At 53.7% G+C, this 57671-nt stretch carries 43 protein-coding genes (2 of these 43 only partly in view); 21 read left to right on the top strand and 22 right to left on the bottom strand.

Annotated features, from left to right (window positions below; genetic code table 11):
* Together IE092_RS14445 and IE092_RS14440 are read right to left on the bottom strand one after the other, a co-directional pair.
* A protein-coding gene (locus tag IE092_RS14445; protein ID WP_189357900.1) for a response regulator crosses the window boundary here: on the bottom strand, positions 1-3772 show its 5' portion. It extends 1064 nt beyond the left edge of the window; 3772 of the gene's 4836 nt are visible here — the first part of the coding sequence; it begins with the start codon at positions 3770-3772; its stop codon lies beyond the left edge, outside the window.
* Positions 3773-3820: 48 nt separating this feature from the next.
* The gene (locus IE092_RS14440) at positions 3821-4954 is read right to left on the bottom strand and encodes a methyl-accepting chemotaxis protein (RefSeq protein ID WP_189357899.1); all 1134 of its coding nucleotides are present in this window, start codon (positions 4952-4954) and stop codon (positions 3821-3823) included.
* A 439-nt stretch (positions 4955-5393) separates the two neighbouring features.
* Here IE092_RS14440 and IE092_RS14435 point away from each other — a divergent pair, with 439 nt between their 5' ends.
* From IE092_RS14435 to IE092_RS14425, 3 genes are read left to right on the top strand one after another with little or no spacing between them, the layout of a single operon-like run.
* Entirely contained in the window at positions 5394-6008 is a 615-nt protein-coding gene (locus tag IE092_RS14435; protein ID WP_189357898.1) for a hypothetical protein, read from the top strand.
* Positions 5980-6636: a GNAT family N-acetyltransferase gene (locus IE092_RS14430; protein ID WP_229793193.1), complete on the top strand. Its 657-nt coding sequence runs from the start codon at positions 5980-5982 to the stop codon at positions 6634-6636. The genes IE092_RS14435 and IE092_RS14430 overlap by 29 nt, the downstream gene beginning before the upstream one ends.
* Positions 6599-6910: a helix-hairpin-helix domain-containing protein gene (locus IE092_RS14425; protein ID WP_189357897.1), complete on the top strand. Its 312-nt coding sequence runs from the start codon at positions 6599-6601 to the stop codon at positions 6908-6910. The genes IE092_RS14430 and IE092_RS14425 overlap by 38 nt, the downstream gene beginning before the upstream one ends.
* Positions 6911-7012: 102 nt before the next feature.
* Here IE092_RS14425 and IE092_RS14420 read toward each other — a convergent pair whose 3' ends face one another.
* Positions 7013-8875 carry a glycoside hydrolase family 13 protein gene (locus tag IE092_RS14420; protein WP_189357896.1) on the bottom strand — a complete coding sequence of 621 codons (1863 nt, stop codon included), beginning with the start codon at positions 8873-8875 and terminating at the stop codon, positions 7013-7015.
* 454 nt (positions 8876-9329) lie between these two features.
* Between IE092_RS14420 and IE092_RS14415 the strand changes: the two genes are divergently transcribed.
* Entirely contained in the window at positions 9330-10424 is a 1095-nt protein-coding gene (locus IE092_RS14415; protein WP_189357895.1) for a catalase family protein, read from the top strand.
* A gap of 274 nt (positions 10425-10698) precedes the next feature.
* Here the strand turns inward: IE092_RS14415 and IE092_RS14410 are convergent, their stop codons facing one another.
* From IE092_RS14410 to IE092_RS14390, 5 genes are all read right to left on the bottom strand, one after another.
* Positions 10699-12330 (bottom strand): Dyp-type peroxidase, encoded by a 1632-nt coding sequence (locus IE092_RS14410; protein WP_189357894.1) that lies wholly within the window; start codon positions 12328-12330, stop codon positions 10699-10701.
* Between the two features lie 20 nt (positions 12331-12350).
* On the bottom strand, positions 12351-13052 hold the full coding sequence (locus tag IE092_RS14405) for a hypothetical protein (protein ID WP_189357893.1): 702 nt from the start codon (positions 13050-13052) through the stop codon (positions 12351-12353).
* Positions 13033-13713 carry a hypothetical protein gene (locus tag IE092_RS14400; RefSeq protein WP_189357892.1) on the bottom strand — a complete coding sequence of 227 codons (681 nt, stop codon included), beginning with the start codon at positions 13711-13713 and terminating at the stop codon, positions 13033-13035. Before IE092_RS14400 ends, IE092_RS14405 begins: the two co-directional genes overlap by 20 nt.
* A 154-nt stretch (positions 13714-13867) precedes the next feature.
* Complete coding sequence (locus IE092_RS14395) at positions 13868-15781, bottom strand: CocE/NonD family hydrolase (protein ID WP_189357891.1); 1914 nt, start codon at positions 15779-15781, stop codon at positions 13868-13870.
* Positions 15782-15902: 121 nt separating this feature from the next.
* Positions 15903-16565, bottom strand: coding sequence for a GGDEF domain-containing protein (locus IE092_RS14390; RefSeq protein ID WP_189357890.1), 663 nt, complete (start codon positions 16563-16565; stop codon positions 15903-15905).
* 52 nt (positions 16566-16617) lie between these two features.
* On the opposite strand from IE092_RS14390, the gene IE092_RS14385 reads away from it, so the two are divergent.
* The 5 genes from IE092_RS14385 (at position 16618) to IE092_RS14365 (ending at position 25109) form a co-directional block, all read left to right on the top strand.
* A complete protein-coding gene (locus tag IE092_RS14385; protein WP_189357889.1) occupies positions 16618-17565 on the top strand; it encodes a 1-aminocyclopropane-1-carboxylate deaminase/D-cysteine desulfhydrase in 948 nt (315 codons plus the stop codon).
* 696 nt (positions 17566-18261) lie between these two features.
* Positions 18262-20415: a hypothetical protein gene (locus IE092_RS14380; protein ID WP_189357888.1), complete on the top strand. Its 2154-nt coding sequence runs from the start codon at positions 18262-18264 to the stop codon at positions 20413-20415.
* A gap of 144 nt (positions 20416-20559) precedes the next feature.
* On the top strand, positions 20560-21516 hold the full coding sequence (locus IE092_RS14375; protein ID WP_189357887.1) for a hypothetical protein: 957 nt from the start codon (positions 20560-20562) through the stop codon (positions 21514-21516).
* Between the two features lie 389 nt (positions 21517-21905).
* Complete coding sequence (locus IE092_RS14370) at positions 21906-22622, top strand: hypothetical protein (protein ID WP_189357886.1); 717 nt, start codon at positions 21906-21908, stop codon at positions 22620-22622.
* Between the two features lie 279 nt (positions 22623-22901).
* Positions 22902-25109 (top strand): DEAD/DEAH box helicase, encoded by a 2208-nt coding sequence (locus IE092_RS14365; protein ID WP_189357885.1) that lies wholly within the window; start codon positions 22902-22904, stop codon positions 25107-25109.
* Between the two features lie 377 nt (positions 25110-25486).
* Here the strand turns inward: IE092_RS14365 and IE092_RS14360 are convergent, their stop codons facing one another.
* Entirely contained in the window at positions 25487-27490 is a 2004-nt protein-coding gene (locus IE092_RS14360; RefSeq protein WP_189357884.1) for a C1 family peptidase, read from the bottom strand.
* 110 nt (positions 27491-27600) lie between these two features.
* Positions 27601-28533, bottom strand: coding sequence for a peptidylprolyl isomerase (locus IE092_RS14355; RefSeq protein WP_189357883.1), 933 nt, complete (start codon positions 28531-28533; stop codon positions 27601-27603).
* 300 nt (positions 28534-28833) lie between these two features.
* On the opposite strand from IE092_RS14355, the gene IE092_RS14350 reads away from it, so the two are divergent.
* Both IE092_RS14350 and IE092_RS14345 read left to right on the top strand, forming a co-directional pair.
* Positions 28834-30486: a M20/M25/M40 family metallo-hydrolase gene (locus IE092_RS14350; protein WP_229793192.1), complete on the top strand. Its 1653-nt coding sequence runs from the start codon at positions 28834-28836 to the stop codon at positions 30484-30486.
* Positions 30487-30616: 130 nt separating this feature from the next.
* Positions 30617-31135, top strand: coding sequence for a hypothetical protein (locus tag IE092_RS14345; protein ID WP_189357882.1), 519 nt, complete (start codon positions 30617-30619; stop codon positions 31133-31135).
* Between the two features lie 208 nt (positions 31136-31343).
* Here IE092_RS14345 and IE092_RS14340 read toward each other — a convergent pair whose 3' ends face one another.
* Positions 31344-31727, bottom strand: coding sequence for a hypothetical protein (locus tag IE092_RS14340; RefSeq protein WP_189357881.1), 384 nt, complete (start codon positions 31725-31727; stop codon positions 31344-31346).
* Between the two features lie 39 nt (positions 31728-31766).
* A complete protein-coding gene (locus IE092_RS14335; protein WP_189357880.1) occupies positions 31767-32243 on the bottom strand; it encodes a hypothetical protein in 477 nt (158 codons plus the stop codon).
* A gap of 567 nt (positions 32244-32810) precedes the next feature.
* Here IE092_RS14335 and IE092_RS14330 point away from each other — a divergent pair.
* The gene (locus tag IE092_RS14330) at positions 32811-37568 is read left to right on the top strand and encodes an NAD-glutamate dehydrogenase (protein ID WP_189357879.1); all 4758 of its coding nucleotides are present in this window, start codon (positions 32811-32813) and stop codon (positions 37566-37568) included.
* Positions 37569-37799: 231 nt separating this feature from the next.
* On the opposite strand, the gene IE092_RS14325 is transcribed toward IE092_RS14330, so the two are convergent.
* The 7 genes from IE092_RS14325 to IE092_RS14295 are packed head-to-tail and all read right to left on the bottom strand — an operon-like array spanning position 37800 to position 44556.
* Positions 37800-39317 carry a phytoene desaturase family protein gene (locus IE092_RS14325; RefSeq protein ID WP_189357878.1) on the bottom strand — a complete coding sequence of 506 codons (1518 nt, stop codon included), beginning with the start codon at positions 39315-39317 and terminating at the stop codon, positions 37800-37802.
* Positions 39318-39340: 23 nt separating this feature from the next.
* Complete coding sequence (locus IE092_RS14320; RefSeq protein ID WP_189357877.1) at positions 39341-40477, bottom strand: SDR family oxidoreductase; 1137 nt, start codon at positions 40475-40477, stop codon at positions 39341-39343.
* Positions 40478-40525: 48 nt separating this feature from the next.
* A complete protein-coding gene (locus tag IE092_RS14315) occupies positions 40526-41266 on the bottom strand; it encodes an SDR family NAD(P)-dependent oxidoreductase (protein WP_189357876.1) in 741 nt (246 codons plus the stop codon).
* A 46-nt stretch (positions 41267-41312) separates the two neighbouring features.
* Positions 41313-42227, bottom strand: coding sequence for a hypothetical protein (locus IE092_RS14310; RefSeq protein WP_189357875.1), 915 nt, complete (start codon positions 42225-42227; stop codon positions 41313-41315).
* Between the two features lie 17 nt (positions 42228-42244).
* The gene (locus IE092_RS14305) at positions 42245-42490 is read right to left on the bottom strand and encodes an acyl carrier protein (protein WP_189357874.1); all 246 of its coding nucleotides are present in this window, start codon (positions 42488-42490) and stop codon (positions 42245-42247) included.
* Between the two features lie 24 nt (positions 42491-42514).
* The gene (locus tag IE092_RS14300; protein WP_189357873.1) at positions 42515-43303 is read right to left on the bottom strand and encodes a MaoC/PaaZ C-terminal domain-containing protein; all 789 of its coding nucleotides are present in this window, start codon (positions 43301-43303) and stop codon (positions 42515-42517) included.
* A gap of 2 nt (positions 43304-43305) precedes the next feature.
* Positions 43306-44556 (bottom strand): beta-ketoacyl-[acyl-carrier-protein] synthase family protein, encoded by a 1251-nt coding sequence (locus IE092_RS14295; protein ID WP_189357872.1) that lies wholly within the window; start codon positions 44554-44556, stop codon positions 43306-43308.
* 480 nt (positions 44557-45036) lie between these two features.
* On the opposite strand from IE092_RS14295, the gene IE092_RS14290 reads away from it, so the two are divergent.
* Positions 45037-46380 carry a hypothetical protein gene (locus tag IE092_RS14290; protein WP_189357871.1) on the top strand — a complete coding sequence of 448 codons (1344 nt, stop codon included), beginning with the start codon at positions 45037-45039 and terminating at the stop codon, positions 46378-46380.
* Positions 46381-46697: 317 nt separating this feature from the next.
* On the opposite strand, the gene IE092_RS14285 is transcribed toward IE092_RS14290, so the two are convergent.
* Together IE092_RS14285 and IE092_RS14280 are read right to left on the bottom strand one after the other, a co-directional pair.
* Positions 46698-47351 (bottom strand): hypothetical protein, encoded by a 654-nt coding sequence (locus IE092_RS14285; RefSeq protein ID WP_189357870.1) that lies wholly within the window; start codon positions 47349-47351, stop codon positions 46698-46700.
* Between the two features lie 337 nt (positions 47352-47688).
* The gene (locus IE092_RS14280) at positions 47689-48225 is read right to left on the bottom strand and encodes a dihydrofolate reductase family protein (RefSeq protein ID WP_189357869.1); all 537 of its coding nucleotides are present in this window, start codon (positions 48223-48225) and stop codon (positions 47689-47691) included.
* Positions 48226-48312: 87 nt separating this feature from the next.
* Between IE092_RS14280 and IE092_RS14275 the strand changes: the two genes are divergently transcribed.
* A complete protein-coding gene (locus IE092_RS14275; RefSeq protein WP_189357868.1) occupies positions 48313-49161 on the top strand; it encodes an alpha/beta hydrolase in 849 nt (282 codons plus the stop codon).
* A 73-nt stretch (positions 49162-49234) separates the two neighbouring features.
* Entirely contained in the window at positions 49235-50167 is a 933-nt protein-coding gene (locus IE092_RS14270) for an RDD family protein (protein WP_189357867.1), read from the top strand.
* Between the two features lie 29 nt (positions 50168-50196).
* On the opposite strand, the gene IE092_RS14265 is transcribed toward IE092_RS14270, so the two are convergent.
* Positions 50197-51276, bottom strand: coding sequence for an MBL fold metallo-hydrolase (locus IE092_RS14265; protein ID WP_189357866.1), 1080 nt, complete (start codon positions 51274-51276; stop codon positions 50197-50199).
* Between the two features lie 163 nt (positions 51277-51439).
* Between IE092_RS14265 and IE092_RS14260 the strand changes: the two genes are divergently transcribed.
* The 6 genes from IE092_RS14260 to IE092_RS14235 all read left to right on the top strand — a co-directional run.
* Positions 51440-51838 (top strand): MerR family transcriptional regulator, encoded by a 399-nt coding sequence (locus IE092_RS14260; RefSeq protein WP_189357865.1) that lies wholly within the window; start codon positions 51440-51442, stop codon positions 51836-51838.
* Positions 51839-52063: 225 nt separating this feature from the next.
* Positions 52064-53248, top strand: a complete 1185-nt coding sequence (locus IE092_RS14255; protein WP_189357864.1) for an isovaleryl-CoA dehydrogenase — start codon at positions 52064-52066, stop codon at positions 53246-53248.
* Positions 53249-53504: 256 nt separating this feature from the next.
* A complete protein-coding gene (gene aceK, locus IE092_RS14250) occupies positions 53505-55271 on the top strand; it encodes a bifunctional isocitrate dehydrogenase kinase/phosphatase (RefSeq protein ID WP_189357863.1) in 1767 nt (588 codons plus the stop codon).
* Positions 55272-55323: 52 nt separating this feature from the next.
* On the top strand, positions 55324-56505 hold the full coding sequence (locus tag IE092_RS14245; protein WP_189357862.1) for an acetyl-CoA C-acetyltransferase: 1182 nt from the start codon (positions 55324-55326) through the stop codon (positions 56503-56505).
* Between the two features lie 70 nt (positions 56506-56575).
* Positions 56576-57247 (top strand): SDR family oxidoreductase, encoded by a 672-nt coding sequence (locus IE092_RS14240; protein ID WP_189357861.1) that lies wholly within the window; start codon positions 56576-56578, stop codon positions 57245-57247.
* Between the two features lie 26 nt (positions 57248-57273).
* Positions 57274-57671 carry the 5' portion of an acyl-CoA dehydrogenase gene (locus IE092_RS14235; RefSeq protein ID WP_189357860.1) on the top strand. Its footprint extends 733 nt past the window's final position, so 398 of the gene's 1131 nt are visible here — the first part of the coding sequence; its start codon is at positions 57274-57276; its stop codon lies off the right edge, out of view.

The following is a 57671-nucleotide window of genomic DNA, read 5'->3' as shown; positions in this document are numbered from 1 at the left end:
AATCACAAATAAGAATATCGGGTTGATAAGTGCGCAGCATCATCAAAGCCTGGTGCCCGTCCATACAGGACATAATGCGGCTCACGCCGAGCTGCCGCAGGCAGGCACAGGCTATCTCCAGGTGAGTGTTGTCATCTTCCAGTACCAGAACCTGCAATCCTGTAAAGTCTGCCCTGCTACTGGTGGTTGGTGACGCTGTTCCACCATGCGAAAGACCCGGTATTCCGTTTTTTTCCATCCGGTCTATACATGCTTCAATATCCGGCAACATAGCCAGCAGGGTTTTCAGCAAGCGCGCCGCGTGCGGTAAGTCGGTATTACGTCGTAACTGTTCCAGTTCCTCACAATATGCAGCAAACTGATGTGCGCCCACTGTACGGGCGCTGGATTTCAGTTTGTGGCCCAACGCCGCCAGTGTGGGTAAATCTTCGTTATGATCTGCCAGCCGCATATCCTCTAGTCCCTGCTGGGCAGACTGCACAAATTTGCGGGCGTAGCGTATCAGTTTGTCCGGCTGATCTCCGAGTTGCCTTGCCAGCTCATGCAGCTGCAGCAATGAAGGTTCTGTCTGTGCCTGCGCTTCGGGTAGGGGGGCTGCCACCGGATGATATTCTGTGCGCGTATTCTCAGGATGGGTACCAAGCCAGCGCAACAGGGTTCCGAAAAGAACGTCCGGTATAAACGGTTTCGGAATGAAATCATTCATACCGGCTCCCAGACACTGCAGCCTGTCTTCGTTCATTGCGTTTGCTGTCATAGCAATGACCGGTAGTTCTTGAAATTCCTGCATAGTACGGATCTGGCGAGTTGCGGCGAGTCCGTCCATGACCGGCATTTGTACATCCATGAGTATGCAGTCTGGTTTTTCTTTTTCCAGTAAATCCAGAACTTCTGCGCCGTGATTGGCAATGCTTACCCGAATACCAGCCTCTTCGAGTAATTCCCTGGCAATTTGCTGATTAAAGGTATTGTCGTCTGCTACCACGATATGAATTTTTCCATGATCATGTACCAGCAGTCGCAATCTGGTCAGGCATGCTGCCTCCGGCAATGCTGGTCCACGCTCGGTATTATCATGTGCCGCAGATAAGTGTACGGAGAACCAGAAAGTACTGCCTTTGCCGGGCTCACTGCTCACACCAACATCGCCCCCCATCAGTCTGGCCAGCTGTTTGCTGATGGCAAGCCCCAGACCAGTACCGCCATAACGACGGGTCGTAGAGCTGTCAGCCTGTTCAAAAGAACGGAATAAACGGCTTTGCTGTTCTTCGGTCATGCCTATGCCCGAATCCTGCACCTCAAACCGGACCATCCATCCATCGCCGGTATCATGCAGCTTTTTTGCCCTGACAACGATCTCACCTTGTTCCGTGAATTTAATAGCATTATTTGTGTAGTTAATCAGAATCTGACTCAGGCGGTGCGGGTCACCATGCATGTGATTGCTAAGCGTGGGATCAACCTGAAATTGCAGTTGAATTGGTCGCCCGGTCAATTTGTTTTCCATCATTCCGGCCAGCTTGGAAAACATTTCATCCAGCCAGAAATCAATGGCCTCCAGCGTCATTTTCCCGGCTTCTATTTTTGAGAAATCCAGGATGTCATTGACTATATGTAAAAGATGTTCTCCTGATAATTGAATTTTTTTAAGATAATCTCTTTGTTTAGGGTCGCTGGTAGCAGAAATTGCCAGGTAAGTCATGCCGAGCACCCCATTCATCGGGGTGCGGATTTCATGACTCATATTAGCGAGGAAATTACTTTTAGCCTGATTAGCAGCCTCTGCCTGACGTTGTGCTTCTGCTAACTGTTGTGTACGCTGATCAACCAGCTCTTCGAGATGATGGCGGTACTGCACCAGTTCCGCCTCCAGTTTTTTCTTATTAGTAATATCTTCCTGTACAGAGACATAGTGTGAAATCGTGCCGTCTGGCTGGCGCAGGGGTGTGATGATCGCATGTTGTACTATCTCACTGCCATCTTTACGGCGATTATAAAATTCACCGCGCCAGATATCGCCGCGCTCCAGGGTTTCTTTCAGACTGGCTGGCGGTGATGCATCCGGTTTTGCTCGTATACAGCTAGGGTTTTTTCCGAGAATTTCCCGTCGTTCAAAGCCGAAAGTTTGCAGAAAACTTTCATTCACATATTCAATGTGTAAATTGACATCGGTAATAATGACCGATTCCGGACTCTGTTCCACAGCCAGGGATAATTTGTGTAATTGTTCCGCTGCCCGTTTTCTTTCGGTGATGTCAACGATTTGTAATACGAAGTGTGTTGCCTTACCTGTAGCTGTGCGGACTACGCCCAGATGCTGCTGCGTCCAGACATCATGAGAAAGCCTGTGTAAATAGCGTTTCTCGGTCTGTACTGACACGCGTTCACCGGAAAGTAGATCTGAAATCAACTGGTGGTCAGTTGATAAATCATCAACTGGTGCAATCAGATCGAATCCGTCTCGCAGTAAATCATGTTCTGACCAGCCCAGCATATGGCAGAACGCATGGTTCACTTTCATAAAGCGCATATTCATACTGATCAGCGCCATACCTACCGGTGAAGCACTGAACGTATGTTCCAGTCTGGCTTCGCTTTCGAGACGGGATGCTTCAGCCAGCTTGCGATCTGTAATATCCTGCACGATGCCAGTTAGGCGTACAACGCGGCCGCTGGCATTAAAAATACGGCTGCCCGGGACTGCCCAGATATAGCGTATGCTGCCATCCGGTAATACGATCCGGTATTCAAACGGCAATGTCAGTGCGTGTTGTTTAAACGTATCTTTCTGGCGTGAAATAATTTCTGCCTGATCGTCGGGATGTATCGTTTCTCTGATCATGCGTGCGATATCAGGCCCGTATCTGGATAAGTCACGCTGCCAGATACGCTGCATTTCGGCGGACCAGCTGACCTTGCCGAGATCTGGTTCCCAGACCCAGTGACCCACCTGTGCAATCTGCTCCGCTTCGCGCAGATCTTGCTCACTTTGCTTCAATGCTTCTTCAGTGCGGCGACGCTCTGTAATGTCGCGGGTAATGTAAAGCGCCATGGGCATATCACCGCCACCTGCGCGGATAGGAACTGCATGCGTTTCCATCCAGCGCATGGTGCCAGATAAACCGGTAATTTCAAATTCCAGCTGTCCGCTGCCACCGGCGATGACCTGATCATGCAGTATCTGGAATGCTTTTCGGTAACGCGGATGGAGGAATTGATACAAACCATAGCTGCGTACAGTTTCGATGCTGTCCGCTTCCAGCATCATCAGGCCTGCAGCATTCATTTCCAGCAGATAACCGTCCGCTTTGATGACTTGCACACTCTCAGGTTCAGCTTCAAAAATTGCACGCAGTAACTGCTCGCTGGATTTCAGCTTGGCTTCTGTTCTGTGTTTATATAGTGCCAGTTCCAGAGAGGTTTTCAGCTCCCTGTCGGTATAAGGTTTAATTATGTACCCAAATGCATCTGAAGCACGGATACGGGAAAACGAGGTGTCATCTTCTGAGCCGGTTAAAAAAACGACAGGTATGTCGGCTTTGCTTCGTATTTGCAGGGCAGCATCGATGCCATCCATCTCACCTTCAAGCATGATGTCCATCAGGATAATGTCAGGCATCAGCTCGCAAGCGAGGCGTATCGCGTTCGAGCCGCTTGCGGCGGCACCTACTGCGGAAAAGCCAAGCAGCTCCAGCTTCAGTTGTATTTGCAGAGATACAAGCTCATCGTCTTCGACAACGAGCACCCTTGATCTCGGATCCTGATTTTCCATGCCTGACCCCACTTCATCCCGCGCAGATTTGCCGGTGGCGGTGATTGTTCAGAAGAAAGTAATTTCGGTAGAGGTTTTTTCCGCTGGCTGTCCGTTATGGGCGTTTAATTCTTCCTGCATGGTATATGTGGATTTCAGTACCTCAAGCCAGTCACGGGTATAGTCGGACATGTCTTGTGGTACTTCGCCGATTTCATGATTCAGTCTGGCAATATCGCCGTGCACCACCTGCAGTATCTGGCTGATACGGTCCTGGAACTGCAGGCTGACCATCAGTTCCTCAAAGTTTTCACGGATAATCTGACCTTGTATCCGCATGCTTTCCGAGGTGTCTGCCATTTCTGTCACATGTGACAGTACGTCTTTGATGACCTCACCCGATACTTCCAGAACTTTGCTGTCATTTAGTGCCGCGCGGTCGGCAGTTTTCAGTGAACTTTGCATAACATCAGCGATGCGTTTTACGCGCTCACTCATGCGGCGTCCGGTTTCTGCAGACTGATGCGATAACTTGCGCACTTCGCCCGCCACAACAGCAAAACCGCGACCATGTTCGCCTACCCGCGCAGCTTCGATGGCGGCATTAATCGCCAGCAGATTGGTTGTTGCAGCAATCTGCCCGACTTCACTGGTCATACTGTTCAGTTCGCGCGTGGCTTCGGCCAGCTGACGCATACAGCCAAGCAGTTCATCTTTGCTGTTAATAACCTGTTGCAGTGAAAAGATCAGCGGATTCAATTCTTTTTTGCATAGTTGCAGCAGGGTGATGGAGGTGCTTTGCTGAGTGCTGGTATCTGCACCGGCAGTTGCAAAACCGGCATTGTCGAAAGCAGTCACCATGGCACTGCAGCTTTGTATCAGTTGGCCGATGGCCTGGTCACTTTGCTGACGCACCTGGTCCAGATGTTCTGTCCAAACCGGCAGGACGTGCCCTAGCAGATCCGGTAGATGATCCTGTGCAGCCTGCGGTGCCGGCATTACATGTGCGGCTTGAGTGTCGCTGACTGTGGCGGGTGTTACTTGTATCGAGCAACGTAACAACCACACCGTTGCGACCAGATTGATCAGCCAGAACATTGCACTGAGCCAGCCTGCAGATTGCCAGAGCAGTAGCAGGCCGCTGATCACGATAAGGACAGCGCCGCTCAACGGGGCTTTATGACGCAGAGAAACATCCCACATATTTCATTTCCTCAATGAGATACGGCAAGAACTTCAACGGATGCAGAGCAGAAAAGCCTGCGAAGTAATGCACAGAAAATACTGAATATATAAAAATTCAGATATGAAACCGGCAACTATCGCAATCTACATTGTGGCGGTTTTTTTTCGAATTGCAATGAATTTATACATAATGTTAAAACGCATCTGATTCACAACGGCAAGTTGAGTCCGGTGTCCGGCAGGCGGGTCGCGAGCTGAATTCTGCCTGTGCAGTGAGCGGATGCACGGGCGACGCTATATGCCGACTGAGGCTGTACTTTCACAACCTGATACGGATAGCGGAACAGAACCCCACCTGTTTCGTTGTAATTGCAATGTTATTATGTAAGACAAACACGTTTTTACTGTTGCGGCGCAACATCAGCGCTGACGAATTTATTGAACGGAGAAAATAAGAATGTACGAAAGCAAGGTCACCGCAGAACCGGGAACCACAGCAGAGTTACCGGATAACCAGGCCTTATATCAATATGATTTTTATGTGGTCAGTCCGCGTAAATTATGGGTAATGACCTTGGGAACGATGGGGGTTTATTCTGTCTACTGGCTATACGCGCAGTGGGTCGCACATCAGAAACGTACCGGCGAAGATATATGGCCGATTCCCCGTGCCATTTTTAATGTGTTTTTTGTACATGGCCTGTTCAGGCGCGTTAACGACTGGGCCGAAGAACGCGGAGGTGCTCTGGCAAACCACGCTAATCTGGCGTGGGCGTGGATTTTGCTAACAATAACGATGCGGATTGTTGACCGTGTTTATGGCGAGCAGATGGCACCGCTGGTGGATCTGACTCTGAATATCCTGGTCGCAGGTTTGATAGCTGCAATTTTATTTGTGGTTCAGCAGACAATTAACCGTGTTTCAGGGGATACGGACGGTGCATCGAACGCACAGTTCAGCTTTGCAAACTGGTTCTGGCTGTTTGTGGGTGCACTGATCTGGTTTGGTGCCGTATCACTGGTCTTTGACGCAGGAGAGACCGGTGGCAGTTCCGGCCCCGCAATTATTTGAACGGATGGATCCGATAACTGAAAACATACAACATCCGTGGCTGAATTTGCGACTGGAAACCGAACGCTTAATTCTGCGACCGGTACAAACAGGGGATACGGCAGCTGTATTTGCAATGGGAAGTGATCCGGCAGTCACCCGTTATGGCAGTGAATTACCCTGGACCGATACGGCGCAGGCCGATGCAAGGATAGTCCGCAGCATTCATGCGGTGACTTGCGGAGAATACCTGCCGCTGGTGATGGAACGGCGCGAAGACGGTGCTGTAATCGGTGAATGCGGTTTGTATCAGTGGTCATTGCAGAACCGCCGTGCAGAACTCGGATACAGGATGAACCGCGCTTTCTGGGGGAAAGCCTATATGCGGGAAGCACTGACGGCGTTGCTGGACTGGGCTTTCACGCATGAAGGCCTGCACCGGATCGAAGCAGATACCGATCCGGGAAATGCCCGCTCAATTCAGTTACTGAACATGTTAGGATTCACGCAGGAAGGTTTGCTCAGAGAGCGCTGGATAGTCGGCGATCAGATTTTTGATACGGCGATGTTCGGATTACTGGCGCGGGACTGGACGGAAACACGGAGAAATCATGCATCCGCAAAAAGTTTGCCGGGAGAAGCTGGATAAACTGACTGATCTGCCGAACATTGGTCCGGCGGCGGCTGGTGATCTGATGTTGCTGGGGATACGGCATCCGTCAGCCCTGATCGGGCGGGATGCGTATCAGCTGTATAACGAGCTGTGTAGCCTGACCCTTCAGCGACATGACCCCTGTGTGATCGACGTGTTTTTGTCAGTAATCCGCTTTATGGAAGGCGAACCGCCGCAAGCCTGGTGGGCTTATACCGAAGAACGCCAGCAAACTCTGCAATCCCGTGCTGCAGAACAAGAAGCGTCTTAACATGTATTGACATGTCAATTAAAGTTCAGTGACATGTAAAAACCTTTCACTGATCTGATTGCCGGTGTCAGATGCCTGTTGAGCCTCAGGTGCAGACAGTCATCACTCCAGTTCCAGTATCGTGGCAGAACGCGCCGGTACAGAAAGTTTTTCTTCCAGCCTGAACTGACGGCCAGCGATTACATCCGTGGCCTGTGTGCTCTGGCCGGTACCCTCAGCAAAGCGTGCCAGTGCCAGTTCACGGCTTTCTGTATTTTTGTTCAGCACCACCATCACGGTTTGTTTGCCCAGGATGCGGAAGTAGCAATAGATGCCGTCTTCCGGTGAGAAATGCAGCATGCGCCCTTTGTGAACTGCCGTTGCAGTTTTACGCCAGTTCAGCAGACGGGCCACATAGCGCTGCATATCCTGCTGCGCATCGCTGAGTCCTGCGCCGGTGAACGCATTCACTTTATCTTCTGCCCAGCCGCCGGGGAAATCGCGGCGGGCCGCGCCATCATCGCGTTCTTTACGGCTTTCCATCAGGATTTCAGTGCCGTAATACAGTTGCGGTGTACGCGGAATCGTCGCGATATACGCCAGCGCCATTTTCACCAGCGCTGCATCTTTGTCGAACACGCTGTAAATGCGGCTGATATCGTGATTGCCATCGAACAGCACCATGCGTTCCGGCTGCGGATATAACTGATCCGCCACCAGTGCTTCATACAGGCTGTTAAAGCCGCTGTTCCACGATTCATTGCCGCTGAATGCCTGACGCAGCACATCCTGCATGGGAAAATCCATCATGGAAGGCATCGAGGAACGGTAGCCATCCGGATTGCGGTATCCGCGCAGCCAGCGTGCCACGACCAGCGGCTGGGGGCTCCACTCTTCACCGACCATAGAAAAATGCGGATATTCGCGCAGTATGCTGGCCGACCAGCGCGCCAGAAATGCAGGATCGGAGTAACTGTAGGTGTCCACCCGCAAGCCGGATAAGCCGGCATATTCTATCCACCAGATCGTATTCTGAATCTGGTAGGTTGCCAGTACAGGATTGCGCTGATTCAGGTCGGGCATGGTATCGGTGAACCAGCCGTAACTGAAATTTTCACGGTCAGCCGCCGCGGCGTAGCGATCGCTGAGCGTGGTACGGGCGTGGCGGGTGGGGACAAATTTACCCTGAAAGCCGAGCCAGTCCGGTGCCGGCATATCCTGCATCCACCAGTGGTGGCTGCCGATATGGTTCAGCACCACATCCTGAATCATGCCGATGCCGCGCTGACGTGCGGCCTGTACCAGTTGCCGGTAATCTTCATTGCTGCCGAAACGCGGATCGATGCGGTACAGGTCGGTGGCCGCATAGCCGTGATAGGAATAGCGCGGCATATTGTTTTCCAGCATCGGCGTTGGCCAGATCATGGTGTAACCCATGCGCTGTATGTAATCCAGATGCGCGCGGATACCGGCGATATCGCCGCCGTGACGCGCACCGCCGTCATCGCTGCGGTCCACATGATCGGGATAACCTGCGATACGGTCATTGTCCGGATTGCCGTTAGCAAAACGGTCCGGTACCAGATTCAGAATCACATCCTGCGCGCCGAAGCCCTGACGCTGTGCAGACTGCGGTTCGCGCTGCAGCAAGCGGTATTGGTACTGATAGCGTTCCTGACGGGTTTCCGGATGCAGGAAGCGGATAGCAAAACTGCCCGGGCGCACGGTTGGCGAGAGTTGCAGCGTCAGCACCAGATAATTTGGATTCGGCAGCGTCTGCACTTTTTGCAGCCGGACACCTGGATACTGCAAGACGACTTTGCTGCCGGCAATCTTGGGTGCATGCACCATTAACTGCAGCTGCGTTTCGCGCATCCCCGCCCACCAGAACGGTGGTTCCAGATGCTGTGGTGCAGGGACGTACCCGCCCGCAAAGGCAGGTTGCAGGGCGGAGATCAGTAAGGCGGCGGGCAGGAAATGTCTCACAGTATATTTTTGTAGTTAAATTACATAACTCCGATTGTGGTGCAAACATCCGTAATAATCAATGCATGAAGTCTCAGTCTTGCGATGTATTTTTGTTTCAGTTTGGAAAGGTGTGATCTGCAGCAGGGATATTCGTACAGGCAGATCGTCCGCGTACAAGGCAATTTTTCCGCAGGGCAAATAAAGGTTGTACAGAAGTCGCGTGATACCACGGCTGAGCGGGTTTTTATTTGATGATAAAAATCAAACTGTGTAACATGAGGCCGTATTCCCCGTCTTATACAGTCTGTTGCCAGCATCCGGCAGTTGAGAACTTGCTGTTGTGCGCAAGCTGGTTTGCAGAGTCCGATTGCAGCATATCTGAGTGCAGTGCGCCCCGGTTTCCGGCATGTCGCCGGAAATGTGTTTGCCAGCCCGCGTCTGGCGCTTTGTGACGGAAACCTGAAGGATACGTATGTCACCACAACACGCAAGCGAAAAAATACCGCAGGATGAAAAGCAGCATATTGAAGACCTGCGTCAGCGCCTGAGCGCCAAAATTCAGCGCGAATATCAGAAGGGTGTGATGCGCCGCGATGCGCATCCGAAAACCCACGGTGTGGTACGCGCGTATTTCATTGTGGAGCCGGATTTGCCGCCGGAATTGCGCGTCGGTCTGTTTGCACGTGCGCGCCGCTATAAAACCTGGATACGGTTTTCGAATCAGAGTGCCACCATACAGCCGGACAGCAAACGCGATATCCGCGGTATGGCGATCAAGCTGATGGGCGTGCCCGGTAAAAAAGTGCTGGATGCAGAAGCGGATGCGACCACGCAGGACTTTATTCTGATCAGTACCGACCGCTTCGTCACGGCGAATGTCCGTGAATTTGCCGGACTGATCCGTGCCATGACCAGCGGTACGCTGTCAGTGATCTGGTATTTTCTGACGCATCTGCGGGTCGGGTTGAATCTCTGGCATTCGATGCTGCGCCACGCCAATCCGCTGCAGGTGCGTTATCACAGCACCACGCCATATCTGTTTGGCGACCGCCCTGTGAAATACGCGGTCATTCCGCAGATTCGTCATCTCGACCGTATTCCGGACAATCCGCCGGATGACTATCTGCGCCGCGCCATGGTGCGCCAGCTGTCGCAGGAAGATGCTGTGTTTGATTTCATGGTGCAGTTCCAGACCGATCCGGAAAAAATGCCGGTCGAAGATCCGGGCAAGGTCTGGCCGGAAGAATTATCGCGTTTCCGCAAAGTCGCCACGATACGGATTCCGCGCCAGTATTTTGATCATCCTTTGCAGGATGAATTCGGCGATGAACTATCGTTCAGCCCCTGGCATGCGCTGCCGGAACACCGGCCGCTGGGCGGCATCAACCGCGCCCGCAAAGTGGTGTATGAAGCGATTTCCAGAATGCGCCACGGTCATAACCATACCGAACGCAAAGAGCCGGAAGGCTGGGATATTCCGGGCATGGAATCGCTGGATCAGTCCAGCGAAGGCAGCCGCTTTTTGTGGGGTTCCACCACGATATTCCGTAAGCACGGCCAGCCCTGAACATCGCTGCCCGTCGGTATGATTGTGCTGAAATCAGCATTCGTCATTTCCGGAGAGCCGGACTTTCTGCCGACGACCGCCGGATCGCTGTGCAGAAGTCCGCAAATACGCCTGAAAATGGCCTGAAACCGGTCAGAACAGGCTTGCTGCAGCCGGACATTAATATCTTCCTGAATGCTGGCGCTGATACGTCAGAATGCAAAAACGCCCTGAGCCTATGCGCAGGGCGTTTTTGCTGGTGAAATCTGCGATGAACCGGACAGCGCAGCGGTACTCAGGTCGGATCAATAATGCCGCGTGCAATCATACGCAGCGCCGTCATACCGGGAATGAAAAAGTATTCGCCGCCACGGGTTTCCACCAGACGCGGAATGCTGCCGAGCAGATACGGTACTTGCTCGCTGGTGGGCTCTACCTGCAACACCGCTTTGCTGGCAAAACGGGTATCGGCACTGTGGTTGCCGAGGATGATTTCCTTATCGTTACCGGCATGGAAATCATTGCCGTAATTCACCCATTGCTGCTGCACAAATTCAAACTGACGTGCGATGTCCGCATTCAGCAGCATGATGATGATGCCGTGGTTGCCGTCATTGCGGCTGCGGTCGCGCACTTCGCCGTAGGGCAGGCCGCGACGCATCAGGCGACGGCGATTCGCAAGTGCGCCCGGTGTATCAAATGCGCCGGTCATGCGGCTGAACGAACCGGGTACATCACCGGCCTGATGCCCCATTTCCAGCGAGGCACGCGGGTTAATCCGGCGTATATGACCGCTGAACGGGCAGCGTGCGCCGCTCATATCCTGATCATAGGTGAAGTCGCTGAGCATTTTGTCCTGCTCCTGCGCACTGGCAGCGGCAAAACGCTGGTCGAAGGCTTTTTTGGCGGCGGGGTCCGGTGCGCTGACCAGCGGCGCGCCGTTGTCGCGCCAGCGTCCGACGAATTTGGCGGCCAGTAATTCCTTGCCGCCTTCAAACGGATAAGCTTTGGCAGCTTCGCGTTCCAGAAAGGCATCAAAGCTGGCGACGTTTTCATGCAGCTTGCGGTACACCATGTAAGTGCCGTTACGCGCCAGCAAACGCGGCAGTGGTGCCGGCGGGTATTCCTGCGCTTCATCCAGATGTCCGAAAATAAATTCACCGGGGGCCAGCGGTTCCCATTGGCCGTTCTCCAATTGCTTGCCGCGTCCGGCGACGCGGTCGGTGTCGTAAGGCACGCCGGAGATCACCGGATCACCGATGCCATCGGTGTAACCGAAATGTTCTTTGGCAGTCGGAATGCCGTTTTCCAGCACAGTCTGCACATCCTGATAATCGAGTAATTCCCCGTCAGGGCCACGGTGCCCGCCAAGGATGGTCACGCCGTCACCAGTGCTGCTGATCAGCTGGCGCAGCCAGCGCAAACCTTTATCCAGACCTTGCTGGCTCAGGCGGAATGCCAGCGCGATGGCTTCCGGCGTATTCGCACTCGGTGCTGGCATGCGTGCATGCAGCAACACGGCGATATGCACATCTTTGTCGCGGCGGGTCAGATGATCGCGCCAGACCGGATCCCAGTGTTCCGGTGCGCTGACACCGTCATCGCCCAGAATATCCTGCCGCGCTTTCATGCCTTCCGCAAATTCCGGCGAAAAACCCATCAGCGATGCACGCGGCAATTCCACCGCTTTTAAACCCTGATAGCTGAACGCCAGATTCACCGCCAGATCCGGCGGCGCCATTTCGTTTTTGCCTTCGCCCCAGCAAACGGCAGTCGTCAGATGCGGCAGAATCTCAGTCAGAAACCGGCGCGCGGCGGCGGCTTCGGTCACATTCAGAAAGACATAGCGGCCGGTCGGATAACCGAAACGCGCATACGCGCGCAGTACATGGCCCTGAATATCGGCCAGATCAAGTGTTGCGGTCATGTGCTTCCTTTTGCTGCGGATTACAGACGGTACTGGCCGGGATGCCAGCTCGGATGGTGCAGATTCTCAGCCTGTACGCGCTGCATAAACGCCAGATAAGCCTGACGCAGCGCAGCCGGTGTCAGACCCTGATGTTCCAGCGCGAAACGGCTGAATTCCTGTTTCAGGTACAGCGCTTTTAACTGCTCTTCCAGCGGTTTGTCGTTCGAGCCGACAAAGAACAGACTGGTTTCCAGCTGACAGCGCCGCATGTAAGCGATAAAACTGCGTGCGTCCTGCACTTCTTCGAAACCATAACAGTGCTGCCACAAGTGGCGTATGCGTCCGCTGATGGATTCCCACATGCCTTTCAGATAGGGTTCCGGCGAACCGCTCTGACCGCAGTAAAAATTGCTGGTGAACACCAGATATGCACTTTGCAAATGATCCTGCGCCGGCATTGCCCCGCGCCGTGCTTTATCTGATTCCAGCAAGGACCAGTCCGCCAGCGTATCCGGTGCACTGCCGCCGGGCAGCGACTGAATCACCACATCATCCAGAATATAAAAGCGGCACAGATAGGTTTGCGGCACCAGCGCCATCGGACTGTTGAATTCTGTGTTCCAGCCCTGCAGCTGATCACGGATCGCATCGGCGTGGGAAATCTGCTGTCCCGGCACCAGTCCGTTGCGGATGGGTGACAGGATATTCAGCGCATAAGCATTACCGCTGACGTTGGGCATGGCTGTTCTCCTGATCCAGCTGGCCGTGATGCCAGCGCTGACGTTTTTCCACCTGATAAGCCGACATACTGATAATCGGCGTCGGATACATCGCGCCCAGATCATGCTGCAGCGCGCGCAGCAGAGCGTTGTAACGCCGCTGAAATTCCTGATCGCTGCCTTCATTGACCTGCGCATTGAATGCCAGCAATTGTTCGCGCACATGCTGCGCTGACTTCACATCATTGGATGATGCCAGCGGGTAAGCGTTGTAGTAATGCAGGGTTTCTAACTGATTGTGCTGGATGTAGCGGTGAAACGGTGTCAGCGTGACAGATTTGGAGTAACGCACATTCCATTTCCAGAACAAATCCAGACCGGCAGGAATGGCGAATGTGAAGGAATCCACATACTGATCCCAGCTGCCATTGAAGTTGCTGAAAAACAGCATGTAGTTGTATTTCAGGGTTTCGCGCGGCTGATCATTGCTGACATGCGGAAACTGTTTGCGGCCGACAATCACCCAGCGTGCGTAATGAATCAGCGACAGGGTAATCAGGCCATTCAGTTTTTCGGGGAAATATTTCACGCCGAGAAAATACGCTTTATTCAGCCACAGCGTTTGCCAGCGTATCGGCGTCACGACATTCATGGCATAGGCTTTACCTGCAATATTCGACATCGTTGACTCCTTACGTAGCAAAGCGAACAGAGCTGCGAGCTGCAGAATAGCACAAGGTTTTTCAGTTTTCTCAAATATGTTAAATGTATGCCGGATAATAAAATGCCCGTGCGGGAAATCGCACGGGCATGCACAAACCGGTTGCGGTACAGAATCAGCTGGCTGGCAGAATACGCACTTTCAGCGCACTCGGATAACTGGCGTTGTGCCAGATACGGTGATTTGCTTTGACGAAATCTTTTTCATCAGCCTGATAAATATTCGGTACAAATGTTTGCGGATTACGGTCGATGAACGGGAACCAGCTGGACTGTACCTGCACCATAATCCGGTGGCCGCGCTGGAAGGTGTGCATTACATCGTTAATGCCGAAGCGAATCCGTGTCACTTCATTCGGCACCAGCGCTTTCGGCTGGCTGTAACTGTCGCGGTAACGGGCGCGGAACGGTTCGCCGCGCACCAGAATCTGCGCATGACCACGCTGCACCTCGCCGTCTTTCGCATTCGCCGGTAACACATCAATCAGCTTCACCACAAAGTCTGCATCCGTACCGGTGACACTGGCAAACAAGTCAGCTTCCAGCGGGCCGGCCAGTGTCACATCCTGTTCCAGCACATCTGACTGGAACACCAGTACGTCCGGACGGCTGGCGGCAAAGCGCTGATCGGCAGCGACATAGTTTTTGCTCCAGCCGGTCAGGGTTTCCGTGGTGTACGGTACCGGCTTAGCCGGATCGCTGATGTATTCAGAGAACGGCTGCGTTTGTGCAGTCTGACGGAAACTCAGTTTCCCGTTTTCCATCAGATACAGGTTTTCCGCTTTCGCTTGTTTCGGCGGCCAGCTGTCAAACTGACGCCAGCGGTTCGCACCGGTTTCAAACACCATCGCTTTCGGCAAGGCTGGTTTATCGCCGCCTTTCAGATAATGGCGGAAAAACGCGTATTCCAGCGGTTTGTAAGTGTCTGAAGTTTTATAGCCAAAGTTGCTGTCACCGACTTTATCGCCATCGGTGCGGGTCCAGCCACCGTGTATCCACGGCCCCATGATCATATGATTCTGAATACCGGGATTTTGTTTTTCGATTGCGGCGAAGGTTTGCAACGGACCGTATAAATCTTCCGTGTCATACCAGCCACCGACGGTCAGCACTGCCGCCTTAATATTTTTTAAGTGCGGCAGCAGATTACGGCTTTGCCAGAAATTGTCGTAATCCGGATGCGCAACGATGTCGTTCCAGAACGCGATACGTTCTTTAAAGAATTTTTCATTCACATTTTTCAGCGAACCGAGCTGCAGGAAAAACTGATAGCCATCCGGCGTGCCGAACTCCGGTTCTTTCCAGCCACGCTGATCGGTTGGTTTCGGACGCGGCTGACCAAAGCTGTGAAAAAAGTTAAATGCCATCGCCAGATTCAGTGCGCCGTGACGGTGCATATCATCACCACGGAACCAGTCTGCAATCGGTGCCTGCGGCGACACCGCTTTCAGTGCAGGATGGGAATCAATCGCACCGGCAGAGGTATAAAAGCCCGGATAAGAAATGCCCCACTGTCCGAACTTTCCGTTGTTGTATGGCTGATGGCGTAACAGCCATTCAATCGTGTCGTAGGTGTCAGAACTTTCATCGACATCCTGCGCAGATTTTTTCTGGCTGATATGCGGACGCATATTTACAAACTCACCTTCCGACATATAGGTGCCGCGCACATCCTGAAACACAAAAATATAGCCGTCTTTTTCATAGTCGGCGGTCGGTGCCAGCATGGGTTTGTAATTCGCCGCACCATACGGCGCAATCGAATACGGTGTGCGTACCATCAGCACCGGATAGGTTTTGGCCGGTCCGGCATCCAGCGGTGCATACACAGCGGTGAACAGCTTTTTGCCGTCACGCATAGCAATCTGGTATTCGAATTTACTGTAATGCGAACGGATATAGTCAGCACGCTGGCGCTGTGCATCAGCAATGCTGCTGGCAGCGGTGGTTTGCGCATTTGCGCTGACAGGCAGACTGCTGCCCGCTATACCCAGACTCAGCAGGGCGGCGATCAGGATGGTGGGTTTCATATCGGATCAGATTGAAGTCGTCGTCAGAGCCGGCAGATGCCGGTACTCCGCTTAGTCGGGATGCTGTGCAGAAAGTTCCGCGATTTCCCGCCAGTGAAAGCTGCGTAAAATTAAGACAGTATCAGTCTTCGTGGCCGGAAAACGGTGGCAGTTCCGGTTCCAGTTCAGCGACTTGTCCGGCACCTTGCAGGCGCGCATTACGCAATGCAGTTTGTGCGCGGGTCATCATCGCTTCCGGCGTATCGTGCAACTGATTGATGGTCAGGCCGGTGGAAAAATGCAGCTGATAACCGGGGGCAATGGCAGCCCAGTCATTCTGATCCAGACTACTGCGGATGCGCACGATCGCTTTGCGGCTCTGGTCCAGCCAGGTGGTTGGCATGATGATGGCAAATTCGTTGGCTGCGGTGCGTCCGAACACATCCAGTGTGCGCAGCAGGCGGCTGAATTCCGCTGCAAACTGACGCAGAATCGCGCGTGCAGTTTCCTGTCCGTGACTGTCTAAAATCTGTTCCAGATGATCGACGCTGACTAGCGCCAGAGTGAAGGTATGACCGGTACGGTAAGAGCGTGCCAGCTCATTGCTGAGCTGGGCCAGCAGGGCGCGCCGGTTCAGTGCGCCGGTCAGATAATCATGCTCGTTTAACTGATCCAGCTGCTGCAGCAACGATTCCAGCTGTGGCAGCAAATGGCTGTCCGCATCGTGTTTTTCACGAATATCCGCGATCAGCTGTGCCAGCTGATGGCGGGCAGAATGCAAAGGTGCTTGCTGGTCAGCAGGCATACCGGCTCTCCTGTCAGAGTGGTTGGTCAGTCGGCGGGGGTACAATGCGCGTATGAATAGTGTCACTCTACCATTGTCTGCGTCCGGCGTAAGCGCAGATTCATCCGGCGGTCTCTGTCAGCGTTTGCAATGCAGTCTGTTCGGGCAGGCTGATGTCTGGATACAACGCGACGATCTGCTGCATCCGCTGATTTCCGGAAATAAATTCCGCAAATTGCAGTTCCCGCTGGCGCAGCTGCCGTCCGGCGCGCATGTCATCAGTATGGGCGGGCCGTGGTCGAATCATTTACATGCACTTGGCTACGCCCTGCAGCAAAAGGGCATACCGGGAACGGTACTGATACGCGGCGGGGCATGGCAGCAGACCGCGATGCAGGCGGATTTGCAGCGCTGGGGCATACACATACAGTACGCCGACCGCGAAACCTACCGTCGTTTGCGCGAGCCGGATTACTGGCGGCAATGTGTGCCGGATGCCGGTGCGCAGGCTGTCTGGCTGCCGGAAGGCGGCAGCGATCCGGCTGCTTTACACGGTGTGGCGCAGATGGTCAGAGAACTGCCTTTTGTGCCCGACACCATCGTCACCGCGGTTGGTACCGGTGCCACGCTGGCCGGAATACTGGCGGGAATGGCGGGGCGCGGCAGAGTCATCGGCGTTGCCGCGTTTCAGGGCGCAGATTATCTGCATCAGGAGATTGCGCGCCTGCTGCAGGCTGCCGGTTATCCTGCCTATCAGAATTATCAGTTGCTGACAGACGCACACCACGGCGGCTTTGCCCGAATGACACCGGTGCTGATCGCGGATGCGCAGTGCTTTGTCCGTGAAACCGGCATTCCGCTGGAACCGGTGTACACCGGCAAGCTGGTCAGCGCAGTCGCCGCACTGGTGCGACAGGGAACTATCCGCACCGGTGAATGTCTGTTGTTACTGCATACCGGCGGTTTGCAAGGTTTGCGCGGCATACACCGCGACAGTGGCTGGCCCGGTGCGCTGGCCTGAACTGCAAATTGCCGCGTCAGGCAGGTATCAGAACGAAAAAAAATTTTCCGCGGGCAAAGTCCCAGTCTTTTCGCGGGTTTCGGGGCAAAAAGCACCGGAGAGCCGCATGCACACTGGGTTCTGTATAAAAAATGTCGCTGTGATAAGCATTCATCCTGTGCTCAGCATGCCGGGCAGCACAAAACTGTGGCGAATTGTGCACAGGTGTTTAGAGAAAATTCTCGAAATGCAGCGCCAGAGCCGAATTTTCTGCGCCAAAACTGCGCATTTTAGTTAACAGTGCGCATTGATTGTTGCTTAAAACTTGTGCAATCAGCCTTATTTTTGTGCAAGACAGAATAAACCCGCACAACGCTTCGTCAATATGCAGCATTCCTTCGTCAGAATGTCGGATAAATCGTAAAAACGACGACATTCTGCTCTCTGTTCACCGACATTATTTCCTCATAGACTGAATCAACGCTGCGATAACTATAAACCACACAGCGTATCCGCACCCGGACTCCGGGCTGCACGAGTTCAGTGTCAACAGTCTGTTTTCAGCCCTCCGGTCTGAAATGTTTTTTGTTTCTGCACGACAGAAACAGGGACGCTTTTTGCCCGGAAAAATGTGCGCAGGCCGTTTCACTGATTAATTGCCGGTATCGCCGTACACAAGAAACAGCGAACCGGTTTCTGACTTAGGGAGATGGAAGTATGCGTAAACCTTCGCTTTCTTTGCTGGCTGCCAGCGTTTTACTGGCACTGGCAGCACCGGCACATTCGGCCAGCCATTCCGTTGAAAACCTGACCATTTATGCCGGCGTGAAAGCCGCAAATCTGAATCAGATTCTGCTGGAACACACGTCCACACCGGGCAATAAAATGCGTCTGGAAAATCTGGTGCTGACCCGCGTGCAGGAATCCCTGCTCGGTAAGCACTACTACTACCAGCAAATGCTGCGCGGCATTCCGGTAGACCGTGCGGAAATCGTGGTATCCGTCAGCAATAAAGGTGAATTGCTGAAAGTGTTTAACGAAGTTAAACCGGTATCCGGTGCGGCAGACAGCGCTGCTGTGAACCAGTTGTACAACCAGCCGCAAATCGCGAAAGATAAAGCGATGGACCGTGCATGGAGCAACATGAAAGTGCAGCACAAACTGGTCGCAGAACCGAAAAGCACACTGGTCTGGGTACCGGTGGCGGGTGGCTTCCAGCTCGCGCACAAAGTCGAAATCGCAGCACAAATGCCAACCGGTGGTTTCGTGCAATATCTCAATGCGCACAATGGCGAACTGATCGACTCTTATTCCACTTCCAAACCACGTCTGGCCAAAGGTACAGAACGTTCGCTGGCTGCCCGTTCCCTGCTGGCAGGCCCTGTACTGGATCGTCAGTCTGAAACGACTGAAGTCGTGGCACGTCTGGGCAAACTGCAGGAAGGTGCATCTGCACAAGGTCTCAGAACCGGTGGTGCAACCGCAGCGGCAGCGTCCGGCATTAACGGCAGCGGCTATGTATTCGACCCTGATCCGCGTACAGCGCTGAACTCGGATGCACTGACTGACACGTCTGCCGCTTCCGCATTTGATGCAGCCTATTCGACCAAAACCCTGCGTGATCTGACCGTGACTAGCGGCGTGTATTCGCTGTCCGGCCCTTATATTACTATCGTTAACATCGAAGCACCGAACACCGCACCAAGCACCACCACCAACGGTGTCTGGACTGCAAAACGCGGCAACAATGCGTTCGACGATACCAACGTATATTTCCACATCGACCAGAACCAGCGTTATATTCAGTCGCTCGGTTTCACCGGTACGAAATCCATCATCAACCGTCCGCTGCGCGTGGATACTGATGGTGTAAACGGTGACGACAATTCCCACTACAGCGGTGGCGGCGGCACCAATGACTATCTGGCGTTCGGCCACGGCTGCGTCAACGACAGCGAAGATGCGGACGTGATCCTGCATGAATACGGCCACGGCATTCAGGCCAATATCAACAGCAGCTGGACCGGCGGCGACACCGGTGCGATGGGCGAAGGCTTCGGCGACTACTGGGCCGCTTCCTATTCTTACAGCACACCGAACGGACGTACTTATCATCCGGAATGGGCGTTCAGCTGGGACGGTCACGGCGCATGCTGGGGCGGCCGTATGCTGAACCGTACTGACGCGAAATACAATTCCGCCAAAACTTACGGCGCACATCAGGCTGTTACCGAAGGCGGCGTCAGCTTCCAGTCAGATGAATTGTGGTCTGCACCGTTGTTCCAGTCTATGGTTGCGCTGATTGCTGCCGGCAAACCGCGTGAAAACATCGACAAAATCATTCTGGAAGCGCACTTCGGTCTGGGTTCAAATATCAAGATGCCAGCAATGGCAACCGCGATTGTGAACGCCGCTGCCAATCTGTTCCCGAATGATCTGACTTACGCGAATACGTTCCGTGCGAAATTCGAAGCACAGAATATTCTGTCCACCGTCACACCGGGCACAACCATCAGCGAAACCGAAAGCAATAACACCACCGCGACAGCGAATAACATTGCGACCAGCAATACCACCGTGAACGGCACCATGAGCGCCAGCACCGATGTGGATTATTTCAAAGTCACGATCCCTGCCGGTAAAACACTGAAAGCTGTCCTGACACCAAACAGCACTTCTGACTACGATCTGGAGCTGTACAGCAGCACCGGTACCAAGCTGACTTCCAGCACCAACGGCACCGGCGCAACCGACACAGTAACCAACGCGAACACTGGCACAACATCGAAAGTGGTGTACGCGAAAGTGATTTACTACGGTGGTGGCACTGGTTCCACCAATGGTAAATACTCTCTGAACTTTACCTGGTAATTGTTCAGGGCTTCACACTCAGCAGTTTTGACCCACCCGTTCAGGGTGGGTTTTTTTATGCCTGCCTGCAACGTCAGCGACGCGGCGTATTTGCATTGTGATTGCAATAAACTTAATATGTTTCTTTAAATCAATCATTCATCCATGATGAGCCGTAACACGTATCTGATCAGCGGCGCAGCCGCACTGGTGGTATTTGGTGGCGGGCTGATGTTCTGGCAGATGCCATCCGGAGACAGTACCCCGGATGAGCCTGTGCGGGTGCTTACTCAGCCAGCAAAGCCGCAGGCAGCTTTACCGGCTGCAGCGCCGCAGCCGAACGCACCGGAACCTGCTTTCAGTGATCTGACCTTGCGTTACCGGAATGCGAAAGATTTTCGCGCATTCTTGCTTTATCTGAAGCAGCATCCTGAGAAGGGTGGCGGCTATTACGCAAATCATATCGGCAGTTTGTGTGGTTCAGATTTAATCAGAGCGAATAATTCGCTGCCTTATCAGGACACTGTTAAGGAAAATTATGCGCGACGTGCTGCTGCTTTTTCGAGACTGAAATCTTTGTGTCAGAGCTTTTTAGCTGGTGATCATGAAAATATGAGGTTTCATCAGGACTGGAAAGAAATTTACGAAAAGGATCGTCTGCTTGCGTTAACGAATAAGGCTGCCACCCAGACTAATCCGCCAATGAACCCGGAGCAGCGGGCTGAATATAAGAAAGCGCTGCTGCAAAGTTCTGATGCCATTTTTCATGGCGCGCTGGGCGCAGCACTGGCCTATAACAGAAGCGCAGATGGTCAGTCTGAGTACTGGCTGAACGGACATCGGATCAGCAGTTCAGGCCCGGAAAATCAGGACATGAGAATGGCGTTTAATACGGTGCGCTTTGAGCTGGGACTGGCATCTGACGGAAGTGATCCTGAAAGTGTCGTTACTTGCGTATTGATGAATTTCTGCTACGACAACCCTGATGAATATATCCGTCACGCCATGCAGTCTGAACCACCCGAAGGACGCGAAGACCGTATCCAGCGCATCATCCAGTGGCGCAAGCAAATCGGCGCTGCGATTCTGGCGAAAGATGTTGCTTTCTTTTTACCGCGTTGAGACCGCGCGGATATCTGAGCAAGGATTCCGAGTAGATTTGGATCATTCGTTCTGATGCGTTTTTATGTTTGCTCAGAGTACCCGATTAAGCCTTGAATTTACATTGTAATTGTAATGAAATTAATATTTTTCTTTAAAATTCACCCATGGTAAAACGTAACACGTATTTAATCAGCGGCGCAGCCGCACTGGTGGTATTGGGTGGCGGGCTGATGTTCTGGCAGATGCCATCCGGAGACAGTACCCCGGATGAGCCTGTGCGGGTGCTTACTCAGCCAGCAAAGCCGCAGGCAGCTTTACCGGCTGCAGCGCCGCAGCCGAACGCACCGGAACCTGCTTTCAGTGATCTGACCTTGCGTTATCGGAATGCGAAAGATTTTCGGATTTTTATGCAATACCTGAAACAGCATCCCGAGCAAGGGGGCTCTTATTACGCAAATCAAGTGCGAAGCATCTGTAGTTCCGATGCATTACAGAAGCAATCAGCTCTACCGTTTATTGAAAAATTCAGGGATAACTACGCGCAGCGTGCGGCAGATTTTTCACGTTTGAAAACCCTGTGTCAGAGTTTTTCACCGCAAGAGCTGGAAATGCAGAAATTCCAGCAGGACTATGCTGACGTCTTCAAGAAAGACCAATTGCTTAAATTGTTTAACCAAGCGGCTAAACCGGGTCAGTCACCTGTTTCAGAGGCTGATCGTATTGCATTTAAAAAAGCACTACTGGAATCGCCTGATGCGGTTTTTCATCAGTCAATGGGCCAATTGCTGAATTCCAATCGTACGGCGGATGGCAAGCGGGAATACTGGATAAACGGAACGAGAATCACACCTGAAGATAAGGCAGCATATTTCGATATGCTGACGGCTTTTGGTACCGTTGGCTATGAGCTTGGATTGGCTGCGGACGGAACTGATCCTGTCAGTATGATCTTTTGTATCGAAAGTAATATGTGTTTTCGTAACCCGGATGAGTTTGTCCGTATGGCTTACCAGCGGGAAAATCCGCAATTGGGTGAAGATCGCATCCAGCGTGCGATCCAGTGGCGCAAACAAATCGGTGCTGCAATTCTGGCGAAAGATGTTGCTTTCTTTTTACCGCGCTGAACACTGATCTGGCGTGAGTATTCCGGCGGCGGAACAGTGCAGGGCAATACGCAGGTATTGCCCTTTTTTATCGCCTTGCAAACAGCAAGCTGAACTTGCTGATGATCGTTTTCATTGTCTGAATAGCATTGAAAAAACCTTGAACTGTGAGCAATGTTGTCAGCGCATGCTTTCAGCTTGGCATTTGGAATCATTTCCCTATACTGAGCATTACGCGGTACACTAGCGCCCCTTATTGTCCGGTGTGATGGACAACGCTCCTTTCCTTTTTTCCTTCCTATGTCAGAATCCCCACTCAGTTTCAGCAGTCTCGGGCTGCCTCCCGCTTTATTACGTGCACTTGAAGATATCGGCTATGAAAGCCCGTCGCCGATTCAGGCAGCCACGATTCCGTACCTGATGCAAGACCGTGATGTGCTGGGTCAGGCCCAGACCGGTACCGGTAAAACCGCGTCGTTCGCGTTGCCGGTGTTAAGTCGTATTGATCTGAGCAAAAGTTATCCGCAGGCGCTGGTGCTGGCACCAACGCGCGAACTGGCGATTCAGGTCGCGGAAGCCTTCCAGTCTTACGCGAAACATATGCCGGGCTTCCATGTGTTGCCGGTGTACGGTGGCCAGAGCTACGGCCCGCAATTGTCGGCGCTGCGCCGCGGCGTGCATGTGGTGGTGGGGACACCGGGCCGTATGATCGACCATATTGAAAAAGGCTCGCTGGATTTATCGCGCATCAGCACGCTGGTGCTGGATGAAGCCGATGAAATGCTGCGCATGGGCTTTATTGATGATGTGGAAAGAATTTTGCAGGAAACACCGGCAGAACGTCAGACCGCGCTGTTCTCCGCGACCATGCCGGCACCAATCCGCCGCATTGCGCAAACTTATCTGCAGGACCCTGCCGAAGTCACGATTGCGGCCAAAACCACCACCGCAGAAAACATCCGCCAGCGTTACTGGCTGGTCAGCGGTCTGCACAAACTGGATGCACTGACCCGTATTCTGGAAGTGGAACCGTTTGACGGCATGATCATTTTCACGCGCACCAAACAGGCGACAGAAGAACTGGCGCAGAAACTGGATGCGCGTGGTTTCTCGGCAATGGCGATTAACGGCGATATGAATCAGCAGCAGCGTGAGCGCGCGATTCAGTTGCTGAAAGATGGTCAGATTGACATTCTGGTGGCAACCGATGTGGCTGCCCGTGGTCTGGATGTGGAGCGCATCAGCCACGTGGTGAACTACGACGTGCCTTACGATCCGGAAAGCTATACCCACCGTATCGGCCGTACTGGCCGCGCCGGTCGTAAAGGCGAAGCGATTCTGTTTATCACCCCGCGTGAACGCAATCTGCTGCGTGCGATTGAACGCGCAACCCGCCAACCGGTATCGCCGCTGGAATTGCCAACCGTGCAAGCCGTGAACTCGGTACGCGTTACCCGTTTCAAAGAACAGATTACTGAAACGCTGGCGCAGGGCGGTCTGGAACTGTTCAGCAGCCTGATCGAAGATTACGAACGCGAACACAATGTGCCGGCGATGGAAATCGCGGCGGCGCTGGCAAAGATGGCACGCGGCGATACACCGCTGCTGCTGGAAAAACAGGAACGCGAATCGCGTCCTGAACGTGAACCACGCGAACCGCGTGCCGGTCGCGAAGAGCGCGGCGAGCGTGCTGACCGTGGCGAGCGTATGGATCGCGGCGACCGCAACAGCCGTCAGCGTGAAGCGATGCAGCGTGCGCCGGAACCGGGCATGCAGACTTACCGTCTGGCCGTCGGTCACCGTCATGGCGTGAAGCCGGGCAATATCGTCGGTGCGATTGCGAATGAAGCGAATATCGAATCCCGTCTGATGGGCCGTATCGATATTTTTGATGAATACAGCCTGATTGATTTGCCGGACAACCTGCCGGACGCGCTGATTCAGGAATTGAAACCGGTCAAAGTCGCCGGACAGCAATTGCGTATCCGCCGCTGGACGCAGGATGGCTTTGAACAGCAGGATCAGCACGAAGAACGCCGTCCGCGCCGCGAAGAAGCGCCGCGTGAAAGCCAGCGTGAATTCCGCAGCAGCCGTGATGAAGGCGGTCAGGGTCGTATGGAACAAGTGGTGGAACGTGCGCTGCGTGATACCGAACCGCCGCGCGCACCGCGTGCCGAAAAACCGGCCCGCCAGAAACCGGCGCAAACCGGTGGCGTGAACATGCAGACTTACCGTATCGAAGTCGGTGAAGCCGACGGCGCCACCCCGCGCAATATCATGGGTGCGATTGCCAACGAAGCCGGTCTGGATTCTTCCTACATCGGCCGCATCGAACTGCATGATCATTTCAGTACCATCGAACTGCCGGGCGGCATGCCGAAAGATTTGCTGAACTATCTGAAAAAAGTCTGGATTTCCGGCAAGCAGATCAAGATCAGTCTGGCCGATGGCGGCAGCCAGCACGAAGAACGCGCGCAGCCGAAACGCGATAAAAAGCGTCCGAAGTAAGTGTTGCGATAAGCGTACTGACGTTGCGCCGGTGATTCTGTCACCGCACAGCATGACCGGCAGTAAGTCAGTACGAAGCATTACAATGCCAGAAAAAAGCCCCGTTTCCTGTCACCGGAAACGGGGCTTTTTTTGTCTGATGAGGTCAGGATTTCAGTGCGAAACGACACTGGTGACTGCCTGAACGCTCCCCAAATGCTTGCAGAACCACGCTCAGTATTGTGCAAAGATCGTCATCTGCCATTTTTGAAGAGCCGGACTTTCTGCCGACGACCGCCGGATCGCTGTGCTGAACACCGCATTTGAGGCAGTTTCAGGCTATTTCTGGCTGCTGCGGGCCACTGCAGGTGGTGTTCAGCCAGAAGGCGACCGCTGGCTCAGGCTTTGCGAAGCATGCGTTTCAGCATGTCCGGCAGCAAATGCGCTAACTGCGACAGCGGCGGCAAAGCATCCTGCGTCAGCGGGGTATCGAGCAAGGTCAGGCGCTGGCTTGCAGCTTTGCTGAGACCGCGTTCGTGGCGGCTGAAACCGGCGGGCGGCGCTTGTCTGCCCCAGAACAGGTCCTGCCAGTGCTGCAATTCCGGTAAGCAGGCGCGGTTCCACTGGCCGTTGTGCAGGCTGTCGCTGTCCAGACTGGCGGCCAGCCCGAGCAGCGGGGTCTGGCAGCGGTCTTCCAGCGCATGCGCAATCAGGCGCAGCAGACTGCCCTGATACACACCGGCAAAGCGGCTGTGCTGATCGGCTTCCTGCGTCAGCGCATACAAATGCCACTGCGCTGGTGACAGGCGCTTTTCCTGTATCGCCTTACCCAGCGTGTCGCTGGCGAAATCCAGCGAGCAGGCCGGTGTCATCAGTTGCACACTCTGAAAATGCAGCGACTTGTGCGCCAGCAAAGGTCCCGCCAGTTGCACGCCGGTGCAATCAGCCAGCAAATGCAGTTCCATGCCTTGTGCCCCCTGAGTTTTCTGCAAGGCTTGCAGGCTGCTGATCACGCTGTGCAGCGCACGCGGCGGGTGATCGGGTTTGACCGATTGCGCGGCGTTGTGGCGTAACTGCGTCCACAGGGCTTTCAGTGCCAGCTGATCCGCATTCGCTTCAATGCTGCGGCTGAGTGCAGGCGATGGCGTGCTGCTGCCATATTGCTGCTGCAGCAGATCGGATAAGCGGCTGATCCCGCTGTTCCAGATCAGAAATACCGGATAGATGCCCTGCGCCAGAAACGCCGGTGCGTAACGTGCAATCGCCTGTATCTGCGCCGCTTCATCGAGTAAGCCACTGAGCGCACACAAAGCCAGCCGCAGCTTGCTGCCGCGCTTCTGTTGTTGCAGCCACGCCAGCGGTGCGGTGTACAGCAAGTATTCAAGACTGTCCGCCGCATTTGCGAACTGCACCAGACGCTGAATCGCGCGGCCGCTGCTGTCCAGCACCACGGTATGCGCATAAGCCTGATCGCTGCTGAGTACGCCGGCCTGCGCTGGCTGACGCGGTAGTTTGCCACGCCGGAAAGCTGCCGGTGCGGTGCTGGCGCTGGCTGATGCTGCCGCCGGTACGCCCATCGCAATCACCCATGCATCGGTGCCCAGCGTCAGCCAGTCGTCATACGTGAGAATCGCCAGTCCGCGCCAGCCCCAGCTTTCACCCCAGGAGTTCTGCACCACGAAACCGGTTTCGTTGTAACCGATCAGTGCAAATGCATGGCCACCCTGACGAATCGCATGCGGCTGTATCACCGGCAATTGCTGAATGCTGCTGAGCTGCGCCGGGCGTTTTCTGTCCGGCCAGCGCGGTGTATCCCAGCCCGCATGGGTGGCTGATGATGCATACAGCGCACCGGTTTGTGCAATCGCTGCCTGCATTGCCGTGATATCGGATTTATCGACGCGGTAATACACGCCCAGCATGCATTGCAGCGCATCGCTGTCCCAGCCGGATTGCGGCGCTTCAAACGCCGGTGCGCTGCCATCTTCCGCCACGGTAAACGGCCATAAATCTTCGCTGCAGACGCCGTGCTTATGCCAGCCTTTCAGCGCACCGCGACAGCTGGAACCGCTGTAATCTTCACCCGGCCATTCATCGTACAGTTGCGCCAGATGGTAGAGCATACGCGCACTGCGCGGCATCACCGGATCGCTGCGCAGCCAGTTCAGATAATGAATCACCGCCGCCAGACCAAAACCGGTGCATGCGCCGTCATTGCCCTGATTGCGGATAAAACCGGCATCGGCGTAAGCATTCCAGACGCTTTCCACGGTCGCGTCATCCGGAAAACGGGCAGATAAATGGCGGACTTCCGGCTGAAACCACTGATCGCGAATATCCTGACGATCAGCGCGGGCATCCAGTGTGCGTTGCGGGGTGGTCACGGTGCTAGGGCGTGGCATGGCGGTTTCCTGTCCTCGGTCAAGTGCAGATAAAAATCCATCGCAGATAAGAAAAAACCCCGCCTTGTTGCCAAGATGCGGGGTTTGCTGACAGCAGAGGCTGCGTCAGATTATTTTTTCGCTTCAGCAGACGCGGAAGCAGATGCTGCCGGTGCAGCCGCTGGTGCAGAAGCTGCAGCCGATGCGGAAGCAGAAGCCGATGCAGATGCTTTAGGCTCTTCTTTCACTTCGATCTTCGCTTTTGCTTTCAGATCGTCCAGCATTTTTTTCAGGTTTTGCTGTTGCAGCTGTTGTGTCAGCGGGGCTTTGATATCGTCCAGCGCTGGCAGTGTGACTGCACGGGAATCGTCCAGAATGATCACGTGGTAACCGAACTGGGATTTCACCGGTGCTGCAGTGAATTTACCTTTTTCCAGTTTCGCAACTGCTTCACCGAATTCAGGCACCATGTTTTTCGGATTGAACCAGCCCAGATCGCCGCCTTTGGCTTTGGAACCCGGATCTTCAGATTTGGCTTTGGCCAGACCTTCAAACGCTTTCACGTCTTTTTCCAGCTTAGCGATGATGTCTTTCGCTTCATCTTCTGTTTTTACCAGAATGTGACGTGCTTTGTATTCGTTGCCGCCGGATTCAGCTTTGAATTTGTCGTATTCCGCTTTCAGTGCTTCATCAGTCACGGTTGCAGACTTCATGTAGTCTTTAACGTAAGCGTTTGCCAGAATGGACTGACGTGTCATTTCCAGCTGATCTTTGACTTCCGGTGTTTTTTCCAGACCTTTGTTCAGCGCTTCCTGTGCAACGATGATCTGCATTGCCAGATTATCGATCACCATTTTGCGGGTTTCCGGTGTGTCCGGCAGACCTTGCTGCGCTTGCTGCGCCATGATCTGATCCAGTTGTTTTTTGCTGATCGGTGTGCCGTTCACAGTGGCAGCAACAGCATCTTTGCTGTCCGCAGCAGTTTCTTTGTTATTGCAGGCGCTCAGCGCCAACAGTGCAACCAGCAATGCACTACCCAGAGCTACACGGGATTTGATCGACATGAAGATTTCCTTAAAGTTGAACTGTCTTTACAGCGTATTTTCATTCAAGCATGCAAGAACACATTGCATCCGGCTCCACCAACAGGTGAAAGCTGATGCAATAGTTTCTGAACACCATGCATCCTAAGTCAGACGACGGAGCATTCTAACCGTGAACGCTCCAGTGTGCCATAACTGTATGCAAACTGTTACGGTTTCCTTCGGGAACTATTCCCGGGGAATTTCGTTCTACCTGCAGGATTAAAACATAACACCCCGCAACCCGACCGCCACTGGTCCGGAATTCCGACAGGAGACTCTATGAAGCAGGTAGCACCATGGTTCAGCGCCGTCAGCCTCAGCCTGATGATGTTCAGTTTGCCCGCACAGGCCGCCGCCGAAGAAAAAACCGATGCCGAACTGATTACCCGTCTGCGTGAAGAAGCGCTGCAGCATTCGCAGGTACAGGATCACTTCTCGGTGCTGACCGATGAAATCGGTGCCCGTCTAACCGGTTCTCCCGGCCTGAAACGGGCGGCAGACTGGGCGCAAACCCGTCTGCGCAGCTGGGGGCTGGAGAAAGTGCATACCGAAAGCTTTGCGCCGTTCGGCGTCAGTTGGGAATTCGAACATGCACGCGTGCGCCTGCTGAGTCCGTTTGCGCAGGATATTGTGGCCATTCCGAAAGCCTGGACGCCGGGCACCAACGGCCCTGTGCAGGCAAAGGTCGTGGTGGCAAAGCTGAGCAGCGAAGAAGATCTGAGCAAATGGCAGGGGAAACTGGCGGGCATGGTGGTGATGGTGGATGAACCGCTGGCGATGAAACCGCATCTGAGCGCCGATGCGCGCCGCCTGGAAAACCGCGATCTGGAAGAACTGACCAAGGTTGATCCCGATGCGCTGCCACGCCGCGATCTGGCAGCCGCTTTGAAACAGTTTCTGTTCCAGAAAAAACTGGTCGCTTTTCTGAATAATGAAAAAGTGCTGGCAACCCTGCATGTGTCGCGTGGCGACGACGGTACGATTTTTGTACAGGGTGGCGGTTCGTATAAAAAAGGCGAGGCGCAGCCGCCAACCGCGCTGGTGTTGTCTTCCGAAAGTTATAACCGCATTTACCGTCTGGCTGCCAAAAAGCAGGCGGTGGAAATCACACTGGATGTGAAAGTACGCAGCGGTGAAGAGAGTCCGGACTATGCAGTGAACGTGCTGGCAGATATTCCGGGCAGCGATAAAAAAGATGAAATCGTGATGCTGGGTGCGCATCTGGATTCCTGGCACGGTGCCACCGGCGCGACCGATAATGCCGCCGGAGTTGCGGTGATGATGGAAGCGGTGCGCCTGTTGCGTGAAGCCGGTTTCAAACCGCGCCGCACCATACGGCTGGCGCTGTGGGGCGGTGAAGAGCAGGGCTTGCTCGGCTCGCGTGCGTGGGTGCAGCAATGGGTGGCGGCCAGACCGGAGAGCAGCGATGCCAGTCAGAAAGATCTGCCTTCCTATCTGCGCAGCGGCAGCGCCGGACCTCTGCAACTGAAATCCCTGCACGGCAAAATTTCGGCTTACTTCAATCTGGATAACGGCGGTGGCCGCATTCGCGGTATCTACGCCGAAAACAATGTGGCGGTTAAACCGGTGTTTGAAAGCTGGCTGGCACCGTTTGCCGATCTGGGCGCAAACACCGTCACACTGCGCCGCACCGGCAGCACCGATCATGTGAGTTTTGATGCGGTTGGCGTACCCGGTTTTCAGTTCATTCAGGATCCGCTGGATTACATGAGCCGCACCCATCACAGCAATATGGATGTGTACGATAAAGTGCCGAAAGCCGACATGGTGCAGGCATCGCTGGTGGTTGCCAGCTTCATTGCGCACGCTGCCAACCGCAGCGATTTACTGCCGCGCAAACCCATGCCGAAAGAGAAAAAAGAGAACAAAGAAAATAATACCGAGACTTCTGCAGCATCTGCCAGACCCTGAAGCACATCTTCACAGCGCTGACCCGGCAGGCGCTCAGCAAGCGGCAACGGCGTCTGCGGACGCCGTTTTTATTGCGGCACACAGTCTGGCTTTGCGCGATAATTCCGGGATTATTTGTACGGAGTCAGTCATGAGCGAAACACAACATGAAACCCTGCCGGAAGACTTATCCGCCATGCTGCCGGTCGGCATGATCAGCGGCGGCGGGCTGGCGATACAGGCACTGGCTGCTGTCGCCCAGCGCAAGCGCGGCGTCGCAGGCTGGGAAGCCTTCCATTATGAAAAAGTGACCGGCGATGAATTTGAAGTCACCGGCGGCATTGCCGTCACGATTGCCGGTGTGCGCAAATTTCAGGGCGCACACGATACCGTGATGGTGACCGAAGCCGAAGTGATGGCAGAGCTGCGCAGCCAGCATCAGCCCGCCGCACCCGCTACCGTGATGAGTCTGCTGGAGCAGGATATGCTCGTCAGCGATATCGGCCAGACCAGCAACACCCACGCCGGTCAGCGTTATCTGAAAGTCGTGTTCGCCCTGCCCGAAGACGAAGCCGGCCGCCAGCGCCTGCTGCAAGCCTTCCGCTTACAAGCCAGCTTCTTCGGCGCAACCGTACAAGCCTGCTCGCTGCATGATCATCATCCGTTGTGAGCGCGGGCTGCATCTGCACACAATGGCGAGCATGACTGAAAAGCACTGATCGCCAGCAGCGCAAAGGCAGGGCGATCAGGGCTTTTCCGGCCGTTTGTATTGTTAATGCGTTTTTAAAAGTATCGTGGTCTCTGTGCGCGCTGGTTGCACATGCAATCCTTCAGCAGCCTGCAGAAGGCTGCGTTTGCAGAATCCAAATCGCTCAGATTCAGACAATCTTACAGTGTATCCACTCGTCTTCTGAGAGGCTGTAGATTGCACACAGACGGTGGTAGCCGTCAGCGATCACGACTTTGCCAAGGGCTTCATTTCTGACCAGCAGCAGCGGCGATAAAGCCTTACAGTTGGCAATTTTTTTGCGGTCTTTTTCGACGTGGGAATTGCTGATGCCGAGCAGGGATAAGCCGGAAGCGCGGAAGATATCTTTGGCTTTAAAGCGGATAACGGTGGCGCTGCGTAATGCGCTGACCATGTCATCGACACGATCCGGCGCATACAGCAGGCTCAGATAGGAAGCGGCTGCCGGATAATCCTGTTCTTCCGGTTCGGCTAACCAGTTAATCAGACTGGTGTTTGCGGATTTGTCCGGCATGAGTTGCCCCCTGCGTCTGTTGAAGACGCAATGTGAGAATTACGGAATTGTGACCGAGAAACCACCAACGACTTCGCGGAACATATTGCGGCAGCCGTCGCCGTAAGAAAACGGGGTGATCACAAACAGGCTGACGACTTTGGCATTGGTCACAAAGCCCATGAAGCCGAAAAAGCTGCGGCCCGGTTGTGTGCCTTCGTAACCGATTTCCCACGCGTTGGCAGTCGGATGTTTGGCGACGCGTTCGCCGTCGTATTCGAGTACCGGCACTTCTTTATTGCCGTTTAATTCCTGTATGCCTTCCACATGCGCACGCTTACGCGCTTCCAGCACAAAACGTGCAACCGATTCCATGCGGTCGTCAGGAATATCCATTGCGTCCATGCTCAGTACCAGTGAGCTGCCGGTTTCCGGGCAATACAGATGCAGACGTCCGTCCTGAGATTTGTCTTCCTGTTTAAACCAGTTGCGGTTGGTGATAAAAGTAAATTGCTCGTGTGCCCAGCGGTGTGTCATGCGTCTCTTCCTTGCCTGTGATGTAACCTGACCGCCATCGTTGCGGGCGGCAGCGCTTCCCCAGCGGAAGCCGCAACGATTCTAGCGGAAATCCCTGTCCGCCGGTATGCGTCTGCGGCAGCGGTGAGACAGCAGCGGCAGCGGAATGCACACACAGGGCGGTAAATGGCCGAAATGCGGTGTTCTGCACAGGTTTTCCGGCCTTTTTTGCGGACGTCGGCAGAAACAGTGGCGCTCCGGACAGGTGGTTTTTTGCTGAAATGACGAAATTTGCATGGTGCGTATGCGCTTGGCTGCTGGTTTTCATGCCCGATATTGCACTGCAAAACAAAAATCCGCTCAGTGCAGGGTGCCGGCAGGGTTTCTGCGTGGCAAATGCGGGTATCTGACGGGAAATCGCTGTGGCAGTGGCATTTCCGGCTTTGTCGCAGCGCAATCTGCCCGCGTTTTACGTCGCCGGAATGGCGTAAAAATCCTGCCGGGATTTGTTGAAAGACGCAGATTAGAGGATACTGTCGGCAGTGTTTCTGAGCTTGTTTTTCGTGTCTTCCCAATCAAGGAGAGCGTATGTCCAACTCGCACTTCGCAGAGCTGATCGCTTATGCGCAAGCCCACCCACATCCCGCGGCCGACCGCCAGGGACCTTTCCTCACTGCTTACTTCGAAAATACCGATCCGGATGAAATCGTGGTGCGTGGTCCGGCCACGCTGTATGCTGAGGCCAGCGCCCACTGGCGTTTGCTCGACACACCGCGCGCACCCGGCACGCCGCGTATCCGCGTGTACAACCCGACACTGGCCGAAGACGGCTTTGTCAGCGATCACACCATCGTGCAGATCGTGAATGACAATATGCCGTTTCTGGTGGATTCGGTCACGATGGCGATTAACCGCAGTGGCCGAACCGCACACTGGATTGTGCATCCCTTGCTGAGCGTACAGCGCGATGCTGCCGGTCAGGTCAGCGCAGTATCGACTGTCGCAGCGGCCAAAGCACGCGGCGCGACCGATCCGGTGGAATCGCTGATCATGGTGGAATGCGACCGGATTCTGAATCTGGCGGATCAGCAGGCACTGGCGGATGAATTGCACACGGTGCTGGATGATGTGCGTGCTGCTGTTACCGACTGGCAGGCGATGATGAACCGCGTCACCGACGTCTGCAATGCCTGCGAACAGTATGGCAGCGGCCCGGAAGTGCAGGAAGGCGTGGCATTCCTGCGCTGGCTGGAAGACCGCCATTTCACTTTCCTCGGCGCGCGTGATTACGATCTGCAATACGATGGCGACAAAGTGTCGCTGGTCGCCGTACCGGAATCCGGTCTCGGTATTCTGCGCGGTAAAGCGCAGACCACACAGGCATATCTGCCACCGGAAGTACTGGCGATTCTGCAATCGGATGAAGTGGTGCTGGTCACCAAAGCAATGACCCGTGCGACGGTACATCGTCCGTCCTGGCTCGATTATGTCTCGGTCAAACGCTATAACGCTGAAGGCAAAGTGATCGGCGAATCGCGCTTCCTCGGTCTGTACACTTCCACCGCTTACTCCGCACCGGTCAGCGAAATTCCGCGTGTGCGTCAGCGTGTGGCAGCGGTGATGGAAGCTTCCGGCGTAGTGCCGCAAAGCCATGCAGCAAAAGCCTTGCAGGCGATTCTGGATGATTATCCGCGTGATGAATTGTTCCAGATCGATGTCGCCACGCTGACCGACCATGCGCTCGGCATTCTGCGTTTGCAGGAAAGACAGCGTACCCGTTTGTTTGTGCGCCGCGATCCGTTCGGCCGCTTTACGTCGGCACAGGTGTTCGTACCGCGTGACCGTTACAACACCGAGCTGCGTGTCAAAGTCAGCCGCGAACTGATGATGGCGCTGAATGGCCAGTCGGTGGAATTCACACCGATGCTGACCGACAGTCCGCTGGCCCGTATTCATTATCAGATCCGTGCCCGTGACCGTGCGCCTCAGCAAATTCCGCTGGCCGCGCTGGAAACCCGCATCGCCCGCCTGTCGCAGCGCTGGGAAGATGAATGCACTTCTGAATTGCTGCGCACCCACGGCGAAGGCAATGGCTTGTTGCTGGCAAACCGCTTTGCGCAGGCTTTCCCGACCGCTTACCGCGAAGATTTCTCACCGCAGGTCGGCGCAGAAGATGCCGATATGCTGGCGGGCCTGAGTGCAGAATCGCCGATGATTGTGCGTTTGTACCGTCCGCTGGATGCAGAACCGGGCATGCTGCGCTTTAAGATTTACAACACCGCCAAAGTCGCATTGTCTGATTCCCTGCCGGTGCTGGAACACATGGGCGCACGCGTACTGGATGAGCATCCTTATCAGGTGACGCAGGAAGAGCAGAATTTATGGATTCATGATCTGGGTCTGCAATTACCGGCAGATACCGATCTGGCGGCGATCAAAACCCGCTTTGAAACCATGTTCAGTCAGGTCTGGCGCGGTGAAGTGGAAAGCGATGATCTGAATAAACTGGTTCTCAGCACCAGCCTGGATGCGCGTTCCATCGTAGTGCTGCGCGCCTGCACACGTTACTTCAAACAACTGGGCTTCGCTTACAGCCAGTCGTATATTGAAGCAGCGCTGAATAAAAATTCCGTTATCACACAATGCATTGGCGAGTATTTCGGTGCGCGCTTCAAGCCGGATTTTGCGGGAGACCGTCAGGCCGCGCAGCAGCAATTGCGTGAAAAACTGGAAGCCGAACTCGCGAATGTGGAAAGTCTGGACGAAGACCGCATACTGCGTCAGTTCTTTGCGACCGTGAACGCAACCCTGCGTACCAATCTGTGGCAAACCCAGGCGGATGGCAGCTACAAGCCTTACATGAGCTTCAAAATCAATCCGCGCGAAGTGCCGAACATGCCGGAACCGAAGCCGCTGTTTGAAATTTTTGTGTACTCACCGCGGGTTGAAGGCGTGCATCTGCGCTTCGGTAAAGTGGCGCGCGGCGGCTTGCGCTGGTCGGATCGTCGTGAAGATTTCCGTACCGAAATTCTGGGTCTGGTCAAAGCGCAGCAAGTCAAAAATACCGTCATCGTGCCGGTCGGCTCCAAAGGCGGTTTCGTGCTAAAAAATGCGCCACCGGCAACCGACCGCGAAGCGTATCTGGCGGAAGGTGTCGCTTGCTACCGCATTTTCCTGTCCGGCCTGCTGGATCTGACCGACAACATCGTCAAAGGTCAGGTGGTACCACCAGCCCGTCTGGTGCGCCATGATCCGGATGATCCTTATCTGGTGGTTGCTGCTGACAAAGGTACGGCGACTTTCTCGGATATCGCCAACAGCGTATCGGCGGATTACGGCTTCTGGCTGGATGACGCATTCGCGTCCGGCGGCTCAGTCGGTTACGACCATAAAAAAATGGGCATTACCGCGCGTGGTGCGTGGGAATCGGTCAAACGCCATTTCCGCTCGATGGGCATCAATACCCAGACCACACCGTTTACCGTGGCCGGTATCGGCGATATGTCCGGTGACGTGTTCGGTAACGGCATGCTGTTGTCGGAGCAAATCCGCTTAGTCGCGGCATTTGATCACCGCCATATCTTTATTGATCCTTCGCCGGATGTTGCGGTGTCCTTCCGCGAGCGTCAGCGCCTGTTCAATCTGCCGCGCTCCAGCTGGGATGATTACGACAAATCGCTGATTTCCGAAGGCGGCGGCGTGTTCCCGCGTTCTGCCAAGTCGATTCGTCTGAGCCCGCAGGCGCAGGCAGCGCTGGGGATTACTGCAGAAGAACTGACACCAAATGAACTGTTACGCGCCGTGCTGCTGGCGCCGGTGGATTTGCTGTACAACGGCGGTATCGGTACCTATGTCAAAGCCAGCTTTGAAACCCATGCGCAAGTGGGCGATAAAGCCGGAGATGCCTTCCGTGTTAACGGCGCAGAACTGCGCTGCCGCGTGCTGGCAGAAGGCGGTAACCTCGGTTGTACACAGAATGGCCGTATCGAGTTCGCCCAAAAAGGCGGCCGCATTTATACCGATGCGATTGATAACTCCGCCGGTGTGGATTGCTCCGACCATGAAGTGAATATTAAGATTCTGCTGGGTGGGATCGTCGAAGCCGGTGATCTGACGCTGAAACAGCGTAATGATTTGCTGGCATCGATGACGGATGAAGTGGCAGAACTGGTGCTGACCGATAACTATTATCAGTCACAGGCGCTGGATGTGGCCGGTCATCGTCCGCTGTATGTGCTGGATGGTCAGCAGCGTCTGATGCAGGCACTGGAGAAACAAAACCGTCTGAACCGTGCGCTGGAATATCTGCCAAGCGATGAAGAAATCTTCCATCGCAAAGGCCGTCGTCAGGGCCTGACTTCGCCGGAAGGTGCGGTGGTGCTGGCGTATGCGAAGATGGCAGTGTTTGATGAACTGATCGCTTCCAATCTGCCGGACGATCCTTTCTTTGGCCGTGCGCTGAAAGCCTACTTCCCGCAAGTCTTGTCGGAACGTTTCAGCGATGCGATTTCCCGCCATCCGCTGAAACGCGAAATCATCGCGACTTACATCACAAATACCGTAGTGAACCGTGCCGGTGCGACGTTTGTTAACTTCATCGCTTCAGAATCCGGTGCCAGCGCTGCCGATGTGATCCGGGCGTTTACACTGGCGCGTGAGATTTTCGATCTGGAACCGCTGTGGGATCAGATTGATGCGCTGGATTACAAAGTTGATGGCCGTCTGCAGCTGGATCTGTTGTCCAAACTGATCGCAATTACCCAGCGTGCTTCGCGCTGGATGCTGCGCATCCGTTCACAGACTTCCGATATGCCGACACTGATCCAGCGTTATCAGCCGGCAGCACGTGAACTGCGTTCGCAACTGGAAAACTGGCTGCCGGCCAGTGCCGTGGCAACCTGGGCCAGAGAAAGCGATACGCTGGTACAGGCGGGTGTGGAATCCGGTCTGGCACTGGATCTGAGTGCGCTGGAATTCATTTTCCCGGCACTGGATCTGGTCGATCTGGCGGCCAGTACGCAATCCGATCTGGAAAGCACCGCCCGTGCTTACTTTGGTGTGGATGATGAGCTGGGCCTCAGTGGCTGGCGCAATCAGATCAACCGCCTGCCAACCGATACCCTGTGGCAGACACAGGCCCGCGGCAGTGCGCGTGATGATGTGTATTCGATTGCAAGCCAGATCACCCGTGGCCTGCTGTCACGTCAGGAAGCCATTACCGACTGGCGCGGCCGCAATGAGCAGGCGATTTCCCGCCTGAACCAGTTGCTGGCCACCATCACCGCACAGGCACCTGATCTGGCACCGGTCTCGGTTGCTTTGCGTGAATTGCGTCATCTGGCGTAAGCAGTGCTGATGTAAAAAAAGGCCATCCTGCGGGATGGCCTTTTTGCTGGCGGAGTCTCATATTTGCTCAGTAAGCGCCAGCGTAGTCTGTAGCGGTAAAAAATGCTTCAAATGCGGTGTTCAGCATAGCGATCCGGCGGTCGTCGGCAGAAAGTCCGGGCTTCCGGAAACCCTTAATGACGACTGCTGCACAATGTGTGCGCTTCTGCCCTAGCGCGCCTGATCTGCAGATCAGCGCCGGAAGTAACGGTCTACCAGCATGCGGGCTGACAACATCGCGCCGACGTAACCGCCACCGGGGAAAGTCCAGGCGCCGACCTGATACAAGCCTTTCAGCGGATAGCGCATCGGGAAACGTCGCCACACACCCGCCTGATCCGTGGTTTGTGCAAAGCCATTGATGCTGCCCATGTAGTTGCCGGTATAGGTGGTCATAGTTTTCGGTGTGCCTGCTTCCAGCACCTCGATATGGGAACGGATACCCGGAAAACGCTGTTCCAGCTGTGCTAACAACGCATCTGTCATGGCTGCTTTCCGGGCCTGATACTGTTCTTTGCCGAGTTGTTGCCAGTGTTTGCCGGATACCAGTGCAATAATGCCGATGGTGGATTTTCCGGCCGGTGCCAGACCCGGATCAACATTGGTGAACAAATTCAGAAACCAGCCGGTGTCGTGAAAATCAATCTGCTCAGGTGCAGAGCACATTTGCTGAAACTGTGACGAAGACGATAAACCATCGCAAAAAAACACACTGTACTCATCCGGCCCGATACCAAAGGTACTGAGCGGGCAATCCAGACCAATGTAAATCTGAAATGCCGACATGGCAGGTTTCATGTTATCCAGTTTATTCAGAAATGAAGCAGGAAACGCTTCACGTCCGGCTAACTGAACGGTCGCCTGCGGGCTGATATTGCTGATTACGTGCTGTGTCCGGATGTCGCCGATTTTTTTTGACGTGAGTCCGGTGACTTGCCCGTTATGATGATGAATCTGAATCACGCTGCGGGAAGTTTCAACACTGCCGCCGGCCGCACGTACCGATTCTGCCAGTGCGTCTGATAAGCTTTGCGAACCGCCTTTGACCGAATAACCACCGTGCGCCAGATAATCAAAAAACGGATAGGAAAAATACGAGTAAGCCAGTTGTTCCGGCGGCAGACCGTAATACGGCCATTGCGCTGCCAGAACTTCCTTCAGTTCCGGATGCCGGGTGAAACGTGAAAAAAACTGATCTACCGTATCAGTGTCGTAGCGCATCAGACGCGGAAAACGCAATGGCGTGCTGAGTACTTTCCACCAGAACGGGTCCGGCGATTGTACAAAGGCGGACAATTGCTGATACATTTTTCCGGCAGCAGAAAACAATTGCCGGATATTCTCGGCTTCCTGCGGATAACGCTCACACAGAAACTGCTGATAGGCATCGATGCCTTCATGTCTGACGATCAGATCACCCTGACGGGTAACCAGCCGGTACACGGTTTTTTGCGGCAGAAAAGTGACCTTATCCGCGATGCCGCAATCCTGCAGGCAACGATAGGAAGGTGTGCCGGGTGTCATACCATTCATCGCGTGCAGCGAAACATCAAACGTGAAGTCGCCACGCTGAAAATTCGTCGCGTAACCGCCGACCTGCTTATAGCGCTCCAGTACCAGCACACGCCTGCCCTGCCGTGAAAGCAGGGCGGCTGTCGCCAGGCCGCCGAGTCCGCCGCCGATGATCACGCTGTCATAATCCGGTTTCATGCACTGACTCCGTCTACAGAAATTCAGGCTGCTTTGGGCAGCGGATAATATTGTTCAACCACATAGTTAACCGCTTGCCGCAATGCCTGCTCCATATCCGGTAAATGTATGCCTGCCCGCGCCAGTCTGGCATCGGTAGTGTCCGTGCGGAAGTCGCGATCCCAGCTCAGGTAGGTTTGATAAATACTGAGCAGTGCCACCAGTCCCGGATGAATTTTTCCTGCTTCAGCACGGGATTGAAATTCCTGATCTGACACGTATTCGAGGACCGGTGCGGCCGCAGCACCTGCATGTGAGCGGATTTTGCTCAGTGCAATTTCTGCGACGATTTCCATCGGCAGACTGCGGGCTGTGCCCGCTGCCAGTAAATGATTTTTTCCCTGTGATTCTGCATCCTGACTGAGCCATGCAATGGCATCACAAACATAGTCAATCGGCACCATATCTGTACGTACCTGCGGGTTGGCCGGTAAGCACGGAATGATCGCTTTCTTGCTGCAGGCCAGCTTCAGGAATTCCAGAAAACCAAACAGTTTGCGCACTTTGCCATCAGCGGAAAGACACAGTACCTGACTTGGTCGGTAGATCGTGACAGGCATACGTTCGCGCGCCTGCGTTACCATGATTTCTGCTGCCAGCTTGGTCTGTTCATACGGATTGGAGAAGCTTTGTCCGCAATCCAGATCGTCCTCCAGCACCGGATCGCGGCGGGTCCCGCTGACATAGGCCGTCGATGCATAGTGCAGTTCGAAGGCCGGATTCGCTGCCATGCAGCGTTCAGCAAAGGCCAGCGTTGTGCGGGTGCAATCGATATTTCCGGCGATGGATTCTTCCAGACTGGCGCTGAAGCGCACATTCGCTGCGAAATGGAACAGTTTCCGGCAATGCTGGCTCACGATCGCTGCCTGTTCCGGCGTCATGCCGAGGTCCGGTAAGCTGACATCGCCGGTCAGCACATGAATACGGTGTTGCTGAGCCTGCCAGAACTCGGGCTGATCGACTGCCTGCGCCAGACGCTGGCGGGCTTCTTCTTGCGTTTTACCACGCACGATGGCCAGTAAATCAGTTTGCGGATAGGTTTGCAGCAGGCGCGGAATAATCGCGGAACCCAGTGCACCGGTAGCGCCGGTCAGCACCAGTAAAGGGCGGGAAAAATTCATTATCATCATCAGTGAAATCGCAGGCGGATTGCTTGTACAGGTTGGGGATCAGGCGGTCATGCCACCATCGATAACAAAGGTCTGTCCGGTGATATAGCGGCCACCCTGGCCGAGCAGAAATACTGCCATGCGTGCGATATCTTCCGTGCTGCCAAGCTTTTTCAGTGGTACCAGATCACGCAGCTTTTTCAATTGCGCTTCGCTCAGATTGCCGGTCATTTCTGTTTCGATGATGCCCGGTGCAATCACATTCACTCTGACATTGAAACGACCGAGTTCCACCGCCAGTGACTTTGTCATGCCTATCATGGCGGCTTTGGTTGCCGCGTAATTTGACTGACCGGGATTACCTTTGATGCCGGTTACGGAACTGATATTGATAATGCAGGCATCGCTGCGCTCTGCCAGATGCGGTAACAGGGCATGGGTAGTGTGATAAACCGAATCCAGATTATTCCGTATAACCTCATGCCAGCGCGGTGCATCCATCGCGAACAGACTGGCATCGCGGGTAATACCGGCATTGTTGATCAGCGCATACGGCGCTCCGTACTCAGCGCAAAGCGATGCTGCTAAGGCGTTCACCGCTGCGTGGTCTGTCATATCGCACTGAAATCCGCGACACCATGCATCAGCGGACTGACATTCTGCTGCCAGTGTTTCTGCTGTGCTGACTGAGGCCAGATAGGTAAATGCAACTGAATAACCTTCTTTCACCAGCATTCTGACGAGACCGGCACCGATGCCGCGCGCACCGCCGGTGACTAACACCCACTTCGATTGCTTCACTGTATTCTCCGCATAGGATGGCGGGATCAGACCCGCCGTATTGTCATTAAGCGATGACTTCGATATTGCCCGGCGCTTCTTCTGAATAACGGGCACGCTGAACACCGGACGTTTTCATCAGGTAATTCAGATGCATGTCCTGAATGTCTTTTTCTGAATACGGATTGCGATCGCCAAACAGATCTGAGATGACGCGGTATTTTTGCTGAGTGATGCGTTTTAAGGGTTCCAGCCTGTCATTACGTTCAGACAGGAACAGCGGCATCATTTTGTTCACGCCTTCGAAATAGGTTTCATGCACCATAGCGTTGTGATACAGCAGGCCGCGTTCGAGTGCGCCCAGTGCACGCTCCATGTGATATTCATCAGCCTGCAGCAAATCACGGATCAGTGCAGACCATGCAGCAATATGGCGTGCTTCATCGTTACGGATAAAACCCAGTGCTTCTTTGAGTTGCGGGTGATGCACGCGGATCGCAACATCGCGATACAGCTCTGTATTAATAATTTCGGAGAATAAATGCGCGAGGATGTAGCTGTATAAATCCCAGTAACGCCGGTCGTCATAACACCACATGTATTTTTTTCCGAACTCACGCGGATTCATTTGCGCGATATAATCGGTTTTTCCTGTGGTGACGTAGTGATACAGGCTGCCCAGCGTAAAGCCGTGCCGCAGTTCTTCATACGAAATAATACTGACGTAAGAAAATACCGGAGTCCAGTCTGCCAGCCGGTCATGGGACATACCGGCTTCCTTTTCCTTCAACAGTAATTCGTAAAGTTGCGTGGCAGATGCCAGTCCGGAAAACTCACCATCGCGCAGGCAGTCCAGCAAGCTGATGATTTCTCTGTCGTGCGCATCCAGTTCACTAACCCACGGAAACTGATAGCGGTCAGCTGCCCATCGGCATTCATCTGACACGCAGCCAAACCGGGCAAGGGTTTCAAGTCCGCTCATTTGAATTCTCCTTAGCCTCAGGCAGTGACCATGCGGTCTTCGATATAGCTGCAGAACTGACCAAGGCTGGTGATCTGGCCGGAGGTGAAGTCATCAAAATTGATTTGTACGGCAAATTTTTTCTTCACTGCCAGTTGCAGTGACACATAGTCGAGGCTGTCCAGCTCCAGCGCAGCGAGCGGCGTATCTTCCTGCATTGCTTCCGGCTCAAAATCCACCAGATCCGCGATTTCATTTTTGAGAAATTCCAGTGTGCTGTTCATGTGATTCCCTTTCAAAAAGTAAAATTACAATTGCCTGAGCATCAGGCCGATACGTTGAATAAAGCAAAGTTTTCCATCCAGCCAGACCGGAACCTCAACGGTCAGTACCAGACCATTATTTGTCTGCAGATAGTCGGTTGTGTGCACTGCATACTCAAACTGACTGAAGCGAAGATCGTTTGTGTCCGCGCGCAGATCTTGTGCAAACAGGCTGCTGTGCGTGGTTTGCATGACTACGATCTTTCCGGCAGCCAGATCGTCTGCACACGCCGGGCCGATATGACGGAAGAAGTCTTCATGAAAAACCTGATTGCCGTGTTCCTGCACATAACGGGAAAACATCATGGCATCCAGTGCAATCCAGGCCGGACTGCAGACCGGAAAATCTGCGACACATTCCTGAAGGCGCTGAAATGCCGTATCCGTCGCTAATGCAAATCGCTCAGTAGTTTCATGCCATTCGGGTACTTCGCATGCCTGTGTCAGCGCAGACATATACAGTTGCCCGTTCAGATCTTCGAGACGGGTGCGCATTTTTGCAGCGCCCGGTTTCTTTTCACTGACAATCTGGTACGGCTGCTGCAATGGCATGGCCTGCCGGAGCATGGCATGCCATTGCACCCATACTCCGTCATCGCCTGGCATGGATGAAGCGCGTTTCAGATGCATCATTGCCAGCATGCCGTGAATCACAACATCATCGTTGCCGGTCACTTTTCCGGCGATTTCCGGATCAAAATGTATCGGATTGAAATCACCTGAATAATCGGCCCAGCTGCGCAAATGCTGGCTGCTAAACTGTGTCAGTTGCATGCTCAGACCTTTGAGAAAATCAGCGCAGAGTTTGCGCCGCCAAAGCCGTAATTGATGTTCATGACATGCTCAATATTGGTGGCGTGGCGGTGCTCGTGCGGTATGTAATCCAGATCACAGGCATCGTCCGGTCTGTCCAGATGAATGGTGGCGGGCATCATGCCGGTTTCCAGTGTACGAATGCTGAATATCGATTCGATAGCACCAGCTGCTGCAATCAGGTGGCCAGTGTAAGATTTTGTGCTCGAGGCAGGTGTGCGTCTGGCCGCTTCACCCAACGCCAGTTTCAGCGTGTTTGTCTCATTCAGATCGTTCAGCTGCGTGGATGTGCCGTGGGCATTAATGTACTGGAGGCCATCCGGGGGTAATCCGGCTTGCTGCATTGCTGTGCGAACACACTGAATCCGTGCCAGCATATCTTCTGCGGGCGAGGTGATATCGCGTGCATCGGAATAGCTGCCGTAGCCGGTAATTTCAGCCAGAATGCTGGCACCACGTGCAACAGCGGAATCGTAATCCTCCAGACAAAGCACAGCAGCACCTTCAGATAAGACGAATCCGCTTCGGTCTGCACTGAACGGACAGCAAGCTTTGCGGATATCTTCCTGCTCTTTGCTGAGCGCCCGTAAGGTGTCGATACTCCAGACGGAAAAGCCTTGCGTGATACTCTCGCCGCCACCGGCCAGCATCATTTTTGCTTTTCCGGACCGGATTTTTTCAAAAGCATCACCAATCGCAATACTGCCGGTAGCGCATGCTGCGACCGGAGTATTCTGATAGCCACGCAAATTCCAGTGCATGGAGATGGCAGCAGTGGCAACGTTTGGCATTACCAGCAGATTAGAAAATGGATAGGCCAGTTGCTCATCGCGATAAGTTGCGTTTTCCCTTGTCGACTCATCCTGTGCGCCCCAACCGGTTCCGAAAATGACACCACAGTCAAACGGATCGTAATGGTCTGCCGGTTGCTGCTGACCAAATGCCATTTGTACAGCTTCGTTTGCTGCATAAAAACTGAGGCGTGCAAACTCCGGAAGAAATTTCAGAACAGGCTTGGGAATGTTTTTATATCTGGGTTTATCTTTGATGAAGCCAAAGTATCTGGCATTGATATTGGGATTGCCGAAATCCTGAAAATGGTAGCCTGTCTGATAGTTCATGATGGAACCCCATATTTCGGATACGTTGTTTCCCAGTGCGCAAATGGCACCGTAGCCGGTAACAACAACCCTGCGCTGATCAGAGTGATTCATTCATCCATCTCCTTGATTGGCATATTTCTTTGAATTTCGGCAAAGCTCCGCCCGACCCGCTTTTCTCAGGCAGAAGTAGTCAGATATCGGTGATTTACGGAGGAGTCCTCCGGTTTTCAGGAATCTACCTATTTACAAAAATAGTTAAGAAATATATGTAAAATAAAAAATTAAAGAAAATTAAGTAAACAAGAATTTATGTTCGCTATAGTAGCTTCCGTCAATTCCTGCAAATCTTGAGATAACGCAAGAATATGTGGGATGCATTTTCCGAAAATGCTGTAGATCATCGTTGTTCGTGGTCTGAATTTCGTGAATTTATGCGCAGTTCATCGATATTTGCAGTGAATTAAAACTTTGCGATTGCAGAAGAACCGTTCGTCGGAAATCTCGCAGCAATACGATGCTGGTAATTCCGTTGTTGTTTTTGAAGGCGAATTTTCTTTCCGATATTGCCTGAAAGAATCAAAAGGAGATGAGATGTCAAATGATATGTTGCAGGCATTGTGTGGACGGGAAGATCCGTTAACCGGATTTTTTTATCAGGGACGACGCAGGTTTTCGGATGTGAATCATCATATGCTGGTGCTGAACCAGCAGTTGTGTGCAGAGATATTTTTACTCGCCGCTGAACATGTAATCAGTGAGCTTGGTTCGGAAATTAATGAGACGGGCGAGCTCCATGCGAAGGCGGAAGCAGTCGTGCATGTACTGGAAAATGTGGAACCTGATCTGAATTCAGCAGATTTCCGGTCTCAATTGCTGCAGCAGGCATTTTTATCCGGACAGGATGGAAAAGCACCGTTAATTCAGATGCGGTTATTCAGTGGAACACGAAAGAGTTGTATTTATCTCGGCATTTCCCACGCAATTGCAGACATTCAGGCCGCACATGAGATTTTGTATCGTTTGCGGGAAGTGTATGAGCAATTGTTGCAGGGTATTTCTCCGCTGCATGTGCAAAGATCATTTTTGCCATTGCAAAGCGTATTGCCTGAATGGAACCGGCCCGCAAACAGAGTATGGCGACGGTTGCACACCAATATGATCATGCCCGGAAAACTGTTTTCCGGGTCCCGTACCCGTGCCGGAAAATATCCGACGGAGATACAGGGACGTTTTCTTTTTTCAGACATTGATTTTTTACATCGGAAGTTGCCCGCTGCGTTACAGTCTGCTGTGCTGACTTATTCCCGGCAATTTGCGGTGTCGGTAAATGCCATATTTTCAGCAGCACTGGTAATCTGGTTGCGCTCACTCAGTCCGGCTGCACCAGCAAGTCAATTTACCATCGCTGTCAATTTACGTGGCGCGCCGGGATGGCCGGTATCAAGGGGATTTCGCAGCGGAATGGTCAATGCAAGTTTGCAGATTCCGGCAGGAGTGTCAGGCCCGGACTTGTGTAAAGCGATACAGCTGCAGACAGAAGCTCTGAAAACCCCTGCGGGACTGTCGCAGGCCATGGCTTTGATGGAAAACGCTGAGGGTTTGATGCGCAGCGGATTGCCTTCTTCTATGGTTTACCGGTTGATGCATCGCGCGCAAAGCAGCAATGTTTTGTATTCAAATCCCGGTCGTGCTAAGAAGAATCTCGAATTGTTTGGAGAAGCGCGGGTACTGGACTGGTGTGAGTTCGGATGTCTGGTTCCGCCATATGGATGTATGTTCCTGACGCCGATGCTGAATCAGCAGTTGCAGTTAGATGTCGTCTTTTCACGAAAGCGATTTCCGCAACCCGTAGAGATGTTTGTTGAACCCTATCTGCAGGCTTTGTCCGGACTGCTTTCTTCGGTGACGGCGGATACTGATGTTCTGGTGGCATAAAAAAACCGGGACATGTCCCGGTTTTGTAAACGTTGTGCGATGTATGAGAACTCATTTCATAAATAGCCACGAGTGCGAATGCGAGGTGCTGGGAGGCAGTGTGCGGCGTCGTTGCGCAGCACAGACTGGTGTCTGTGCAAGCGACGCAACAAAGCAATGCGCCCGGCACCTCCGTTCCCACAGGGTTTGCCTCATAGCGCACGCTGGACAGCGTTGGACGCGTTGTGAATAGCACCGCTATTCACTGCCTTGTCCGCCTTGCCAGCCTGCGCTATGAGACAAACGCATCTCGCGGGTATTTATGAAATGAGTTCTAATTATTCTTCCACATCCAGATATGCGTAGCCGCCGTGTGCGCCGAGTGCGCAGTCTGCTGCGACAACGCGAATAGTAATCTGATCGCCTGCATACTGAGCAACCGGTAAATCAACCAATTGCCACGGGATGGAACGCCATTTGTCGTTGCGGTAGGATTTCCAGCCGGAATAAGACGGATCGTTAGAGTAGAAACGTTTTGTGTACAGAACAATCCCTTTCGTTTTATTTTCCACCACAATTTCTACGTATGGTTGCTCTGCCGGGCTGTGGTTCGGATCTTCCAGGACGGCAGACCAGTAGAAACGCACGGTAGGATTTTTTGTTTTCGGTACAACTGCCGTTTGTGTCAGTGTACTGATGTGGAAATTGTTATCTTCATTATTAACACGGGCAGCATATTTTCCGAACAGCGGAACCGGTGAGTCGGTAGCAATCGGGTCATAGCTGATGCCGCTGACCACAATACTCTTATCTGAGGGATTGATTTCCGTCGGATCAGACCAGGTGCGGCGGGTTGAAGTCCATGCGTTAAAGTTACCGGCTTCAAAGCCCATATTCTGGAAGAAAAACTGATTCGCGACCTTGATTTTGAACTGACGGAAAGCGTGGAAGCCGCCAGCCCAGTTCTTTTTATTTTCTGAAACCAGAATCATCACATCGGTACCGGCCAGATTCGGCAGTTTGGTCAGCGTGTAGCGGAAGCGGTTGCTGGCCTGATCCAGATCTGCAGCAGCGACCCAGGTACCGTTGATGTAAATATGGGCGTAACGTTGTGCGTTAGGATTCTGTGCGGCACTCTTGCGAGCTTGCCATTCGAGACAAACGTATCTCGCGGGTTTTGACGAAGTCAGTTCTAAGTGAGGTATTGCAAAATATCGCAGTTAAGAAAAATATTTTCCTTACGGAAAAAATCCAGAAAAACCTGATATTCAACGGAAATGTTTGCAGTGCAATTCAGCGTTACAGTAGCGATGTTAAAAATGTCCGTGCTTATAAAGACTGTTCGTAGTGCAGCTGTACCATGCCATCGTCAAACGCCTGATGGCTTTGCAATTGCCAGTACTGATCTTCGGTCAGTTCACCGAACAGCCGCATTCCCTTGCCCAGCAGAACGGGTGCCAGCGTCAGTGTCATGCGCGAAATCAGGCCATCAGCCAGCAGTGCCCGGATTACTTCGCTGCCTTCGGCAGCAATGTTTTGTATTCCGTTTGTGCTGATTTGTTGCAGCGCATTCGCTGCGTCAGCTTGTATCAGCCGGACTGAAGTAGGCAAATTTGCAGATTCAGCGTCTGGTAATGGCTGCTCCGCATACACAAAACAGTTGCGTGGTAAAGAAAAGCCGCCCGATAGCAGGGAGGTCATATCGCGGACGCTCATCAGCGTCGCATCCACAGAAGTCAGATATTGCTGATAGCCGTAATCGCGGCTGCCGCTGGCGACATTGGCCAGCCAGTCCAGTGAACCGTCTTCACGGGCAAAAAAACCATCAAGGCTGATGGCGGCAAATACGCTGCAGGAAGCTGTCATATTTAGTCAAAGTGCAGAAACAAGGCGTTACTTTAGCATTTCGTTTGCATGGCACACTCTGCTGATTATTCCATTCCGGAGCCATATATGCGGATGACGTTGCGGATGTTTTATTGTGTGCTGCCAGTGGTTTGCCTGACGTTTAGTTCACCGGTGATGGCAGCCCAGTCACTGAAATTATTGCGGGCAGATCGCCAGCAGATACCGGCACAGGCTTATTTGCCGGACGCCGCCTGTAAGGGCGTTGCGGTGATTTCGCACGGTGCGGGCGGATCGGAAAAAGGCTATGCGTATCTGGCCGAGGCGCTGGCCGCACGTGGATGGCTGGCGGTTGTACCTGCGCATCAGGAAAGCGGCACCCGTGTGCTGGGGCGCTCCTTGTTGCGCCATAAGCCGAATGAGGCACTGACGCAGATGGTGACTGATAGCGCAGCTTACCGTAGTCGTCTGGAGGAAATCGGGCTGGCAAAAGACTGGGCACGTCAGCGTTGTGCGCAGGGCGAAGCTGTCTTACTCGGGCACTCTATGGGTGCGGCGACTACCATGATAGAAGCCGGTGCCGAAAATCTGGTTGGTGTGCGTGGCGAGCGCCGGTTTGACCGTTATGTTGCAATGTCGCCACAGGGATCCGGGCTGATTTTTCCGGTACATGCCTGGTCTGCCATACGTCAGCCGGTACTGATGCTGACCGGTACCCGCGACGCGGAACTGGGAGGCCAGTCCTGGCAAAGCCGGACCGAAGCTTTTACAGAAATGCCGCCCGGCTGTAAGTGGCTGGGCGTAATCGATGAGGCGACCCACAGCCATTTCGGCGGACGCGGCCTGAATGCTGCAATGGAGAATCTGATCACGTCCACGGTTTTTGCCTTCCTGGATGGCGGGCAGCGTTGTGTTTTGCCGGCACCACAAGCGGGTTTGCAATTGCAGCAGCGGTAGGAAAAAGTTTGCCATTTTTATATGGTGAGAGTAAGGTGCACAGCAGTTTGTTTTGTCAGTGCTCACTCTCATCATGGCTACCGCTCCTGCCTTCCCGATTCCTGCTGTCTGGCTGCGCCTTCCGGCGTTTGCTGTGGATCTGCTTTTGCTGTATCTGCTCGGATGGTTGCTGAGCCGGATACCGGGCATTCCGCTTGAGCAAATGGGGGCAATGGCACGCGTCGCAGGGTTCGCCGCTGCCTGCCTGTACTTTGCACTGAATGAGGCGCTGAGCACTTGCACACCCGGGCAACGTTTGTTCGGATTGCGCTGTGTTTCAGCAGACGGCAATCCGCTGCGTTTTACGCAGTCTTTGTTGCGTGCGGTGTTATTTGCGCTGCCATGGTTCTGTTCCGGCTTTCAGTTACCGTTGCCCGCCGATGCACTGCCAGCACGGTTATTGCAGGCGCTGACCATCGCGGGTCTGGGTGCCAATCTGTATTTGTGGCTGCTGAACCGTCCGGCGCACCGTGGTTATCATGAAATACTGAGCCGGACTGTGGTGGTGCGCCATACCGCGGATACGCCTTGCACCGTTTTGCCGGCATTCTCCGGTCGTCAGATGAAAGTGCTGGCAGGCTGGCTGTGTCTGTCAGGACTGGCGCCGTTTTTACTGCGCTGGGACAGTTCAGAGTTGCCGGAATCCAGCGTCAGCCGTGCTCAGCAAGTGATGCTGGACTTTGCGCAGGTGCGTTATGCAGGCGTCAGTGAAGGTACCGGTGTGCGTCCTTCACGTCAGACGGACCGTCTGACCCTGAAAGTGATTCTCAAAGAAAACCGGGTGCTCAGCAGTGGTCTGGCGCTGAAACTGGCAAAAGCCGTCGTCGCCCGTGTTCCGGAAATGGCCTACCGTGATCTGGTGGAAGTCGAGCTGATTTACGGTACGGATCTCGGTATTTACAGCCGTTATGACAGAGAGCTGTATTACTTCGACGCACACCTGCTTTTGCAGACTCCTGCACAGTAAATCGCCAACGCCAGCGAAAACAGTGGGCCTCAGCGCGAACGCATGACGAAACGGATCACACCGTCGCTGCCGGTACTGCGCTCCAGTTCGCCGGCAAACCACAGATAATGCAGGTGCGCGAGCGCTTCGCCAATCGCAAAGGTCAGTTGATGGGCATCCAGCGGACGGCGGAACATTACCGGCACGATATCGCAGGCAGATTGCGGCGCGCGGCAGGCCTGACGCACTTCCTCCAGTCGCTCGGCATGATGGTCACGCAATTGCTGAATCCGGGTGTGCAGGCCACGGAATGGCTTGCCGTGGGAGGGCAGAATCAGCACGTCGTCCGGCAGGCTTTCATATTTGCGCAGAGAATCCAGATACTGCGCGACCGGGTTGGCTTCCGGCTCAATCGCAAACACAGAAACATTGGTGGAAATGCGCGGTAGCAGCATGTCACCGGAAATGAGGACATTCCGCTCCGGGCAATACAGCGAAGCATGTTCCGGCGAATGGCCGAATCCGGTAATCACCTGCCAGCGGAAGTTGCCGGTTTGCAGCGGGATGCCTTCCTGTAAGCGGTGGTAGGCCACCGGAACGGTCGGCACCAGACGCGTGTAGTAACTTTTACGTTCCTGAATCCGGTTTTCCATCTCAGGATCGGTCAGGCCGTGACGGCGGAAATGCGGGAACATCGCTGACCCGTCGGCACCCGGTAATCCGGCTGACATCATGCGGGCAAATGCGTATTCTCCGGCAGTCATCCACAGCGGCGCATTCCACAACTGGCACAACCAGTCCGCCAGTCCGACATGATCCGGATGGCAATGGGTGACCAGTACCCGCAGCACCGGACGTCCGCCGAGCAATTCCTGCGCGCTGGCGAACAGCACTTCCCAGGCATCACGGGTGGTATCGCTGGCGATACCGCAATCCACCACAGTCCAGCCACGCTGACGACCATGGGCGGTGTCCAGTTCGTCATCAATCAGCCACAGATTGATGTGGTTAAGGGCAAATGGTAATTCCATGCGTAACCACAGCACGCCCGGTGCCACTTCCAGAGTGCGGCCACGGGCAGGCAGGGTTTCACCAAAAGGGTAGTGCAGTTGCTGTTCCAGCGGGTTCATGCGAATTTCTCAGAGTCAGTGCCGGGAAGGCAAAAATATCGGCAGGCAGTCAGACGATTCGCCTACAATGCCTTGATTCTCAAATTGACGTTTACGTAAACTGAAACCAGAATGTACACCGGTTTCCGGCTTTTTTCATCCTATCGTTAAGTGTTTTACCCCTATGGCGACGTATACCATCACTGAACTGGCACGCGAGTTTGACATTACGCCGCGTGCAATCCGCTTTTACGAAGATCAGGGCTTACTCAGCCCGGCCCGTGAAGGTCCGAACGGCCGTAACCGCGTGTACACCTCGCGTGACCGCACCCATCTGAAACTGACACTGCGCGGTAAACGCCTCGGACTGAGCCTGTCTGACATCAAGGCGCTGATCGAAATGTATCAGTCACCCAAAGATACAGAAGCACAATTGAAAAGCTTTCTGGAGGTACTTGCACGCCATCGTGCGACGCTGGAGCAACAGCGTGAAGATATCGAAATCATGCTGGATGAAATCCAGACACATGAAGAAAAAAGCCGCCATTTATTGCAACAAGTGCATCAGATTGATGCTGCCTGAGAATGGCAAAATGCTATTTTTATGTCGCCACTCAGGTACAGCCATGGCTGAACTTTCCGGCGACGGGGCGGACGTGGTAAATTGACGTTTACGTTAACGTCAATTAGACGTATGATTTTTGTTTTACTGCTGCAAGCACAGCAGACCCGTATCAGCCACTGCTGCGGACAGTGATCCTGCCGCCCGGTGGTCATAACCAGAATCTAACCAGACAGCGAGGAAGACATGCTCCATTTACCCGGTTTAAGCTTTCAGCACGGTGACGACATCGCAGCACTGCGCGAAGCGGTACAACAGTTCGCCGCCGCAGAAATTGCACCGCGCGCCGCAGAAATCGACCGTACCGACCAGTTCCCTATGGATCTGTGGAAAAAAATGGGTGACCTCGGTGTGCTCGGCATGACCGTCAGCGAAGAATACGGCGGTGCGAATATGGGTTATCTGGCGCATATCATCGTCATGGAAGAAATTTCCCGTGCCTCCGCGTCTGTTGGCTTGTCTTACGGCGCACACTCAAATCTGTGCGTGAACCAGATCAAACGTAACGGCACGGAAGAACAAAAACAAAAATATCTGCCGAAACTGATCTCGGGTGATCACATCGGCGCGCTTGCGATGTCTGAGCCGAATGCCGGTTCCGACGTCGTCAGCATGAAACTGCGTGCTGACCTCAAAGGCGATCGCTATGTGCTGAACGGCAGCAAAATGTGGATCACCAACGGCCCGGACGCCGATACGCTGGTGGTGTACGCAAAAACTGATCTGGAAGCCGGCCCGCGCGGCATCACTGCCTTCCTGATCGAAAAAGGATTTAAAGGTTTTTCCGTTGCTCAGAAACTGGACAAACTGGGTATGCGCGGTTCTCACACTGGCGAACTGGTGTTTGAAGACTGCGAAGTACCGGTAGAAAATGTGCTCGGTGGTGTCGGTAAAGGTGTTAACGTGCTGATGTCCGGTCTGGACTTCGAACGTGCTGTGTTGTCCGGCGGTCCGCTGGGCATTATGCAAGCCTGTATGGATGTGACCGTACCGTATATCCACGACCGCAAACAATTCGGTCAGTCCATCGGTGAATTCCAGCTGATGCAGGGCAAGATTGCTGACATGTACTCGACCATGATGGCCAGCAAAGCGTATGTATATGCTGTCGGTCAGGCATGTGACCGTGCAGATAACCCGGATGCAATCCGTGCGCTGCGTAAGGATGCGGCTGGCGCAATTCTGTTCTCTGCAGAAAAAGCGACATGGATGGCGGGTGAAACCATTCAGGCGCTGGGTGGCAATGGTTACATCAACGAATACCCTGCGGGCCGTCTGTGGCGCGATGCCAAACTGTACGAAATCGGTGCCGGTACCAGCGAGATCCGCCGTATGCTGATCGGCCGCGAACTGTTTGCAGAAACCCGCTGATCGTGCAAAACAGGAATAGCTGACGCTGTTCCTGTTCCGGTTTTCCGTGTTTAATCACGAGGTATCTGAGATCATGCCCATGTTGCACCTGACACTGTTATCTGCGTTATCTGCACCGGCAGAACGGTGCAGTTCAGCCAGCGTACAGATGATGGTTAGCAACGGGTCTTCAGCAGGACATGGGTGGCGTCAGACCATGCTGACGCAGTCGTGTCCTTTATCGTGGCAATCACTGTTACCGTAAACGGAGTTCCGTATGTCGCAGCCGCATTTCCCCAAAATGTTGTCGTCACAGATCGCGTTTGATATCGCGCGGACGATACTGGACGGTTTTGATAAACATTACCGGATATTCAGGGAAATCAGTCAGGCGGCGGCAATATTGTTTGGCCGGGGTGAATGGCAGACTTTGCAGCACAACGCGCGTGACCGCATTCAATTCTATGAAAAACGCGTCCGTGAGTGTGTCCAGATTCTGGAAGATGAATATGATCCGGCTGATCTGACGGATCAGGTCTGGCGCGAAGTCAAGCTGCATTATATGGGTTTGCTGACCGATCATCTGCGCCCGGAGCTGGCAGAAACGTTTTTCAATTCGGTTTGCACCAAGTTGCTGAACCGCGCGTATTACCACAACGATTTTATTTTTCTGCGTCCGGCGACTGCGACTGAGTATCTTGAGCAGCAGGATACGCCGCCGACTTACCGTGTGTATTATCCGGCGACCGACGGCTTACTGTTTACCCTGCGCCGCATAGTGACCAATTTCCGTCTTCAGGCAGAGTTTGAAGATCTGGACCGTGATGTCGCGCTGGTGGAGGCACGTTTAAAGGCTTGTTTCGGTCAGGATAAACTGGAGCCGAATCATCAGATTCAGGTACTTGCTAATTTATTTTTCAGAAATAAAGCGGCGTACATCATCGGGAAAGTCATCAACGGTAACCGTGATTACCCATTTGTGATCCCTGTTATGCATCGTCAGAAGGGCAGTCTGGTGCTGGATACCGTGCTGACCGAAGCGATGCAGATCACGATTCTGTTTTCATTTACACGCGCTTACTTCATGGTGGATATGGAAGTGCCGAGTGCGTACGTGCAGTTCATACGCAGCATTTTGCCGCGTAAGCCGCGCAGTGAAATTTATACGATGCTAGGTTTGCAAAAGCATGGCAAAAACCTGTTCTACCGAGATTTTCTGCACCACCTGAAATATTCATCGGATCAGATCGCGGCTGCGCCGGGTATTCGCGGTCTGGTTATGCTGGTATTTGCGCTTCCATCGTTTCCGTATGTTTTCAAGCTGATTAAAGACAGCTTTCCGCCACCGAAAGAAACCACGCGTGAACTGGTGCAGGAAAAATATCAACTGGTGAAAAACCATGATCGCGTTGGCCGTATGGCCGATACGCTGGAATATTCTGATGTTGCATTTCCGCGCTCGCGCTTTTCCGAAGAATTGCTGGCAGAAATTCAGCGCTATGCGCCTTCGCTGCTGGAAGTGACGCGCGATGAAGTTGTGATACGGCATTTATATATAGAACGCCGTATGACACCGCTGAATATCTGGCTGACGGAAGCCGAGCAGCGTGGTGATCTGGCAGCAATGGAGCACGGCGTGCGTGAATATGGCAATGCAATTAAAGATCTGATTGCAGCGAATATTTTCCCCGGCGATATGTTGTACAAAAACTTTGGTGTTACACGCCATGGTCGCGTTGTGTTTTATGACTATGACGAAATTGAATACATCACCGATTGTCAATTCCGCCGCATTCCGGCGCCGCGCAATGAAGAAGATGAAATGGCGGCCGAACCCTGGTATCCGGTCGCCAGAAACGATGTATTTCCGGAGCAGTTCGGCAGCTTCCTGCTTGGCAATCCGCAGGTCAGACGCTGCTTCCTGCAGCACCATGCAGATCTGCTGACGCCGGAATACTGGCAGCAAAAACAAGCGCGTATTCAGCGGGGTAAGGTGGAAGATATTTTCCCTTATCCGCAGGAAATCCGCTTTCATCAGACATAAATAAACCGGGCAGCAATGCTCATTTTTAAGATCCCAATTACAGGAGAACATCATGTCAGACGCTATCGTAATCGTAGGTGCAGCCCGTACCCCGATGGGTGCATTCCAGAGCGATTTTTCTTCCCTGACCGCCAGCCAGCTGGGCGCAGTGGCGATTCGTGCAGCGGTTGAACGTGCCGGTGTAAAGCCGGAACTGGTGGAAGAAGTATTGTTCGGTAACTGCCTGATGGCTGGCCAGGGTCAGGCTCCTGCACGTCAGGCTTTGCTGGCAGCCGGTTTACCGGTTTCCACCGGCGCAGTGACACTGTCGAAAATGTGCGGATCAGCAATGAAAACCACCATGATGGCGTACGACGCGATCATGGCCGGTGGCAATGAAGTGCTGGTTTCCGGTGGTATGGAATCCATGACCAATGCACCTTATCTGATTCCGAAGGCACGCGGCGGCTACCGTATCGGTCACGGCATGATGTATGACCACATGATGCTGGATGGTCTGGAAGACGCGTATGACAAAGGCCGTTCTATGGGTACTTTTGCCGAAGAATGCGCGACCAAATACAGCTTTACACGTGAAGAGCAGGATGCGTTCGCGATTGCATCCGTTAAACGTGCGCAGAACGCACAGAATGAAGGTAAATTTGACTGGGAAATCGCTCCGGTGATCGTTTCCGGTCGCGGTGGCGATACTGTTATCAGCAAAGATGAAGGTCCGCTGAAAGCTAAACTGGACAAAATTCCTGCACTGAAACCGGCGTTCAAAAAAGACGGCACGATCACTGCTGCATCTTCTTCCTCGATCAACGATGGTGCTGCGGCACTGGTATTGATGAAGGAATCTAAAGCACGTGAACTGGGTCTGACACCGCTGGCACGTATTGCTGGTCACGCCAGCCATGCGCAGGAACCGGGCTGGTTCACAACAGCGCCGGTCGGCGCCATGCAAAAACTGTTTGCAAAAACCGGCTGGGATGTGGACAGCGTTGATCTGTTTGAAATCAATGAAGCATTTGCTGCTGTACCGATGGCGGCGATGCGTGAACTGAATATCCCGCATGAGAAAGTCAATGTACACGGCGGTGCTTGTGCGCTTGGTCATCCTATCGGCGCATCCGGCGCCCGTATCATCGTGACTCTGATCGGTGCATTACGTCAGTATGGTAAAAAACGCGGTGTCGCATCGCTGTGTATCGGCGGTGGCGAAGGTACGGCCGTTGCGATCGAACTGATCTGATTATTCAGATACTTGTCTACCGAAACGCTGCGGTCATCAGTGCCGCAGCATTTGTTCAGGAATAGTAAAGATGGCAACCGCTCTCATTATCGGCGCATCGCGTGGCATCGGTGCGGAACTGGCAAAACAATATGTCGCCGACGGCTGGCGCGTACTGGCTACCGCAAGAACCGATGCTGACTTACAAAGCTTGCGTCAGGCTGGCTGCGAAGCATTCAAACTGGATGTGACTTCACTCACGGATTGTGCCGGTGCGGGCTGGCATCTGGATGACGAAAAGCTGGATCTGGCGATTCTGAATGCCGGGATTTACGGCCCGCATACCAGCGGATTGCAGGCACCGGATCAGCAGACATTTGACCGCGTCATGCAGACCAATGTGCTGGCAGCTATGCGTCTCTTACCGATACTGTTGCCAATGACGGATGCAGCGGCCGGAAAGCTGATTGCTGTTTCTTCAGTAATGGCTTCTATCGAAATGCGCGAGAACAGTGCAGGCTGGTTGTATCGTGCCAGTAAAGCTGCCTTAAATTCGGTGTTGCGCGATGTATCGCTGCAGGCCAGGTCCAGTATCTGTACCGCAATTCATCCGGGCTGGCTGAAAACCGATATGGGTGGAGCAGGTGCAGATCTTGAAGTCAGTGAAGGTGTGCAGGCGATTCGCCGCACGATTGCGGCACTGACCCCGGCAGACCATGGTCAGTTTATTGATGCCATTCATCATCAGCCTTTACGCTGGTAATCAGAAATTTTTCTTCAGGAATACGCATGAACCTCAGTGAAGAACATGAAATGATCCGCGATGCGATTCGTGCTTATGTGCAGGAAAACATCGCTCCGAACGCAGCCCGCTGGGACAAAGAACACCATTTTCCCGCGAAAGAACTGAAAGAGCTGGCGCAGCTGGGTGCTTACGGCGTTGCGGTTCCGGAACAGTACGGCGGAGCCGGCATGGACTATCTGTCGTTGTCGCTGGTGATTGAGGAAATCGCTGCTGGTGACGGCGGCACTTCCACGGTAGTTTCTGTGAATAATTGTCCGGTATGCAGTATCGCGATGATGTATGCAAGCGAAACACAGAAACAGCAATGGCTGGTGCCGTTGGCGAAAGGTGACATGCTGGGCGCGTTCTGTCTGACAGAGCCGCATGCAGGCAGTGATGCTGC

Origin of the sequence: Cognatundibacterium squillarum (genome assembly GCF_014652435.1) — a bacterium.
In the GTDB taxonomy this organism is placed as follows: Bacteria; Pseudomonadota; Gammaproteobacteria; order Burkholderiales; family Burkholderiaceae_D; genus Undibacterium; species Undibacterium squillarum.
The sequence above is the reverse complement of the archived record's forward strand: the minus strand, read 5'-3'. Positions and strand labels throughout refer to the sequence as shown.

Bases quoted from the DNA above. Each gene is read 5' to 3' on its own strand.
- IE092_RS14440 (WP_189357899.1), bottom strand. From the start codon at position 4,954: ATGTGGGATGTTTCTCTGCGTCATAAAGCCCCGTTGAGCGGCGCTGTC.
- IE092_RS14435 (WP_189357898.1), top strand. From the start codon at position 5,394: ATGTACGAAAGCAAGGTCACCGCAGAACCGGGAACCACAGCAGAGTTA.
- IE092_RS14425 (WP_189357897.1), top strand. From the start codon at position 6,599: ATGCATCCGCAAAAAGTTTGCCGGGAGAAGCTGGATAAACTGACTGAT.
- IE092_RS14415 (WP_189357895.1), top strand. From the start codon at position 9,330: ATGTCACCACAACACGCAAGCGAAAAAATACCGCAGGATGAAAAGCAG.
- IE092_RS14410 (WP_189357894.1), bottom strand. From the start codon at position 12,330: ATGACCGCAACACTTGATCTGGCCGATATTCAGGGCCATGTACTGCGC.
- IE092_RS14405 (WP_189357893.1), bottom strand. From the start codon at position 13,052: ATGCCCAACGTCAGCGGTAATGCTTATGCGCTGAATATCCTGTCACCC.
- IE092_RS14400 (WP_189357892.1), bottom strand. From the start codon at position 13,713: ATGTCGAATATTGCAGGTAAAGCCTATGCCATGAATGTCGTGACGCCG.
- IE092_RS14395 (WP_189357891.1), bottom strand. From the start codon at position 15,781: ATGAAACCCACCATCCTGATCGCCGCCCTGCTGAGTCTGGGTATAGCG.
- IE092_RS14390 (WP_189357890.1), bottom strand. From the start codon at position 16,565: ATGCCTGCTGACCAGCAAGCACCTTTGCATTCTGCCCGCCATCAGCTG.
- IE092_RS14385 (WP_189357889.1), top strand. From the start codon at position 16,618: ATGAATAGTGTCACTCTACCATTGTCTGCGTCCGGCGTAAGCGCAGAT.
- IE092_RS14380 (WP_189357888.1), top strand. From the start codon at position 18,262: ATGCGTAAACCTTCGCTTTCTTTGCTGGCTGCCAGCGTTTTACTGGCA.
- IE092_RS14375 (WP_189357887.1), top strand. From the start codon at position 20,560: ATGATGAGCCGTAACACGTATCTGATCAGCGGCGCAGCCGCACTGGTG.
- IE092_RS14370 (WP_189357886.1), top strand. From the start codon at position 21,906: ATGCAATACCTGAAACAGCATCCCGAGCAAGGGGGCTCTTATTACGCA.
- IE092_RS14365 (WP_189357885.1), top strand. From the start codon at position 22,902: ATGTCAGAATCCCCACTCAGTTTCAGCAGTCTCGGGCTGCCTCCCGCT.
- IE092_RS14360 (WP_189357884.1), bottom strand. From the start codon at position 27,490: ATGCCACGCCCTAGCACCGTGACCACCCCGCAACGCACACTGGATGCC.
- IE092_RS14355 (WP_189357883.1), bottom strand. From the start codon at position 28,533: ATGTCGATCAAATCCCGTGTAGCTCTGGGTAGTGCATTGCTGGTTGCA.
- IE092_RS14350 (WP_229793192.1), top strand. From the start codon at position 28,834: ATGAAGCAGGTAGCACCATGGTTCAGCGCCGTCAGCCTCAGCCTGATG.
- IE092_RS14345 (WP_189357882.1), top strand. From the start codon at position 30,617: ATGAGCGAAACACAACATGAAACCCTGCCGGAAGACTTATCCGCCATG.
- IE092_RS14340 (WP_189357881.1), bottom strand. From the start codon at position 31,727: ATGCCGGACAAATCCGCAAACACCAGTCTGATTAACTGGTTAGCCGAA.
- IE092_RS14335 (WP_189357880.1), bottom strand. From the start codon at position 32,243: ATGACACACCGCTGGGCACACGAGCAATTTACTTTTATCACCAACCGC.
- IE092_RS14330 (WP_189357879.1), top strand. From the start codon at position 32,811: ATGTCCAACTCGCACTTCGCAGAGCTGATCGCTTATGCGCAAGCCCAC.
- IE092_RS14325 (WP_189357878.1), bottom strand. From the start codon at position 39,317: ATGAAACCGGATTATGACAGCGTGATCATCGGCGGCGGACTCGGCGGC.
- IE092_RS14320 (WP_189357877.1), bottom strand. From the start codon at position 40,477: ATGAATTTTTCCCGCCCTTTACTGGTGCTGACCGGCGCTACCGGTGCA.
- IE092_RS14310 (WP_189357875.1), bottom strand. From the start codon at position 42,227: ATGAGCGGACTTGAAACCCTTGCCCGGTTTGGCTGCGTGTCAGATGAA.
- IE092_RS14305 (WP_189357874.1), bottom strand. From the start codon at position 42,490: ATGAACAGCACACTGGAATTTCTCAAAAATGAAATCGCGGATCTGGTG.
- IE092_RS14300 (WP_189357873.1), bottom strand. From the start codon at position 43,303: ATGCAACTGACACAGTTTAGCAGCCAGCATTTGCGCAGCTGGGCCGAT.
- IE092_RS14295 (WP_189357872.1), bottom strand. From the start codon at position 44,556: ATGAATCACTCTGATCAGCGCAGGGTTGTTGTTACCGGCTACGGTGCC.
- IE092_RS14290 (WP_189357871.1), top strand. From the start codon at position 45,037: ATGTCAAATGATATGTTGCAGGCATTGTGTGGACGGGAAGATCCGTTA.
- IE092_RS14285 (WP_189357870.1), bottom strand. From the start codon at position 47,351: ATGATTCTGGTTTCAGAAAATAAAAAGAACTGGGCTGGCGGCTTCCAC.
- IE092_RS14280 (WP_189357869.1), bottom strand. From the start codon at position 48,225: ATGACAGCTTCCTGCAGCGTATTTGCCGCCATCAGCCTTGATGGTTTT.
- IE092_RS14275 (WP_189357868.1), top strand. From the start codon at position 48,313: ATGCGGATGACGTTGCGGATGTTTTATTGTGTGCTGCCAGTGGTTTGC.
- IE092_RS14270 (WP_189357867.1), top strand. From the start codon at position 49,235: ATGGCTACCGCTCCTGCCTTCCCGATTCCTGCTGTCTGGCTGCGCCTT.
- IE092_RS14265 (WP_189357866.1), bottom strand. From the start codon at position 51,276: ATGAACCCGCTGGAACAGCAACTGCACTACCCTTTTGGTGAAACCCTG.
- IE092_RS14260 (WP_189357865.1), top strand. From the start codon at position 51,440: ATGGCGACGTATACCATCACTGAACTGGCACGCGAGTTTGACATTACG.
- IE092_RS14255 (WP_189357864.1), top strand. From the start codon at position 52,064: ATGCTCCATTTACCCGGTTTAAGCTTTCAGCACGGTGACGACATCGCA.
- aceK (WP_189357863.1), top strand. From the start codon at position 53,505: ATGTCGCAGCCGCATTTCCCCAAAATGTTGTCGTCACAGATCGCGTTT.
- IE092_RS14245 (WP_189357862.1), top strand. From the start codon at position 55,324: ATGTCAGACGCTATCGTAATCGTAGGTGCAGCCCGTACCCCGATGGGT.
- IE092_RS14240 (WP_189357861.1), top strand. From the start codon at position 56,576: ATGGCAACCGCTCTCATTATCGGCGCATCGCGTGGCATCGGTGCGGAA.